General features: G+C 67.8%; 53 protein-coding genes and 1 tRNA gene (2 of these 54 running past the window's edge). 17 read left to right on the top strand and 37 right to left on the bottom strand.

Annotation, left to right across the window (positions count from 1 at the left end):
• Window positions 1–124 carry the end of a YceH family protein gene (locus tag ABIC90_RS19470; protein WP_354356902.1) on the top strand. 563 nt of this gene lie to the left of the window's left edge, so 124 of the gene's 687 nt are visible here — the last part of the coding sequence; the start codon falls outside the window, past its left edge; the stop codon is at window positions 122–124.
• A 61-nt stretch (window positions 125–185) separates the two neighbouring features.
• Window positions 186–431 carry a hypothetical protein gene (locus tag ABIC90_RS19475; RefSeq protein WP_354356904.1) on the top strand — a complete coding sequence of 82 codons (246 nt, stop codon included), beginning with the start codon at window positions 186–188 and terminating at the stop codon, window positions 429–431.
• A 60-nt stretch (window positions 432–491) separates the two neighbouring features.
• Here ABIC90_RS19475 and ABIC90_RS19480 read toward each other — a convergent pair whose 3' ends face one another.
• Window positions 492–1,685, bottom strand: a complete 1,194-nt coding sequence (locus ABIC90_RS19480) for a patatin-like phospholipase family protein (RefSeq protein ID WP_354356906.1) — start codon at window positions 1,683–1,685, stop codon at window positions 492–494.
• 82 nt (window positions 1,686–1,767) lie between these two features.
• Between ABIC90_RS19480 and apbC the strand changes: the two genes are divergently transcribed.
• The 8 genes from apbC to fdhD all read left to right on the top strand — a co-directional run bounded on the left by apbC (window position 1,768) and on the right by fdhD (window position 10,056).
• Window positions 1,768–2,859 (top strand): iron-sulfur cluster carrier protein ApbC, encoded by a 1,092-nt coding sequence (gene apbC, locus ABIC90_RS19485; protein ID WP_354356908.1) that lies wholly within the window; start codon window positions 1,768–1,770, stop codon window positions 2,857–2,859.
• A 2-nt stretch (window positions 2,860–2,861) separates the two neighbouring features.
• Window positions 2,862–3,806 (top strand): LysR family transcriptional regulator, encoded by a 945-nt coding sequence (locus tag ABIC90_RS19490; protein ID WP_354356910.1) that lies wholly within the window; start codon window positions 2,862–2,864, stop codon window positions 3,804–3,806.
• Between the two features lie 130 nt (window positions 3,807–3,936).
• Entirely contained in the window at window positions 3,937–4,284 is a 348-nt protein-coding gene (locus ABIC90_RS19495; RefSeq protein ID WP_354356912.1) for a winged helix-turn-helix domain-containing protein, read from the top strand.
• A 79-nt stretch (window positions 4,285–4,363) separates the two neighbouring features.
• A complete protein-coding gene (gene modB, locus ABIC90_RS19500) occupies window positions 4,364–5,047 on the top strand; it encodes a molybdate ABC transporter permease subunit (protein WP_354356914.1) in 684 nt (227 codons plus the stop codon).
• A 25-nt stretch (window positions 5,048–5,072) separates the two neighbouring features.
• Window positions 5,073–5,828, top strand: a complete 756-nt coding sequence (modA, locus tag ABIC90_RS19505) for a molybdate ABC transporter substrate-binding protein (RefSeq protein ID WP_354356916.1) — start codon at window positions 5,073–5,075, stop codon at window positions 5,826–5,828.
• Complete coding sequence (locus tag ABIC90_RS19510; protein ID WP_354356918.1) at window positions 5,825–6,616, top strand: ABC transporter ATP-binding protein; 792 nt, start codon at window positions 5,825–5,827, stop codon at window positions 6,614–6,616. Before modA ends, ABIC90_RS19510 begins: the two co-directional genes overlap by 4 nt.
• An 82-nt stretch (window positions 6,617–6,698) precedes the next feature.
• Window positions 6,699–9,059: an FdhF/YdeP family oxidoreductase gene (locus ABIC90_RS19515; RefSeq protein ID WP_354356920.1), complete on the top strand. Its 2,361-nt coding sequence runs from the start codon at window positions 6,699–6,701 to the stop codon at window positions 9,057–9,059.
• Between the two features lie 79 nt (window positions 9,060–9,138).
• Window positions 9,139–10,056 carry a formate dehydrogenase accessory sulfurtransferase FdhD gene (gene fdhD, locus ABIC90_RS19520; RefSeq protein WP_354356922.1) on the top strand — a complete coding sequence of 306 codons (918 nt, stop codon included), beginning with the start codon at window positions 9,139–9,141 and terminating at the stop codon, window positions 10,054–10,056.
• Here fdhD and mnmH read toward each other — a convergent pair.
• Genes mnmH through ABIC90_RS19545 form a run of 5 tightly spaced genes read right to left on the bottom strand, consistent with a single transcriptional unit; the run spans window position 9,990 to window position 14,429 of the window.
• Window positions 9,990–11,060 (bottom strand): tRNA 2-selenouridine(34) synthase MnmH, encoded by a 1,071-nt coding sequence (gene mnmH, locus ABIC90_RS19525; protein ID WP_354356924.1) that lies wholly within the window; start codon window positions 11,058–11,060, stop codon window positions 9,990–9,992. The genes fdhD and mnmH overlap by 67 nt on opposite strands.
• A 41-nt stretch (window positions 11,061–11,101) precedes the next feature.
• Window positions 11,102–11,899, bottom strand: a complete 798-nt coding sequence (phnE, locus tag ABIC90_RS19530; RefSeq protein ID WP_354356926.1) for a phosphonate ABC transporter, permease protein PhnE — start codon at window positions 11,897–11,899, stop codon at window positions 11,102–11,104.
• Window positions 11,896–12,687: a PhnE/PtxC family ABC transporter permease gene (locus ABIC90_RS19535; RefSeq protein WP_354357070.1), complete on the bottom strand. Its 792-nt coding sequence runs from the start codon at window positions 12,685–12,687 to the stop codon at window positions 11,896–11,898. The genes phnE and ABIC90_RS19535 overlap by 4 nt, the downstream gene beginning before the upstream one ends.
• Before the next feature lie 35 nt (window positions 12,688–12,722).
• Window positions 12,723–13,556 (bottom strand): phosphonate ABC transporter ATP-binding protein, encoded by an 834-nt coding sequence (locus tag ABIC90_RS19540; RefSeq protein ID WP_354356928.1) that lies wholly within the window; start codon window positions 13,554–13,556, stop codon window positions 12,723–12,725.
• Between the two features lie 18 nt (window positions 13,557–13,574).
• Window positions 13,575–14,429 (bottom strand): putative selenate ABC transporter substrate-binding protein, encoded by an 855-nt coding sequence (locus ABIC90_RS19545; RefSeq protein ID WP_354356930.1) that lies wholly within the window; start codon window positions 14,427–14,429, stop codon window positions 13,575–13,577.
• 109 nt (window positions 14,430–14,538) lie between these two features.
• Here ABIC90_RS19545 and selD point away from each other — a divergent pair, with 109 nt between their 5' ends.
• A complete protein-coding gene (gene selD / locus ABIC90_RS19550) occupies window positions 14,539–15,618 on the top strand; it encodes a selenide, water dikinase SelD (RefSeq protein WP_354356932.1) in 1,080 nt (359 codons plus the stop codon).
• A 111-nt stretch (window positions 15,619–15,729) separates the two neighbouring features.
• On the opposite strand, the gene ABIC90_RS19555 is transcribed toward selD, so the two are convergent.
• The 11 genes from ABIC90_RS19555 to ABIC90_RS19605 form a co-directional block, all read right to left on the bottom strand.
• Window positions 15,730–15,822: transfer RNA gene (locus tag ABIC90_RS19555), tRNA-Sec, on the bottom strand.
• Between the two features lie 11 nt (window positions 15,823–15,833).
• Window positions 15,834–17,741 (bottom strand): selenocysteine-specific translation elongation factor, encoded by a 1,908-nt coding sequence (selB, locus tag ABIC90_RS19560; RefSeq protein ID WP_354356934.1) that lies wholly within the window; start codon window positions 17,739–17,741, stop codon window positions 15,834–15,836.
• A 13-nt stretch (window positions 17,742–17,754) separates the two neighbouring features.
• Window positions 17,755–18,969: a ferritin-like domain-containing protein gene (locus tag ABIC90_RS19565; RefSeq protein WP_354356936.1), complete on the bottom strand. Its 1,215-nt coding sequence runs from the start codon at window positions 18,967–18,969 to the stop codon at window positions 17,755–17,757.
• Window positions 18,935–19,795 carry a phosphate/phosphite/phosphonate ABC transporter substrate-binding protein gene (locus ABIC90_RS19570; protein WP_354356938.1) on the bottom strand — a complete coding sequence of 287 codons (861 nt, stop codon included), beginning with the start codon at window positions 19,793–19,795 and terminating at the stop codon, window positions 18,935–18,937. Before ABIC90_RS19570 ends, ABIC90_RS19565 begins: the two co-directional genes overlap by 35 nt.
• 13 nt (window positions 19,796–19,808) lie before the next feature.
• Window positions 19,809–20,924 carry an acyl-CoA dehydrogenase family protein gene (locus ABIC90_RS19575; RefSeq protein WP_354356940.1) on the bottom strand — a complete coding sequence of 372 codons (1,116 nt, stop codon included), beginning with the start codon at window positions 20,922–20,924 and terminating at the stop codon, window positions 19,809–19,811.
• 29 nt (window positions 20,925–20,953) lie between these two features.
• Window positions 20,954–22,402, bottom strand: a complete 1,449-nt coding sequence (gene selA / locus ABIC90_RS19580) for an L-seryl-tRNA(Sec) selenium transferase (RefSeq protein ID WP_354356942.1) — start codon at window positions 22,400–22,402, stop codon at window positions 20,954–20,956.
• Window positions 22,402–23,433, bottom strand: coding sequence for a formate dehydrogenase accessory protein FdhE (fdhE, locus tag ABIC90_RS19585; protein WP_354356944.1), 1,032 nt, complete (start codon window positions 23,431–23,433; stop codon window positions 22,402–22,404). Before fdhE ends, selA begins: the two co-directional genes overlap by 1 nt.
• Before the next feature lie 10 nt (window positions 23,434–23,443).
• Entirely contained in the window at window positions 23,444–24,067 is a 624-nt protein-coding gene (locus ABIC90_RS19590; RefSeq protein WP_354356946.1) for a formate dehydrogenase subunit gamma, read from the bottom strand.
• A 10-nt stretch (window positions 24,068–24,077) separates the two neighbouring features.
• The gene (gene fdxH, locus ABIC90_RS19595) at window positions 24,078–25,049 is read right to left on the bottom strand and encodes a formate dehydrogenase subunit beta (protein WP_354356948.1); all 972 of its coding nucleotides are present in this window, start codon (window positions 25,047–25,049) and stop codon (window positions 24,078–24,080) included.
• A 3-nt stretch (window positions 25,050–25,052) separates the two neighbouring features.
• On the bottom strand, window positions 25,053–28,130 hold the full coding sequence (gene fdnG / locus ABIC90_RS19600) for a formate dehydrogenase-N subunit alpha (RefSeq protein WP_354356950.1): 3,078 nt from the start codon (window positions 28,128–28,130) through the stop codon (window positions 25,053–25,055).
• A gap of 104 nt (window positions 28,131–28,234) precedes the next feature.
• Window positions 28,235–28,540, bottom strand: a complete 306-nt coding sequence (locus ABIC90_RS19605) for a hypothetical protein (RefSeq protein WP_354356952.1) — start codon at window positions 28,538–28,540, stop codon at window positions 28,235–28,237.
• A gap of 199 nt (window positions 28,541–28,739) precedes the next feature.
• Between ABIC90_RS19605 and ABIC90_RS19610 the strand changes: the two genes are divergently transcribed.
• Together ABIC90_RS19610 and ABIC90_RS19615 are read left to right on the top strand one after the other, a co-directional pair.
• Window positions 28,740–31,256 carry an ABC transporter permease gene (locus ABIC90_RS19610; RefSeq protein ID WP_354356954.1) on the top strand — a complete coding sequence of 839 codons (2,517 nt, stop codon included), beginning with the start codon at window positions 28,740–28,742 and terminating at the stop codon, window positions 31,254–31,256.
• Window positions 31,257–31,345: 89 nt separating this feature from the next.
• Complete coding sequence (locus ABIC90_RS19615) at window positions 31,346–32,824, top strand: AAA family ATPase (RefSeq protein ID WP_354356956.1); 1,479 nt, start codon at window positions 31,346–31,348, stop codon at window positions 32,822–32,824.
• A 70-nt stretch (window positions 32,825–32,894) separates the two neighbouring features.
• On the opposite strand, the gene ABIC90_RS19620 is transcribed toward ABIC90_RS19615, so the two are convergent.
• Both ABIC90_RS19620 and ABIC90_RS19625 read right to left on the bottom strand, forming a co-directional pair.
• Window positions 32,895–33,218 (bottom strand): type II toxin-antitoxin system RelE/ParE family toxin, encoded by a 324-nt coding sequence (locus tag ABIC90_RS19620; RefSeq protein ID WP_354356958.1) that lies wholly within the window; start codon window positions 33,216–33,218, stop codon window positions 32,895–32,897.
• Window positions 33,215–33,487, bottom strand: coding sequence for a type II toxin-antitoxin system Phd/YefM family antitoxin (locus tag ABIC90_RS19625; protein WP_354356960.1), 273 nt, complete (start codon window positions 33,485–33,487; stop codon window positions 33,215–33,217). The genes ABIC90_RS19620 and ABIC90_RS19625 overlap by 4 nt, the downstream gene beginning before the upstream one ends.
• Window positions 33,488–33,602: 115 nt before the next feature.
• On the opposite strand from ABIC90_RS19625, the gene ABIC90_RS19630 reads away from it, so the two are divergent.
• Entirely contained in the window at window positions 33,603–33,827 is a 225-nt protein-coding gene (locus tag ABIC90_RS19630) for a SlyX family protein (protein WP_354356962.1), read from the top strand.
• 17 nt (window positions 33,828–33,844) lie between these two features.
• Here ABIC90_RS19630 and trhA read toward each other — a convergent pair whose 3' ends face one another.
• The 8 genes from trhA to cyoA all read right to left on the bottom strand — a co-directional run bounded on the left by trhA (window position 33,845) and on the right by cyoA (window position 41,579).
• Window positions 33,845–34,531 carry a PAQR family membrane homeostasis protein TrhA gene (gene trhA, locus ABIC90_RS19635; RefSeq protein ID WP_354357072.1) on the bottom strand — a complete coding sequence of 229 codons (687 nt, stop codon included), beginning with the start codon at window positions 34,529–34,531 and terminating at the stop codon, window positions 33,845–33,847.
• Window positions 34,532–34,620: 89 nt separating this feature from the next.
• Window positions 34,621–35,181, bottom strand: coding sequence for a response regulator transcription factor (locus ABIC90_RS19640; RefSeq protein WP_354356964.1), 561 nt, complete (start codon window positions 35,179–35,181; stop codon window positions 34,621–34,623).
• The gene (locus ABIC90_RS19645) at window positions 35,178–36,587 is read right to left on the bottom strand and encodes an ATP-binding protein (RefSeq protein WP_354356966.1); all 1,410 of its coding nucleotides are present in this window, start codon (window positions 36,585–36,587) and stop codon (window positions 35,178–35,180) included. Before ABIC90_RS19645 ends, ABIC90_RS19640 begins: the two co-directional genes overlap by 4 nt.
• Complete coding sequence (locus ABIC90_RS19650) at window positions 36,571–37,362, bottom strand: SURF1 family protein (RefSeq protein WP_354356968.1); 792 nt, start codon at window positions 37,360–37,362, stop codon at window positions 36,571–36,573. The genes ABIC90_RS19645 and ABIC90_RS19650 overlap by 17 nt, the downstream gene beginning before the upstream one ends.
• Window positions 37,363–37,470: 108 nt before the next feature.
• The gene (cyoD, locus tag ABIC90_RS19655) at window positions 37,471–37,881 is read right to left on the bottom strand and encodes a cytochrome o ubiquinol oxidase subunit IV (protein WP_354356970.1); all 411 of its coding nucleotides are present in this window, start codon (window positions 37,879–37,881) and stop codon (window positions 37,471–37,473) included.
• Window positions 37,878–38,543, bottom strand: coding sequence for a cytochrome o ubiquinol oxidase subunit III (gene cyoC / locus ABIC90_RS19660; RefSeq protein WP_354356972.1), 666 nt, complete (start codon window positions 38,541–38,543; stop codon window positions 37,878–37,880). Before cyoC ends, cyoD begins: the two co-directional genes overlap by 4 nt.
• The gene (gene cyoB, locus ABIC90_RS19665; RefSeq protein ID WP_436318226.1) at window positions 38,536–40,548 is read right to left on the bottom strand and encodes a cytochrome o ubiquinol oxidase subunit I; all 2,013 of its coding nucleotides are present in this window, start codon (window positions 40,546–40,548) and stop codon (window positions 38,536–38,538) included. The genes cyoC and cyoB overlap by 8 nt, the downstream gene beginning before the upstream one ends.
• Window positions 40,545–41,579 carry a ubiquinol oxidase subunit II gene (cyoA, locus tag ABIC90_RS19670; RefSeq protein WP_354356976.1) on the bottom strand — a complete coding sequence of 345 codons (1,035 nt, stop codon included), beginning with the start codon at window positions 41,577–41,579 and terminating at the stop codon, window positions 40,545–40,547. Before cyoA ends, cyoB begins: the two co-directional genes overlap by 4 nt.
• Window positions 41,580–41,761: 182 nt before the next feature.
• On the opposite strand from cyoA, the gene ABIC90_RS19675 reads away from it, so the two are divergent.
• Window positions 41,762–43,105: an MFS transporter gene (locus tag ABIC90_RS19675; RefSeq protein WP_354356978.1), complete on the top strand. Its 1,344-nt coding sequence runs from the start codon at window positions 41,762–41,764 to the stop codon at window positions 43,103–43,105.
• Window positions 43,106–43,169: 64 nt separating this feature from the next.
• On the opposite strand, the gene ABIC90_RS19680 is transcribed toward ABIC90_RS19675, so the two are convergent.
• The gene (locus tag ABIC90_RS19680; RefSeq protein WP_354356980.1) at window positions 43,170–43,907 is read right to left on the bottom strand and encodes a hypothetical protein; all 738 of its coding nucleotides are present in this window, start codon (window positions 43,905–43,907) and stop codon (window positions 43,170–43,172) included.
• On the opposite strand from ABIC90_RS19680, the gene ABIC90_RS19685 reads away from it, so the two are divergent.
• Window positions 43,882–44,562, top strand: coding sequence for an HAD family hydrolase (locus tag ABIC90_RS19685; RefSeq protein ID WP_354356982.1), 681 nt, complete (start codon window positions 43,882–43,884; stop codon window positions 44,560–44,562). The two genes, ABIC90_RS19680 and ABIC90_RS19685, sit on opposite strands and share 26 nt — an antisense overlap.
• Window positions 44,563–44,583: 21 nt before the next feature.
• On the opposite strand, the gene paoC is transcribed toward ABIC90_RS19685, so the two are convergent.
• From paoC to ABIC90_RS19730, 9 genes are all read right to left on the bottom strand, one after another.
• Entirely contained in the window at window positions 44,584–46,803 is a 2,220-nt protein-coding gene (paoC, locus tag ABIC90_RS19690; protein ID WP_354356984.1) for an aldehyde oxidoreductase molybdenum-binding subunit PaoC, read from the bottom strand.
• Window positions 46,804–46,805: 2 nt separating this feature from the next.
• Window positions 46,806–47,756: an FAD binding domain-containing protein gene (locus ABIC90_RS19695; RefSeq protein ID WP_354356986.1), complete on the bottom strand. Its 951-nt coding sequence runs from the start codon at window positions 47,754–47,756 to the stop codon at window positions 46,806–46,808.
• Complete coding sequence (gene paoA, locus ABIC90_RS19700) at window positions 47,753–48,424, bottom strand: aldehyde dehydrogenase iron-sulfur subunit PaoA (protein WP_354356988.1); 672 nt, start codon at window positions 48,422–48,424, stop codon at window positions 47,753–47,755. The genes ABIC90_RS19695 and paoA overlap by 4 nt, the downstream gene beginning before the upstream one ends.
• Before the next feature lie 265 nt (window positions 48,425–48,689).
• Window positions 48,690–49,691 carry an isopenicillin N synthase family dioxygenase gene (locus ABIC90_RS19705; RefSeq protein WP_354356990.1) on the bottom strand — a complete coding sequence of 334 codons (1,002 nt, stop codon included), beginning with the start codon at window positions 49,689–49,691 and terminating at the stop codon, window positions 48,690–48,692.
• Entirely contained in the window at window positions 49,688–50,431 is a 744-nt protein-coding gene (locus ABIC90_RS19710; protein ID WP_354356992.1) for an amino acid ABC transporter ATP-binding protein, read from the bottom strand. Before ABIC90_RS19710 ends, ABIC90_RS19705 begins: the two co-directional genes overlap by 4 nt.
• Window positions 50,428–51,138: an amino acid ABC transporter permease gene (locus ABIC90_RS19715; RefSeq protein ID WP_354356994.1), complete on the bottom strand. Its 711-nt coding sequence runs from the start codon at window positions 51,136–51,138 to the stop codon at window positions 50,428–50,430. Before ABIC90_RS19715 ends, ABIC90_RS19710 begins: the two co-directional genes overlap by 4 nt.
• Before the next feature lie 13 nt (window positions 51,139–51,151).
• Window positions 51,152–51,847, bottom strand: coding sequence for an amino acid ABC transporter permease (locus ABIC90_RS19720; RefSeq protein WP_354356996.1), 696 nt, complete (start codon window positions 51,845–51,847; stop codon window positions 51,152–51,154).
• 164 nt (window positions 51,848–52,011) lie between these two features.
• Complete coding sequence (locus ABIC90_RS19725) at window positions 52,012–52,839, bottom strand: ABC transporter substrate-binding protein (RefSeq protein ID WP_354356998.1); 828 nt, start codon at window positions 52,837–52,839, stop codon at window positions 52,012–52,014.
• A 112-nt stretch (window positions 52,840–52,951) separates the two neighbouring features.
• On the bottom strand, window positions 52,952–53,500 hold the full coding sequence (locus ABIC90_RS19730) for a hypothetical protein (RefSeq protein WP_354357000.1): 549 nt from the start codon (window positions 53,498–53,500) through the stop codon (window positions 52,952–52,954).
• 183 nt (window positions 53,501–53,683) lie between these two features.
• Here ABIC90_RS19730 and fabV point away from each other — a divergent pair, with 183 nt between their 5' ends.
• Window positions 53,684–54,371, top strand: the 5' portion of a protein-coding gene (fabV, locus tag ABIC90_RS19735) for an enoyl-ACP reductase FabV (RefSeq protein WP_354357002.1). The gene runs 509 nt beyond the window's last position; 688 of the gene's 1,197 nt are visible here — the first part of the coding sequence; its start codon is at window positions 53,684–53,686; the stop codon falls past the right edge of the window.

The following is a 54,371-nucleotide window of genomic DNA, read 5'->3' on the forward strand; positions in this document are numbered from 1 at the left end:
CGCGTCGCTCGGCGAAGTGGCGGCGCTCAAGGCCAACGTGGCGCGGCTCGAAGCCGAGCTGGCATCGCTGAAGGCGCTGGTGGGGCGGGTGTGTTCGGAGCTGGGAATTTCAGACGCCGGTTGAGCACGCCGGTTGGCCACGCCCGTTTCATGCGACGCCTGAACTGCGTTGTCTTGCCCAGCGAATGACACCGAAACTCTCGCTGATGCTGACCGGCGTTGCCGTCCTGGTCGGCGTGGCCGTCGCGCTGATCGTGCTCTCCCTGCTTGTCGCCGCGCTCTTTCCGCGAGGCCATCGCGCCGCCGATGCACTCAGGCGATTCGCCGCGTTGGTGCCTTACCTCGCGGTCGGTGCGGGCATGGCCGTATATGCCCTCTGCTTCCTCGCGTTTCTCGTCCTGTTTCCCATCCTGACGATCTACTTTTCATGAAATACGGCGGTCTGCATTGCGCAAGATGTGCCGCGCAGGCCACCCCGAGCCGCAGCGCTCCTACGCCGCATTCCACCCGAAGAACCGCAGCACTTCGCCCTGCTGCTTCATCGCATCGGCCCGCCCCAGTGCCATGAGTTCGCGCGTGTAGCCCGATTCGAACAGCAGGTAGCTCGCGAGCGCGCCGCCCTTCACATCGGCCGCCACCTTCGAGCCGCCCAGCAGATGCCGCACCGTGCCCGGCAGCGCGTCCACATGCCGCGCTGCGATCACGTCCAGGCGCTCCGAGGGCGCGATGACCAGCAGGTCGAGCGGGCGCAGCGAACTCGATGCGCGCGCCGCTTCGGGAATCAGCCCCAGCGTGTGGTTGATGCGGCGCAGGCGCTCGATGTCCACCGCCAGCGCATCGAGAAAGATGCTCGACAGCGCATGGCCCGCGATCTGCGCCATCGTCGGGTAGCCGCTGTGGGTGTTGGGCGCAACGGTTTCGCGCGGCTCGTGCATGCGGCCCGCGCCGATCACCAGGATGCGCTCGGCGCCCAGGTGGATGGCGGCCGCGATGGGCGCCGACTGGCGCATCGAGCCGTCGCCGAAGTACTCGGTGTGGCCCTGCATCGGCAGGGCCGTGGCGGGGAACACGAAAGGGATGGCCGAGGAGGCCAGCAGATGCGAATGCGTGATGCGGTCGCGCACCGACAGCCGCTGCGAGCGCACCCAGGGTTCCATCGGCCTGGCCGCCTCGAAGAAGGTGACGTGTTCGCCCGAGCTGTAGCTGGACGCGGTCACGGCCAGCGCCTGGATGTGGCCCTGCTGCATGAGCTGCGGCAGGCGGTCCAGCGGCACCATGCGGCGTAGCAGGTCGGCCAGCGGCGCGTTGTCCAGCAGCGACTTCGGCTTGATGCGCATCCAGTTGGCCGCAAAGCGACCCAGGCCGAGCAGCATGCGCCAGCGCGCGCCGCTGCCGATGACCGAGAGTGAATCGGCGCGGTACACCTGTTCGGCGCGGAACTCGCTCCAGACCTTGGCGATGTGCGCCACCACATGGTCGAAGTCGTCGGCCCCGCAAGCCAGCGCCGCGGCGTTGATCGCGCCGGCGGAGGTGCCGGTGATCACGGGAAAGGGGTTGCCCGTGCCCGCGGCCGGGCCGGCGGCGCGGCGCATGTCGGCAATGGCTTCGAGCACGCCGACCTGGTAGGCCGCCCGTGCGCCGCCTCCGGTGAGCAGGAGGCCGGTGACGGGGCTTGTCTCTGTCATTTGGGTTTTCGGTCTTTTGGGAAGCGGGCCTGCGAGGGCTTAGAGAGCGCCTTAGACTACCTGCCAATCAGGAGCTTGATCAATGGCAATCACCCCAGAAGGTCTGATGGACGCGCTCAAGGCCGTCGCAGACCCCAACACCGGCAAGGAATTCGCAGCGACCCGATCGCTCAAGAACCTGCAAATCTCCGAAGGCGACGTGTCCTTCGACCTCGAGCTCGGCTACCCCGCCAGGAGCCAGCACGCGGCGATCCGCAAGGCGCTGGTGGCGGCGGCCAAGACCGTGCCGGGCGTGGACAACGTGTCGGTCAACATCGTCACCAAGGTCATCAGCCATGCGGTGCAGCGCGGCGTGCAGCTGATGCCCAACGTCAAGAACATCATCGCGGTGGCCTCGGGCAAGGGCGGCGTGGGCAAGAGCACCACGGCCGCCAACCTGGCGTTGGCCCTCGCGGCCGAAGGCGCGACGGTCGGCCTGCTCGATGCCGACATCTACGGCCCGAGCCAGCCCATGATGATGGGCATCGAGGGCCGCCCCGAGAGCGACGACGGCAAGACCATGGAGCCCCTGGAGCGCCACGGCGTGCAGGTGATGTCCATCGGCTTCCTGATCGACCAGGACCAGGCCATGGTCTGGCGCGGCCCCATGGCCACGCAGGCGCTGGAGCAGCTCCTGCGCCAGACCAACTGGAAAGACCTGGACTACCTCATCGTCGACATGCCCCCGGGCACCGGCGACATCCAGCTCACGCTGAGCCAGCGCGTGCCGATGACGGGCGCGGTGATCGTCACCACGCCGCAGGACATCGCGCTGCTCGACGCCAAGAAGGGCATCAAGATGTTCGAGAAGGTCGGCGTGCCGATCCTGGGCATCGTGGAGAACATGGCGGTGCACATCTGCTCCAAGTGCGGCCATGCCGAGCACATCTTCGGCGCCGACGGCGGCAAGAAGATGGCGGCCGAGTACCAGATGGAGTACCTGGGCGCGCTGCCGCTGGACATCCAGATCCGCCTGCAGGCCGACAGCGGCATGCCCACCGTGGTGGCCGATCCCGAGAGCGAAGTCGCCGGCATCTACAAGGCCGTTGCGCGCCGCGTGGCCGTGGGCATCTCGGAAAAGGCCAAGGATTTCTCCTCGAAATTCCCGACGATCTCGATCAGCAAGAACACCTGACGATGAACCTGCTTGCTTCGATGCGATATCTGGTCGCGCTGAGCGAGCACAAGCATTTCGGCCGGGCCGCGCAGGCCTGCCACATCACGCAGCCGGCGCTGTCGAACGCGTTGCGCGCCCTCGAAAGCGAGTTCGGCGTCGTCATCGTCAAGCGGGCGCGGGTGTACGTCGGCCTCACGCACGAGGGCGAGCGGGTGCTGGCCACGGCGCAGCGCATGCTGCGCGACAACGAGGTGCTGCTGCAGGAACTGCGCAGCGACGTCGACAACCCGCATGGCAGGCTGCGCATGGCCGCGGTGCCCACCGCCATTCCCATGCTGTCCCGCTTTGCGGCGATGCTGCACCGGCGGCATCCGGGCATCCTGCCGGCCGTGCTGTCGATGAGTTCGCAGGATCTGGAGACCGGACTGGAAAGCCTCGGGGTCGACCTCGCGCTCGGCTACACCAGGCGCATGCACCTGCCGGGTATCAAGCTCAGGGCGTGGCCGCAGAGCATCGAACACTACTTTCTGCTGCGCCGCGCCGCGACACCTTCGAAGGACCAGCTGCGCATCGGCGAGCCCATCACCTGGACCGAGGCCGGCAAGCTGCCCCTGTGCCTGCTCACCGCCGACATGCACAACCGCGCCATCATGGACCAGGCCCTGCGCGAAGCCGGCGTACCGGTGTCGGCGGCCATCGAGACCAACTCGGTGCTCACGCTCACGCTGGCCGTGAGCGCGGGCACCGTGAGCAGCGTGCTGCCGGGCGCCATGGTCGCGGCCGTGCGCAGCCATCGCGAGCTGGAGGCGCTGCCGCTGGTGGCGCCCGAGGTGCGCACGCCCATCGGCTTCATGACGCAGGACGGCGTGCGCTCTTCGCGCGCCCTCGATGCAGCACTGGCCTTTCTGCAGACGCCCGAGTGGGCCGAGCAGGTGCGCCTGCACAGCGGCACCTTGAGCGCCTGAAGGCGGCAGGCTCGGCCGCTGGCGTCGTTTCCGTGCCGACACAGCGCCGCTGGATGCAAGTGCAGGCATCGCGAGCGGATGGTTTACCCTTCGCGCTTCGCGTTTCGCCCGCTTTCGACCACCACCCGGCATGAAATCCAAAGTCCAGTTCCGCCTGCGCGTCTACAGGGATGACGCCATCGCCATCGGCCCCGGAAAGATCGCCGTGCTCGAGGCCGTGGCCGAGACGGGGTCGATCTCCGCGGCGGCCCGCCTGCTGGGCATGTCGTACCGCCGCGCGTGGATGCTGGTCGACGAGATGAACAAGGCCCTGGTTTCGCCCGCGGTGAACACGGCTGCCGGCGGCTCGCACGGCGGCGGCACGGCGCTCACGCCGGTGGGCGAGGAAATCGTCAAGCACTACCGCGCCATCGAGAACGCCGCCAAGCTGGCCACCGCGGCGAATATCCGGGCGCTGACACGGCTCCTGGCGCCCTGAGCCGCACGATCCGAAATTCAGCGCGCATGTGTCTTTGCGGGCGGCGGCGCGCGTCGTGCAACAATTCCGCTGTATTCCCATGAACACGACGAGCACACTCATCGCCTCGACCGACTGGTCTCCCCTGGTCCTGTCGCTCAAGGTCGCTTCGGTAGCGACCGTGCTGGCGCTGGTCGCGGGTGTGGCGTTGGGCTGGGTGTTCGCGCGCAAGCGCTTTTTCGGGCGCACCGTGCTGGAGGCGGTGTTCATGCTGCCGCTGGTGCTGCCGCCCACGGTGATCGGCTACGCCATCCTTGTCGCGGCCGGCCGTCGCAGTCCGCTGGGCGCTTGGCTGCGCGAGCACCTCGACTACACCATCATCTTCAGCTGGCACGGCGCCGTGGTGGCCTCGGCCGTGGTGGCGCTGCCGCTGGTGCTCAAGTCGGCGAGCGCCGCATTCGCCAACGTCGACCGCTCGCTCGAAGCCGCGGCCAGCACGCTGCGGCAGTCGCCGTTCTCGGTGTTCCTGCGTGTGACTTTGCCGCTGGCCTGGCCCGGCATCCTGGCCGGCACGCTGCTCGCGTTCGCACGGGCCATGGGCGAGTTCGGCGCCTCGCTGATGGTGGCGGGTTCCATTCCCAAGCAGACCCAGACGCTGTCGATGGCGATCTACGACGCGGTGCAGGCCGGGCATGACGACCTGGCGCTGCTGCTGGTGATCGTGACCTCGGTGCTGTCGATCGTCGTGCTGGTGCTGTCGAACCGGTTCTTTTCTCTTCGTTGAGTTGCCAATTTCCAGGAAACTGCCCATGCGCCCGTTCCGCCGCCTGTCCGCCGTCCTTGCCTTGGCACTGGCCCTTCCGCTGGCCGCCGCCGCGCAGCAGATCACCGTGTCCGCGGCCGCGAGCCTGACCGATGCGTTCAAGGAAATCGGCCCCAGGTTCGAGGCCGCCAGGCCCGGCGCCACGGTGCGCTTCAACTTTGCGGCTTCGGGCGTGCTGCTGCAGCAGATCGGGCAGGGCGCGCCGGTCGACGTGTTCGCGAGCGCCGACCAGGAGACGATGAACCGCGCCGCCGAGCAGAAGCTCATCGACACTGCCACCCGCAGGAACTTCGTGAGCAACAGCCTCGTGCTGATCGAGCCCGCTAAAGACGGCGTGGGCGTGAAGTCGCTGCAAGACCTGACGGGTGCGAGCGTCAGGAAGATCGCCATCGGCAAGACCGCCACCGTGCCGGTCGGCCGCTACACCAAGCAGGTGCTCGATGGCGCCAATCTCTGGACCGCGCTCGAACCCAGGTTCGTGCAGGCCGACAGCGTGCGCCAGGTGCTCGATTACGTGAGCCGTGGCGAGGTCGAGGCCGGCTTCGTCTACCGCACCGATGCGGCGGTGGTGGGCGACAAGGTCAGGATCGTGCTCTCGCCCTCGGGCAGCAGCCCCGTGACCTACCCGATCGCGGTGGTGGCTGACAGCAGGCAGAAGGCGCTGGCCAGCGACTTCCTTAATTTCCTCGTGACCGATGCCGCGCAGCAAGTGCTGGCCCGCTACGGATTCGGCAAGCCATGATCGACGTCGATCTGAAGCTCACGGTGCGGGACGGGGCCCGACGCTTCGACCTGGCCGCGCGCTTCCAGACCGACGTTCCCTTCGCCGCGCTCTACGGCCCGTCGGGTGCGGGCAAGTCGCTGACGATGCAGGCCATTGCCGGGCTGCTGCATCCGTCGTCGGGCCATGTGCGGCTGGACGGCCGCACGCTGTACGACGCGGCGCAGCGCATCGATGTGCCAGCGCCGGAGCGGCGCGTCGGCTATCTGTTCCAGAATTACGCGCTGTTTCCGCACCTCACGGTGCGCGAGAACGTGTGCTTCGGCCTCACCTCATGGCGCCGCCGCCGGCTGCCTGCGAAGGAAGCGGAAACCGTGCAGGCCCTGCTCGAAGGCTTCGGCCTCGCTGGTCTGGCCGACAGTCGGCCGCAAAAGCTCTCCGGCGGCCAGCAGCAGCGCGTGGCGCTCGCGCGCGCGCTGGCCTGCCAGCCGCAGGTGCTGCTGCTCGACGAGCCCTTTGCCGCCCTCAACCCGATGCTGCGCGCCGAACTGCGCAACGAACTCGCGCAGGTGCGCCGCCAGTGGGGCATTCCGGCGCTGATGATCACGCACGACATCGAGGACGTGCTCGCCCTCGCCGACGTCGCCTTCGTCTACAAGGACGGCCAGGTGGTGCGCGAGATCGACCTGCACACCGCCGAGAGCCGCGACATCGCGCTGCGCGAAGTGGCGGGCGTGCCGGCTGTCGAAGAGACGCCGCTGCGCAGCAAGTTGCGTGGGCTGCTGACGCAGGACGCAGCGGGGCGCTGAAGTCTCTTCATTTCCTTTTTGAATCGCCGCATGTCCCGATTCAATTTGACGCTCCCGGCACCCGCGGCGAACACTCGCTCGCATGAACAGTGAGCAGAAGATCGAGTTTTACAAGGGCCCGGCGGGCGGCTGGGGCGCACTCCGCAGCGTGACCCAGGCATTGCTGCGGCAGGACATTCCCCTCAAGGGCGCGAAGACGCTGCTCTCGGCCAACCAGCCCGACGGTTTCGACTGCCCCGGCTGTGCCTGGCCCGACCGCAACCACGCCTCCACCTTCGAGTTCTGCGAGAACGGCGTGAAGGCCGTGGCCGCCGAAGCCACCGCGCGCCGCGCCGGCCCCGAGCTGTTCGAGAAGCACACCGTGGCGCAACTGGCCGAGCAGAGCGATTTCTGGCTCGAAGACCAAGGCCGGCTCACGCACCCGATGGTCTACGACGCGGCCAGCGACAAGTACCTGCCCATCGAATGGGACGATGCCTTCGCATTGATCGCGCGCCACCTGAACGCGCTGCCCGATCCGAACCAGGCGATGTTCTACACCTCGGGCCGCGCGAGCAACGAAGCCGCCTTCCTGTACCAGCTCTTCGTGCGCGAGTACGGCACCAACAATTTTCCCGACTGCTCGAACATGTGCCACGAGCCCAGCGGCAACGGCATGCGCCCGCAGATCGGCGTGGGCAAGGGAACGGTCACGCTCGAGGATTTCGAGAAGGCCGACGCCATCTTCGTCTTCGGCCAGAACCCCGGCACCAACCATCCGCGCATGCTCGGCGAACTGCGCGCGGCATCCAGGCGGGGCGCGCGCATCGTGAGCTTCAACCCGTTGCGCGAGCGCGGCCTGGAGCGCTTTGCCGATCCGCAGGACAAGCTGGAGATGGCGACCCTGGGCTCCACGCCCATCAGCACGCACTACTTCCAGCTGCGCGTGGGCGGCGACTTCGCGGCCGTCAAGGGGATGATGAAGCACGTCATCGAGCGCGAAGACGCGGCCGCGGCGCGCGGCGAAGCCTCGGTGCTCGACCACGCCTTCATCGCCACGCACACCACCGGTTTCGAGTCGCTCGCGGACGACCTGCGCGCCGAATCGTGGGATGTGCTGGTGCAGGAGTCGGGCCTCACGCAGGCGCAGATCCGCGCCGCGGCCGAGGTGTACCTGGACGCAAAGAAGGTCATCGCCTGCTGGGGCATGGGCATCACGCAGCACCAGCACTCGGTGGCGACCATCCAGATGATTCTCAACTGGCTCATGCTGTGCGGCCACATGGGGCGCGAAGGCGCGGGCGCCTGCCCGGTGCGCGGCCACAGCAACGTGCAGGGCGACCGCACCATGGGCATCTGGGAGAAGCCGCCGGCGGCGCTGCTCGATCGGCTGCAAGAAGTGTTCGATTTCGAGCCGCCGCGCGCGAACGGCGTGGACACCGTCGAGGCGATCCAGCTGATGCTCGACGGCAAGGGGAAGGTCTTTTTCGCGCTTGGCGGCAACTTTGCCGCTGCCACACCCGACACCTGCCAGACCTGGAAGGGCCTGCGCCAGTGCGAGCTCACGGTGCACGTGGCCACCAAGCTCAACCGCAGCCACATCGTGCACGGGCGCGAGGCGCTGGTCCTGCCGTGCCTGGGCCGCACCGAGATCGACATGCAGGCCAGCGGCCCGCAGGGCGTGACGGTGGAAGACTCGATGAGCATGGTGCACATCTCGATGGGCATCAACCCGCCCGCGTCCGACCAGCTGCTGTCGGAGCCGGCCATCGTGGCGCGGCTCGCGGCGGCCACCATCGGCGCGCGCAGCAGGACGCCGTGGCTTTGGCTCATCGACGACTACGCACGCATCCGCGACAAGATCGAAGCGGTGTTCGACGAATTCAAGGACTTCAACGCCCGCGTGGCCAGGCCGGGCGGCTTTCGCCTGCGCAACGCCGCGAGCGAGCGCGTGTGGGACACCGCATCGAAGAAGGCCGTGTTCTTCACGCATGCGGTGCCGCGCGACACGCCCTCGCACCGGGCACGTCTGCGCATCCGCGACACGCTGGTGTTCACGCTCTTCACCACGCGCTCGCACGACCAGTACAACACCACCATCTACGGCATGGACGACCGCTACCGCGGTGTCTTCGGCCAGCGCCGCGTGGTCTTCATCCATGCCGAGGACATCCGCGCGCTCGGCATGAAGGACGGCGACTGGGTCGATCTGCAGACGGTGTGGAACGACGGCCAGGAACGTCGGGCCGATCGCTTCAGGCTCGTGGCCTACGACATTCCGCGCGGCAACATCGCCGCCTACTACCCCGAGACCAATCCGCTGGTGCCGCTGTCGGCCGTGGCCGAGAACGCGGGCACGCCGACGTCCAAGTCGATTCCCGTGGTGCTGGTGCCGCACGAACTGCCGATTGAAAAACTGACGGAGGAAGAGGGCCGCCGGGTCGCGCACCTCGAAGCCCCATGACGCGCGCAGATTCACACAAGGCCTCCTGCTGACGCAGACGTCGTCTGAGCGGACAATGGCCGGCCGACCCGGAGCCACCATGTCCCTGCCAGACCACGCCGATTCCGAAGACACCCTGCCATCGCTCTCACGACATGCCGTGCATGTGTTCGGCGAACGCGGCATGGGCCCCGAAGGCGCATTGCGCGACGACACGCTGGCCGCCGAGGTGCCGGTCGCGCTGGTCTTCAACGGCGTCTCGCACGCGGTGATGATGGCCACGCCGCTCGACCTCGAAGACTTTGCGCTGGGCTTTGCGCTCAGCGAAGGCATCCTCGACAGCGCCGCAGACTGCCGCGGCATCGAGGTGCGGACCATCGATGCCCTCTCGGCGGGCCTGCCCGAGGGCATGCCCGGCATCGAAGTGCAGCTCGACATCTCCACCCGCAGCTTCGAGCGCCTGAAGGGCCGCCGCCGCAGCCTCGCGGGCCGCACGGGATGCGGCGTGTGCGGCGTCGAAAGCTTCGCGGGGCTGGACATCACGCCCCAGCCCGTGCCGTCGCGCGACTGGATCGAACGGATCGATCTTGCGACCGTGCTGCGGGCCTTCGCCGCACTGCCCGCGCGCCAGGTGCTGAATGCCGAAGCCGGTGCGATCCATGCCGCGGGCTGGGCCACGGTGGACGGCGAACTCACGGACGTGATGGAAGACGTGGGCCGCCACAACGCGCTCGACAAGCTGCTGGGCAAGCTGGCGCGGGCAGGGCGGCTGGAGGAGCCCGGCTTCGTGCTGATGTCCAGCCGCGGCAGCCATGAGCTGGTGCGCAAGTGCGGGCGCCTGGGCATCGCGGCGATGGCGACGATCTCGGCGCCTACCGCGATGGGCGTGCGCATGGCCGAACTCAGCGGCCTGCGCTTCTGGGGGCTGTGCCGCGCGCCGCGCGGGGTGCTCTATGCCGACGGCTTGCCGCGCCCGTCCATGGCGCGCACCGCCTCGGCCACCGCCGCTATCCCCTGATCGCTGAGGTCCTGCGCCGCCACGCTGCGCCGCCGCTCCCACGCCTCGAAATGCCGCTCCTGCGACTTGCCGTAGTGCGGGTCGTAGTGCAGCGCCATCAGCTCCGCGAACAGCTTCGGCAGTTGCGCCTCATGCGCCCACTGCTGCCATCGCGCCACCGTTTCCTTGCCCTGCAGTTCCTTGAGCATCCCGAGCTTGTCCGCCAGCCCGGCGCGGTCGTCCCCCAGGTAGGCGTAGTCGCGCAGCAGGTAGTCGAGCCGAGCCTCGGGCGTGGCCGCCACCTCGATGCAGGGCGCGGCACGCATGCGCGCCACCAGCGACAGCGGCAGCGAGAGCCTTCCGATGCGGGCACTCTCGCCCTCGACGTACAGCGGGCGCTGGAGGTCTACCGCTTCGAGCACCGTCGCGATGCGTGTCTCGAAATGCTTTTGCGAAGGCTGCGCCACGCCGGGCAGCGAACCGAGCAGCGAACCCTTGTGGCTCGCGAAGTCTTCCAGATCCAGCACCTGTTCGCCGCGCGCGGCCAGCGCATGCAGCACGCGCGTCTTGGCGCTGCCGGTGGCGCCGCAGATCACGCGCAGGTCGAGCTGCGGGGTCAGCGCATCGATCTGCGTGATGACGTGCCGCCTGAAGCTCTTGTAGCCCCCGGCGAGCTGCTGCGCGTCCCAGCCCATCAGGCGCAGCCAGGTCACCATCGATCCGCTGCGCATGCCGCCGCGCCAGCAATAGACCAGCGGCTTCCACTTCTCGGGGCGGTCGGCGAGCGTGTCGCGCAGATGCCTGGCGATGTTGGCCGCCACCATCGCGCCGCCGATGCGCCGCGCCTCGAAGGCGCCGGTCTGCACGTAGACGGTGCCGACGATGCGGCGCTCCTCGTCGTCGAGCACCGGACAGTTGATGGCGCCGGGGATGCGGTCGAGCGCGAACTCGGCGGGCGAGCGGGCGTCGATGATCGTGTCGAAGGCGTGGTGGTCGCCGAAGCGCACGGGCTGGCGATGACTCATGGCAGTAACCTCATGGCCCCATTGTCCGGCGTGTCGGCCTGTCAGGCGTATGCAGGGCCAAGGCCCCGGCGCAAGCGGGCGCTCGCCAAGTCGACGAAGGTCACCAGCACGAACATCGCGATCAGCACCGTCATCGCCTGCTGCTGCTGGAAGATCGACAGGTGGAAGTACAGCAGTTGCCCCAGCCCGCCGCCGCCCACGAAGCCGAGCACCGCAGCCATGCGGATGTTCATCTCCCAGCGGTAGAGCGTGTAGGCCACCCACTGCGGCAGCACGATCGGCAGGCTCGCGTAGCTGAAGGCGGCGACGGGGCCGGCGCCCGAGAGCGTGAGCGCGTGTTCGGGCTCGCGCGGGGCGTTTTCCAGCGCCTCGGCGAAGAGGCGGCCCAGCACGCCGGTGGTGTGCAGCGACAGGGCCAGCGCCCCGGCAAAGGGGCCGATGCCGGCGGCCAGCACCATCAGCGCGGCCCAGACCAGCTCGGGCACGCTGCGCAACAGGTTGAGTGCAAAGCGCGCGGCCTGGCGCGGCAGCCAGCCCGCGCGACCGGAGGCGGGCAGCGCAAGCACCGCGCCCGCCACGGCCGCCAGCACGGTGCCGAGCGCCGACACGGCCAGCGTCTGCAGCGCGCCGTTGCCGACCTTGGCAAGGAAGTCCGGCGACACATCGGGCGGGAAGAACTCGGCGATGAACTTGCCCATGAGCCGCAGCGATTCGGACGAACCCAGCGCGCGGTAGTCGATGCCCAGGTACACAAAGCTCGCGATCACCGCCGCCGCGATCAGCAGCAGCGCGAACCGGCAGCGCAGGCAAGGGGGCGGACGCGGTGGCAACGGGGTCATGCGAGCAGCTTTCGCAACGCATTGCTCATCACATCGGCCAGCAGCACCAGCGCCAGGAACACCAGCAGGATGCTGCTGGCCTCGCCGCCGTTGAGCATCTTCATCGACTGGTCCATCAGCTGGCCCAGGCCGCCCGCGCCGACGAAGCCCATCACCACCGAAGCGCGCACCGCGCATTCCCAGCGGTACACGGTGTACGAGGCCAGCTCCTGCGCCGTGTTCGGCAAGAGGCCGTAGCACAGCGCCGCGAGCCGGCCGCTGCCGCCTTCGAGCAGCGCGCGCGCGGGGCGCGTGTCGGTCGATTCGAGGATCTCGGCGTAGACCTTGCCGAGCATGCCGCCGTAGGTGATGGCCAGCGCCAGCACGCCAGCCGCGGGGCCGAGGCCGAGCGCGCGCACGAAGAGCAGCGCCCACACGATCTCGGGAATCGCGCGCAGCACCATCAGCAGCCAGCGCGCCGCCTGCCGCACGATGCCGGCCTGCACGCGCCCCGGCCCCGGACCGATGCGCGAGATGGAAAGGGCGCGCGTGGTCACGAAGGCGAGCGGCGCGCCGATCAAAAGCGCGAGCGCGGTGCCGGCCGTGGCCATGGCCAGCGTCTCCAGCGTGGCCTTGGCGAGCAGCGCGAGAAAGTCGGGCGAGCCCTCGGGCGGAAAGAAGCCTGCGAGAAAGCCACCGATGACCGCCAGGTTGCCGCTGCCGAACAATGCCCACGGCTTGAACTCGGACAGCACCAGCATCGGCCACGCGATGACCAGCGCGCTGAGCCAGAAGGCCAGCCGCCGCATGGCCTGCGGGTCGCGCCGGGCAATGGCGGGCGTGCTCACGGGCAGTCGGGCCGCTGGAAAGCCGGTTCGGCCACGCCGGTGACTTCGGATGCGGCGACCGGCTGCGGCGCCCGTTGCACCGCCACGCCGCCTTCGCTCGCATAGAGCGCATCGAGCATGGCGGGCGTGACCTCGGCGGTCGGCAGGTCGAACATCACCTGTCCGCGGCGCATGCCCACGATGCGCGGAAACCAGCGCAGCGCCAGGTCCACCGCGTGCAGCGAGGCGACCAGCGTGGCGCCGGTGGCTTCGCTTTGCGCGACGAGCTGGCCGACCGCCCCATCAGCCAGCGTCGGGTCGAGCGCGGAGACGGGTTCGTCGGCCAGCAACAGGGCCGGGCGCTGGTACAGCACGCGCGCGATGCCGATGCGCTGCAGCTGGCCGCCGGAGAGGCGGTCGCAGCGGTCGAACAGGCGGTCTTCGAGCGCGAGGCGCGACAACACTTCGTGCGCGCCCGCGATGTCCGAGGGATAGAAGAGCGAACCCAGCGCGCGCAGCACCGACCACTCGCCCAGGCGTCCCGCCAGCACCGCGGTGACCACGCGCAGGCGCGGCGCGATCGGCGGCGCCTGGTGCACCGTGCCGATGCGGGCACGCAGCTTTTTCAGCGCGCCGGCCGGCAATTGCCACGGCTTCGCGCCCAGTGCCTGCACTTCGCCTTCACCGGGACGCAATGCGGCGCCAAGCACGCGCAGCAGCGTCGTCTTGCCCGCGCCCGAGGGGCCGATGACGGCGATGCGCTCGCCGTCGCGCGCGGACAGCGTCACGCCGGCCAGCGCGCGCTGGCCGTTGGGGTGCACCACGCCCACGCCGTCGAGCGAAAAACCCATCCGCGCGTTCTCGCTTGCTTACTTGATGAGGCCGGCCGACTTCCCCGCCGTCTCGATGCCGTCGTAGTTCGACGACTTGGTCGCGATGAACTTGCTCGCGCGCTGCAGCGCCATGATTTCCTTGTGCGCCGGGTTGGCCGGGTCGAGCTTGAGGAACGCATCCGTCAGCTTCTTCCGCAGCGCCGGGTCCATGCCTGGGCGCACCGTCCAGTTGTAGTCGTAATAGGTCGGTGTGGTCGCGAGCACGCGCACCTTGGCGGCGTTGGGGTTCTTGGATTCGACCAGCTTGTCCCACACCGACGCATTGAGCACGCCCGCCTCGGCGCGCGATGCCGCCACGAAGGCCACGGTCGCGTCGTGCGCGCCCGAGAACGCAACCGTCTTGAAGTCTTTCTCGGGGTTGATGCCGGCCTGCAGCAGGAAGTAGCGCGGCATCAGGCTGCCCGAGGTAGACGAGGGCGCGCCGAACGCAAAGGTCTTGCCCTTCAGGTCGGCCAGCGTCTTGGCGGTGCTGTCGATGGGCACGATGAACTTGCTGGTGAACACCTCGTCTTCGGCGCGCTGCGCGATGGGCACCGCGCCGCCGTTGGTGCGGATGCGCGCCTGCACGAAGGTGAAGCCGCCCAGCCAGGCCAGGTCGATCTTGTTTGTCGCCAGGCCCTCGACCACGGCGGCGTAGTCGGTCACGGGCGTGAACTGCACGTCCATGCCGGTTTCCTTCTTCAGGTAGTCGCCCAGCGGCGTGAACTTGCGCTGCAGTTCGGTGGGCGCCTCGTCGGGAATGGCCGACACGCGCAGCACGCCCTGGGCGAGCGCGCCTAAGCTGGCGAGGGAAACGGTGAACGCGAGCGCGATCCGGGAGAGCTTGTTCATGGGGGAGGCCTGTGAGGGTGATGAAAAAAGGGGTGTATCGACGGTGATGGGCGCAGCGCGGGCGAGGCTTCGATAATCGCGGCTTGTCTCATCCGATCCGATAGCCGCCATGACCGATGCCGCAACTTCCAAGCTCCTGAACCCGCTGGCGCCGCTTCGGCTCACCAGCTTCTCGCATGGCGGCGGCTGCGGCTGCAAGATCGCGCCCGGGGTGCTGTCGCAGATATTGAAGAACCACGCGGGGGGGATGATCCCGCCCGAGCTCATGGTGGGCATCGAGACCGCCGACGACGCGGCAGTCTACAGGCTCAACGACCAGCAGGCGCTGATCGCCACCACCGACTTCTTCATGCCCATCGTGGACGACCCCTACGAGTTCGGGCGCATCGCGGCCACCAATGCCATCAGCGACGTGTACGCGATGGGCGGCCGGCCGATCATGGCGCTCGCGCTCGTGGCCATGCCGATCAATCAGCTGCCCGTGGAAGTGATCGCCGAGATCGTGCGCGGCGGGCAGGACGTGTGCCGCGCGGCGGGCATTCCGATTGCGGGCGGCCACACCATCGATTCGGTCGAACCCATCTACGGCCTCGTCGCAATGGGCCTGGTGCATCCCGACCGCGTGCGCCGCAATGCCGATGCGAAGGCCGGCGATGTGCTGGTGCTGGGCAAGCCGCTGGGCGTGGGCGTGCTGTCCGCGGCGCTCAAGAAGGAGCAGTTGTCCGAGGCTGGCTACCGCCAGCTGATCGAGAACACCACCAAGCTCAACACGCCCGGCATCGCACTCTCGGCGCTCGACGGCGTGCATGCGCTGACCGACGTGACGGGTTTCGGCCTCGCAGGCCACACGCTCGAACTGGCGCGGGGCGCGAAGCTCACCGCCGTCGTCGAATGGTCGAAGGTGCCGTTGCTCGACAACGTGGTCGCGATGGCCGCTGAAGGTTTCGTCACCGGCGCATCGGGCCGCAACTGGGCGGGCTACGGCGTCGACGTGGAACTGGCCGCGGGCCTGCCGCTCACCGCGCAGAACCTGCTGAGCGATCCGCAGACGTCGGGCGGCCTGCTCGTGAGCTGCGCGCCTGAAGCGGCCGATGCGGTGCTGGAGATCTTCCGGAAGGAAGGGTTTGCGCAAGCGGCCGTGATCGGCCGCGTCGAAGCCGGGAAGCCCGCGCTGCGCGTCGTGTCCTGAATCAACGGCTGTCCTACGCCAGCGCGTTGGGTGGGCAGTCGCCGTCGCGAGCGGTTCGAGCATCGCAGGCGCGAGATCGAATCGCGCAGCAGGCGAATGCCCGCCCGACGGCGGAAGGGGGAAGGAGTCGAACCTTCCCGGCGACGCATGGCGCCACCCACTGGGTTTGAAGCCCAGCCGCCCCACCAGGGACGATCCCCTCCCATGAGCGCTGTTCACGGGCTCGCCCCGAACAGCGACGTATCGGGCCGCAGCAGGTGCGTGTCTTTCACGCGCCGCGTATAGCCCACACGATCGAAAAATTCCAGCAACTGGATCGCGCGCTTGCGCCCCAACCCCGTCGCATCGCGAAAACTCGCCGCCTGCAACCCCTCGGGTTGCGCAAGGCAATCGCGCGCCAGCCCGGCCAGCCGTTCGACGGTCGCCAGCGGATAGTACAAGTCCTTCACCACCTGGAAGGTCTCGCCGCGCCGCGCGAGGCTCGCAAGGGTTTGCCGCACCATCGCTTCGCTGGCCCCGCTGTCCTTGGCCAGGTCGCGCACCCAGGGCGGATCGAAGCCGCCGTCGGCCAGCTTGGGCAGCAGTTTCTGCGCGAGCTTCTGCTCCACCTCGTTGAGCCGCGCCGCGTGGTCGGGCAGGTGCAGCCAGGTGCCGCTGCGCACCAGCGCGCCGCGTGCGACCAGCGCATCGAGCGCATGGCGCCACAGCGCATCGTCGGTGCGTGGGCCGGCGAGGCGCTTGAGGCGGCGCGCGTCGGGGCCGACCTCGTCGGGCGCCGTGCGATGGAATTCCGCGAGGCGTTCGGTGATCTGTTCCTCGAGTGTGTCCAGATGCTCTTGCGCGATGGCTGTGTGCACGATGCGCACCGCATCGTCGGGCAGTGGCAACGCAGTTTCGTCTGCCAGCGAGAGCGCACGCGCCAGCTGTGCGGCGTCGATGCCGAGCGGCGCGTTGTGCAACAGCGCCGCGACGCGCGGCGCCCGTTCGTCGATGGCCCATGCCGCGAGCGTGCGCAGCCGCTCGGGCGTACGCCGGTAGCGCACCGGTGCGAAGGGATCGAGCACGCGCACGCCCGCCACGGTGCGCGTGGCCGAGGCATCGCGCAGCACGCCGCGGTCGCCGTGCCATGCGCCGACCTTCTCGCGCAGCACCAGTTGGGCCACGGCCGTCTCGCCGGGCGCGAGCGTGTCGCGGTCGAGCAGCGCGATCGACGCCATCACGTCGCTCGCGCCGAGATGTGCATGCACCGTTGCGCCCGAACGCAGCGACTTGGCCTCGTCGGGCCACAGCGTGAGCAGCACGTCGATGCGGTCGGTCGCCAGCGCGATGGCCGGCGTGCAGACCCAGTCGCCCCGGTGCGCCTCGTCCTTGGCCACACCCGCCAATGCGAGCGCGCAGCGCTGACCCGCATGCGCCGACTCGGCCTGCTGGTTCTGTGCGTGGATGCCACGCACCCGCACCGAACGCTCGCCGGGCCCGAGCCGCAGTTCGTCGCCGATGCGCACCGTGCCGCTGAAGACCGTGCCGGTCACCACGGTGCCGACGCCCGACAGCGTGAAGGCGCGATCGACGGCGAGGCGGAAGGCGAGGCCGTCTTCGCGCGTGCGCTCCTCGCGCGCGACGTCGAGCAGCCGCGCGCGCAGCGCGTCGATGCCTTCGCCGGTGGTGGCCGACACCGCGAGCATCGGCGCGTTCGCTAGCGGCGTGGGCGCGAGCAGCGCTGCGACCTCCGCTTGCACCTCGGCCACCCTGGCCGCGCGGGTCGCCGCATCGACGCGGTCGATCTTGGTGATCGCCACCGTGGCATCGCGCACGCCGAGCAGCGCCACCACGGCCAGATGCTCACGCGTCTGCGGCATCACGCCGTCGTCCGCCGCCACCACGAGCAGCGCGTGGTCGATGCCGGTCGCGCCGGCCAGCATGGTGTGCAGCAGCCGCTCGTGGCCCGGCACATCGACGAAGCCGAGCGAGACGCCCTCGGGCGCATGCAGGTACGCGTAGCCCAGCTCGATCGAGATGCCGCGCCGTTTTTCTTCGGGCAGCCGGTCGGTGTCCACGCCGGTGAGCGCACGCACCAGCGTGGTCTTGCCGTGGTCGATGTGGCCTGCGGTGCCGATGATCATCGTGGCCGCCTCATCACATGAAGTTGCGCGTGTGCAGCGCGGAGAGCCGCTCGGCCTCGTCGCGCTCGAAGCCCAGCCGCGCCAGGCGTGCGCGCCGGCCGGCGGCCATGTCGCGCTGCATTTGCTGCACGGCCGCATGGCCGCGCGCGATGGCAGCGGGTGAGAGCTCGCCGGCCGCGAGCAGCACCAGCGCATCGAACACTTCCTCGTTGAGGCCCGCGGTGCTGGCCAGCGCGTCATAGCGCACCTCGATGGCATTGCGCAGCTTCGCCTGGTAGTCGGGCTGTACCGAGAGCCGGTATTCCAGATGCGCCATGCCGAAAGCCACATGGCGCGCCTCGTCGCGCGCTGTGAGCCGTGCGATCTGCCGCGTCACCGGGTCGGGCGCATTCGCCTGCAGGAAGTTGAGCAGGTTCACGAAGCTGCCTTCGCCGAGCACGGCCAGCAGGAAGGTGGCGACCGAAAAATCCGGCGCATCGAACAGCGTGCGCAGCGACGCCTGGCCTCCGGCCGTCGAGAGGGCGGGCTCGTGGCCGCGCAGCGTGGCGCGCCGTGTGAATACCTCGACGTGCCGCGCCTCGTCGGCGCATTGCAGCGCCAGCAACTGCAGCACCTCGCGGTAATGCGGATGGATCTGCCCCAGGTGCCGCGCCGGCACCAGCAGCGCGGCGTTTTCGTTCTCGATCAGGTAGGTCATCACCTGCACCACCGCGGCTTCGATGGGCGGCGGCAGGTCGAAATCGGCGTCCCAGTCGATGGCGGTCGACGGGTCCCATTGCGAGGCCGCCGCCTGCCGGTAGAGATCGCCCGCCGTCGCGGCCCACAGCTCGTGGCGGCGGTGCAGCGCGAAGAAGAAGCCGGGGCTGCCGGCCTCGACGGTGGCGCCGCGCGCGGCCAGCCCCCAGCCGGGTTCGGCATCGTCTGCAGGTGCGCCGTTGATATCGCCGAGTGCGGTACCGGTCGGCTTGGCATCATGCCAACGGCCCTCGGCGTGCGGGCCGCGCGTGATGCGTGCCAGCGGCAGGCCGGCCACCGTGTCGAAGTTCAGCGGATGCCCCTGGCTGCGGCACCAGGCCTCCAGGTGCATCTCCCAATCCGGCGAGCGCCCGCGCACCTGCAGCTCGCCCCCCACCGGCCGTTCGGCCAGCGCGCGGCGAATGAGCAGCAGGGCGCCCTGGTCCAGGCCCAGCGACTCAATATCGATAGTCGGGATTGAGGATGGCGCCATCGCGGCTGTAGAAGTTCTCGTCGTCCACCGCGCGCTCGAGCAGCGCATAGCCGCTGGTGCGGCCCGCGCGCCATTCGCGCAGGCCCTCGAGCTCGAGCAGCGGCCGCACTTGCGGGTCGTCCCAGCGCATCGCCATCAGCAGCGAGACGAAACGTTCGATCAGTTCGGCGGGTGCACCCGGACTGGTGGTGAAGTTGCAGTGGTCGTATGCCCCGGTGCGCGCAATCACGCGTGTGCTCCCCGAAGGCAGTGTGCCGTCCAGGCCGAAGGCCAGGTGATTGCCGTCGATGAGGCAGCAGGCATCGACCTCGCCCGCCATCAGCGCGACGGCCGCGTCGCGTTCGCCGCCGATGTGGTCGCCGTGCTTGCCACCCAGCACGTCGAAGTAGCGCAGCGAAAAGTCGCGCGGTTTCACGAGGCCTTCGCTGCGCAGGTGATCGAGCGGGATCAGCGTGGCCTGCGGCGAGTCGAGCGCTCCCATGCCCACCGTCTTGCCGCGCAGTTCGGCCAGCGTCTGCACCGGGCTGTCGGCGCGCACGACGATGGCCGAGCGCAGGTCGCAGTCGGTGTCGCGCATCGCCACGGCCTGCACCTTCTGGCCGCGGCTGCGCGCGATGCGGTCGGCGCGCACCCAGGCCAGCGGCGAGTTCCACGCCAGGTGCAGCGTGCCGTCGAACTGCGCCTCGACCTGCTTTTCGTAGTTCGAATACAGCACGTAGTCGAAGGGCAGGCCGTTCTTCACGAAGAAGGCCTTGAAGCCCTCCCAGATGGTGACGACCTTGGGCGCGTAGGCGACGGCGCCCATGATCAATACCGGTTCGGACATGGCAAGAGGCCTTTCAGAACAACGGGAGGCCGGTGATGGCCTTGCCGATGAAGTCGTAGAGCACGTCGGAGGTCGGTGCCATCACGCTCGATGCGCGCGCATCGCGGAACAGGCGCTCGATGCCGGCCTCCTTGCGGAAGGCCGCGCCGCCGCACACGCGCATGGCGATGTCGGTCACCTCGAGCGCGCTTTCCGCCGCGGCCGCCTTCACTTCGAGCACGCGCAGCATGGTGTCGGCGCGACCCGTGCCGATGGCGGCCACGGTGTCGTCGAGCAGCGCCTGCACCATGTCGGTCTTGATGCGGGCCCGCGCGAGATAGGCGCGGACGGTGGGCAGGTCGGCCAGGGACGAGTCCAGGTGCACATGCTTCGTCTGGCTCACATGGCCGATGGCGCGGCTCAATGCGCCTTCCATCAGGCCGACCGAGCATGCGGCGCTGAGCACCGAGAACCAGGGCAGCACCACGCCCATCATCGTGTCGAAGCCCTTGCCGTCTTCGCCCAGGCGCGCGTCGGCGCCGATGCGCACATCCTTCGCGGTGATCGGCGTGGAGGTATTGCCGCGCAGGCCCAACCCGTCGAAGCGGCCGGGTTGGGTGAGGCCGTCGGACTTCGCATCGACCAGCCACAGCGTGCTCGCGCCTTCGGCCGCGAGCGGCTTGCTCGACCAGACATAGCTGTCGGCCTCGAAGGCGGAGGTGACCCAGCTCTTGCGCGCATCGAGCACCACGTTCGCGCCGTCCGCGCGGGCGGTGCCGGTGGGCGCCCAGAAGTGGCTGCGCGAGTCGGCCTCGGAGAAGGCGAGGGTGCCCAGGTGCTTGCCTTTGGCGATCGCCTTGCGCACGGCCTCGGGGCCTTGTTGCTCCAGCACGGCCGTGGCGCAGTAGTGCATGCACACCACCATCGCCGTGGAGGGGCAGGTCTGCGCGATGCGCGAGACCACCTGCGCGGCTTCCTTCAGCCCCAGGCCCTGGCCGCCGACCGACGTGGCCGAGACCAGCCCGAGCAGGCCTGCCTTGCCCAGCGCCTGGATCGTCTCTCGTGGAAAGCGTGCCTCGCTGTCGGTGCGCGAAGCCAATGGCTGCAGCGTTTCCGTTTCGATACCGGCGAGCACGTCGAGGGGATTCATCGCTTTCTCCTGTGGGTTGAGGTAGGGAGCTACAGCAGCCGCTCGCGCAATTCGCCGAGCTGGGCCGTGAAGGGGGCGCTGTCTTCGAGGCAGCGCAGGTCGAGTAGGAGGCGGTCTTCCGCGATGCGGCCAATCACCGGCAGCGGCAGGCCGCGCAAGGCGGTGGCGAGCTTGTCGAGCGCCGTGCCCAGGCCCTTTTTCGCGGTGCCGGCCGGCGCGAGCGCGAGTCCGGCGGAGGGCAGTCGCTCCACCGGCAGCGAGCCCGAGCCGATCTGCCCCAGCAGCGGCACCACCTCGACGGTGAAGCGCGGCGATACGGCCGCCTGCACGGCAGGCAGTAGCGACTCGGCCATCTCTCGGATCGAGTCGGTCGGGCGCGTGAGCAGGCGCAGCGTCGGAAGGTCTTTCGCCAGGCGCTCGGGCCGCAGGTACAGCGAGAGCGTTGCTTCGAGCGCAGCCAGCGGCAGCTTGCTCATGCGCAGCGCGCGCTTCATCGGGAACTTGCGGATGCGGCCCACGGCCTCCTTGCTGCCGACGATGAGCCCGGCCTGCGGACCGCCCAGCAGCTTGTCGCCCGAGAAGGTGACCACGTCGCAGCCGGCCGCGAGCATCTCCTGCGGCAGCGGCTCGCGCGGCAGGCCGTAGTGCGCCAGGTCGATGAGCGAGCCGCTGCCCAGGTCGGTCGCCAGCGGCACGCCGCGCGCATGCGCGATGCCGGCGAGCGTGGCCTCGCCGACCGCGGCGGTGAAGCCCTGCACCGCGTAGTTGCTGGTGTGCACCTTCATCACGAGCGCGGTCTGCGCGTTGATGGCACGTTCGTAGTCCTGCGGGTGCGTGCGGTTGGTAGTGCCCACTTCGACCATGCGCGCGCCGGCGCTGGCCATCACGTCGGGCATGCGGAAGGCGCCGCCGATCTCGACCAGCTCCCCGCGCGAGACGATGATTTCACGGTCGCGCGCGAGCGCCGCGATGGTGAGCAGCACCGCGGCCGCGTTGTTGTTGACCACCGTCGCGGCCTCGGCGCCGGTGATGGTGCACAGCAGCTCTTCGATCAACGAATCGCGGTCGCCGCGGCTGCCGGTGGCGAGGTCGTACTCGAGGTTGTTGGGCGAGGTCATCACAGCGAGCAGGCGCTGCAGTGCGGCATCGGACAGCAGCGCGCGTCCGAGGTTGGTGTGGATGACGGTGCCGGTGAGGTTCAGCACGGCGCGCATGCGCGGTGCGAGGCGGTCCTGCACGCGTGCGGCGAGTGCCTCGCTCAGCGCTTGTGCCTGCACCTCGGCGGTGGAGAGCTTGCCGGCCACGGCCCGTGCACGGAGCCCTTCGAGGAGCGCGCGCGCTTCACCGACGATGAGGGTGCGCCCATGCTCGGCCAGCAGGGCGCGCGGCGCATCGGCGCGCAGCAGTTGATCGACAGAAGGCAGATCCTGGGGCCTTGCCGTCGAGCCGTGGACCACGGACTCTTCGGGCGCTGCCATCAGCCGCCTCCGCCGTCGTCGAGGATTTCTTCAGGGTCGCCGAACAGCAGCATCAGGTTGTGGCCGCTGCGTTGATGGCCGGCGTCAGAGACCAGCAGGTCGAGCGTGACGCTCGCCAGGTCATCGGCGACAGGTTCGACCTCGGGGTCTTTTTCCATCGCGATCTGCTTGAGGTAGTGGCCGCAACTGTCGCAGCACTCGGCCTTCACCGCGCCTTCGCGCGCGCCGGTGGCGGGCAGCTCGATGCCGGGCTCGGGCGCGAGCGATTCGAAATGGATGCCCTTGGTACTGTCGCAGTGCGTGCACTTGATGCGCACGTAGTGCCACTCGGTGCTGCACAGCGAGCAATGAAGGTAGCGAAAGCCCGCTTCGTCGGCACCGATGCGCGTGATGCTCGCGGTGGGCGCGCTGCCGCAGCACGGACATTCGTTGCCGGGATCGGTGCGGCCATAGATGTTCTCGCCGTTGCGCTCGGCCACCTGCAGCACGAGCTGTGTCCAGTAGGCCTGCAGGCCGGAAGCGATCAGCGGGGCCGCGGCCAGGTCGAGCCCGAACATGATGCGGCGCGAGAGCAGGTCGGCCTGCTGGTCGAGCCAGCCGTCATCGGCGGCCACCACGCGGTCGAGCGTGTCGCGCGCCGCGCCTTCGGGCAGGCGTGCGCGGAAGAGGCCGAGCAAGCGCCGCAGTTCCGAGCGCCACACCGCATCGCGTGTCCAGCCGAAGGCGGGCATCGGCGGCTTGAGCACCTTCGCAGCGGCTTCCAGCGCTTCGGATTCGGGGAGAGAGACGGCCGGGTAGTCCCGCAGCACCTGGTGCTGCGCCTGCGCGAGGTCGGCGATGAAGATCAGGTACTCGCGCATCGGGTGCGAGGCCGCGAGCTGGCGCAGCCGCACCTGCCGGTCGGAGAACACCGCGGCGCGCACCGGCAGGCGCAGGAACGGCATCTGCCGCCCGGCCTGCATGGCGATCTGTTCAGGGTCTAGAACGCGCGTGGTGCGGATCGGTGGCGGATTGCCGGTGGGGCTCGTCATCGGCGCAGTATCACTCACCGCGCGTCATTTTGCGATGCCAGAGTGGATGGTTCAGTTTGGCCCAGCCCTCGGTGACTGTGCCGCGCGTCATTGCGCGGATGCTGCCCTTGACCCACAGCGCGGCATAGATGTGCGTGATCACCGAAAGGATCAGCACCACGGCCGAGACCGAATGCACCACCACCGCGATGCGCCGCAAGAGGATCGGGAAGAAGCCCACGAACCACGGGCTCCAGAACATGAAGCCCGTCACGAACAGCAGCAACAGGCTGATGCCGAAGGCCCAGAACACCAGCTTCTGCCCTGCGTTGTATTTGCCGACCGGCGGCATGCCCGACTTGTCGCCCTTGAGGAGCTTGGGCGCGCTCTTGATCCATTCCCGGTCGCCGCGGTCGAGAAGGTTCTCGCGCCACATCGTGAAGAACAGGAACACGAAGCCCAGCACCATCAGCACGCCGAGAAAGGGATGCAGGATGCGCGTCCACGGCCCGCCGCCGAACAGCGCGCTCAAGAAGAACAGGCTGGGGTGGAAGAAGGCCAGGCCTGAGAGCGCCGCCGCAAAGAACATCAGCGCCACGAACCAGTGGTTCATGCGGGTGGCGTCGCGGTAGCGGCGAAGGTAGCGTGTGGTCATCGCGTTCTCCTCAGGCACGGGGTGCGTCGCGCACCACCGGGTCGCCAGGGTTCGGGGCGGCCGGCGGCTCTTCGATGACGACGACGTCGTTGCCATCGCCGTCGCGCGCGTCCGAATCTTCCTTGGCCTCGATGGGCCCGACCTTCATGTAGTGGAAGAAGCTGCCGACCACCGCACCGATCATCGCGACCATCGCGAGCGGCTTGGCCACGCCCTTCCACAGCGACACCAGCGGGCTGATGTGCGGGTCCTTCGCAAGGCCGGAGTAGAGCCCCGGGCGGTCGGCATGCTGCAGCACGTACATCACGTGCGTGCCGCCCACGCCAGCCGGGTCGTACACGCCGGCGTTGGCGAATCCGCGCTCCTTCAGGTCGACGATGCGCTCGGAGGCGTACTCGTGCATGTCTTCCTTCGTCCCGAAATGCAGCGCGCCTGTGGGGCAGGCCTTGACGCAGGCCGGCTCCAGGCCCACACCCACTCGGTCGGAGCACAGCGAGCACTTGTAGGCCTTGCTGTCGGCCTTGCTGATGCGCGGCACGTCGAAGGGGCAGCCGGTGACGCAGTTGCCGCAGCCCACGCAATGCTCGCTGATGAAGTCGACGATGCCGTTGGTGTACTTGACGATGGCGCCCGGTGCGGGACAGGCCTTGAGGCACCCGGGGTCTTCGCAGTGCATGCAGCCGTCCTTGCGGATCAGCCATTCGAGCTTGCCGGCCTCGGGTTCGACCTCCGAGAAACGCATCACGGTCCACGAGGCGGGCGTGAGATCGGTCGGGTTGTCGTAGGTGCCGTGGGTGGTGCCGACCTCGTCGCGCAGGTCGTTCCACTGCATGCATGCCACCTGGCAGGCCTTGCAGCCGATGCAGGTGGAGACGTCGATGAGCTTGGCGACCTGCTGCACCTGCGGGCGGTTGCGGATGTCGGGCGACGGGGTGGTCGTGGCCGAGCGGGCTGCGATGTCGAGGGTCTGGAGGGATGACATCGCTTATGCCTTCTCGATATTCACGGTGAACGACTTGTACTCGGGCGTCTGCGTGTTCGCATCGCCCACGAACGGCGTCAGCGTGTTCACCAGGTACCCCGGCTTGGCGACGCCCACGAAGCCCCAGTGGTTCGGCAACCCCACCGTGTGCACCGTGCGTCCGTCCACCTGCAGTCCGACGATGCGCTTGGTGACCAGCGCCACAGCCTTGATGTGGCCGCGCTTGCTCCACACCTTCACCGTGTCGCCGTTGGCGATGCCCTTCTCCTTGGCGAGCTCTTCGCCGATTTCCACGAACTGCTGCGGCTGGATGATGGCCGAGCTGCGCACGTTCTTGGTCCAGTAGTGGAAGTGCTCGGTGAGCCGGTAGCTGGTCGCCACGTACGGGAAGTCCTTCGGCACGCCCAGTCGCTCCAGGTCGCCCTTGAAGATGCGCGCCGCGGGGTTGGCGCGCGCCTTCTCGTTGTTCGGGTGCATCAGGTTGTTGACCAGCGGCGACTCGAAAGGCTCGTAGTGCTCGGGCAGCGGCCCTTCGGCCATGCCGGTGGGCGCGAAGAGCCGCGCCACACCTTCAGCCGTCATGATGAACGGCCGCACCGCGTCAGCCTCCATCGGGTTGGCGTCGGGCCGGATGTCGGGCACGTCGGAGCCGGCCCACTTGGTGCCGTCCCAGCCGATCAGCCGGCGCCTGGCGATCCAGGGCTTGCCGGTGGTTGGGTCGGTCGAGGCGCCGTTGTACAGGATGCGCCGGTTCGCAGGCCACGCCCACGCCCAGTTCTGCACCATGCCGATGCCGTAGGGGTCGGCGTTGTCGCGCCGCGCCATCTGGTTGCCGGCTTGCGTCCACGCGCCGGTGTAGATCCAGCAACCCGCGGCCGTGGAGCCGTCGTCTCGCAGGAGGCCGAAGCCGGCGAGTTGTTCGCCGGCCTTGGCCAGCGGCGGCTTGGTCGGGTCCTTCGGATCGAGCAGATCGGTGATTGCGCGCCCGTTGTATTCCATCGCCAGCTCTTGCGCCGAGGGCGAGTGCGGAATCTTGTAGGGCCAGGTCAGCTTGACGATCGGATCGGGGAAGGTGCCGCCGTCCTTGATGTAGGCCTGGCGGATGCGGTTGAAGATACCCGCCACGATCTCGATGTCGCCCTTGGCTTCGCCCGGCGGCTCCGCGCCTTTCCAGTGCCACTGCAGCCAGCGGCTGGAGTTGGTGAGCGAGCCGTCCTCTTCTGCAAAGCAGGTCGAGGGCAGACGGAACACCGTGGTCTGGATGTCGGTGGTCTTGACGTCGTTGAACTCGCCGAAGTTGCGCCAGAACTCGCTGGTCTCGGTGATCAACGGGTCGATGGTGACCAGGAACTTGAGCTTGGAGAGCCCGTCGACGATCTTCTTCTTGTCCGGGAACGAGCCCACGGGGTTGAAGCCCTGGCAGATGTAGCCGTTGAGCTTGCCCTGGTTCATGAGCTCGAAGGCCTGCAGGATGTCGTAGAGCTTGTCGATCTTGGGCAGGTAGTGAAAGGCCCACTCGTTCTCGGCCGTGGCCGCATCGCCCCACCACGACTTTTGCAGGCTGACGAAGAACTTGGGATAGTTCTGCCAGTAGCTCATCTGGTTGGGACGCAGCGCCTTCAGCGCGCGGGTCTTGTAGTAGTCGGGCAGGTTCTGCTCGCTGTCCCGCGCGAGCGACATGTACCCGGGCAGCGAGTTCGACAGCAATCCCAGGTCGGTCAGGCCCTGGATGTTGCTGTGCCCGCGCAGCGCGTTCATTCCGCCGCCGGGCACGCCGATGTTGCCCAGCAGGAGCTGCATGATCGCGGCGGTGCGGATCATCTGCGAGCCCTGGCTGTGCTGCGTCCAGCCCAGCGCATACATCACCGTCATCGTGCGGCCGCTGGTGCTGGTGCTTGCGATGTATTCGCACACCTTCAAAAACTTGTCCTGCGGCGTGCCCGTGATGCGGCTCACAAGCTCGGGCGTGTAGCGCGCGTAGTGCCGCTTCATGACCTGCAGCACGCATTGCGGGTCCTGCATGGTCATGTCGACCTTGGCCATGCCCGCTTCGTCCAGCGCATAGGCCCACGACTTGGGGTCGTAGTTGCGTTTTTCGGCGTTGTAGCCGCTGAAGATGCCGTCTTCGAACTTGTAGTCAGGCCCGACGATGAACGGCGCGTTGGTGTAGTTGCGCACGTACTCCGTCTGGATCTTGTCGTTGCTCAGGAGGTAGTTGAGCACCCCCGCGAGGAACGCGATGTCCGAGCCCGCGCGTATCGGTGCGTAGTAGTCGGCCACCGCGGCCGAGCGCGTGAAGCGGGGATCCACCACGACAAGGCGCGCCTTGTTCTGCTTCTTGGCTTCGATGACCCATTTGAAGCCGCACGGATGCGCCTCCGCGGCATTGCCGCCCATGATCAGCACGACATCCGCGTTCTGGATGTCCTGCCAGTGGTTGGTCATCGCGCCTCTGCCGAACGTCGGGGCCAGACTGGCCACCGTAGGTCCGTGTCAAACGCGTGCCTGGTTGTCGAATACCAGCATCCCGGTCGAGCGGAATGCCTTGTGCGTGATGTATCCGGTTTCGTTGGACGAGGCCGAGGCGCAGAGCATTCCGGTGCTGGTCCAGCGGTTGACGGTCTTGCCGTCGGCGTTGGCAGTCTGGAAGTTGGCGTCGCGGTCGGCCTTGAGCAGCTTGGCGATGCGGTCGAGCGCCTCGTCCCAGCCGATGCGCTTCCACTCGGTGCTCCCGGCCTCGCGCACCTCGGGGTACTTCAAGCGGTTGGGGCTGTGCACGAAGTCCAGGAGGCCCGCGCCCTTGGGGCACAGCGTGCCGCGGTTCACCGGGTGGTCGGCATCGCCCTCGATGTGGAGGATGTCGGACACCACGTTCTTGGCCTTGTCGCCCAGGCTGTACATGATGAGCCCGCAGCCCACCGAGCAGTACGGGCAGGTGTTGCGGGTTTCAGTGGTGCGCGCGAGCTTGAAGTTGCGGGCCTCGGCCAGCGCGGCGGTCGGCGAGAAGCCGAGCGCCACGATGCTGGAGCCGATGAGCCCGGCGCTGCTGACGCGGAAGAATTGCCGGCGGCTTATGTCCATGACATCGCCTCCTGCGCCGCTGAAGTGGGTTGTTTCATCGTGGTCTTCTTCTGTTTTCTGTGGGAACGTGGAGAAGGAAGCTGAGCCTGCTGCTCTTTCTTTTTTTATTTGGGTGCGGTGCCGTCGCCGCCGCTCGGCGCGGGCGTGCCGCCGGATGCGCTGCCGCCCTGGCCGCTCATGCCGCCCACGGCCGTGCCGCCTTCGGACGGGCCTTTGTGGCTGGAGGTGGGGTCTACCTTGTCACCGGACTCGGCTGGCTTGATGCCATTGGGGCTGGCGCCCGAGGAGGGCGCAGCGCCGGCCGCGGGCGCAGCGGTGGTGGATGCCGTCGGCTTGGGGTCGCAGGCGCTCAAGAGCAAACCCAGGCCCAGGCAAAAGCTGGCGGCTAGCAAGCGCTGACATCGTGGCATCGACACTCCTTGGTTGCAAAGGCGATCGCAGGTTCTTGTTTGGTGATCCGCCGAGGATGGCACTGAAACTTCGGCCATCAAGCACGTCTGACGAATTTTTCGCATCATGCGACAGCATGCCGTTGCGATCAAGGGCTCGAAGGGGCGCAATAACCCTTGAATCCGGCTGTGGCCTTAGGCGTCGGCTATCGTCGCGGCCATGAACGCATCCCTTCGCCTTGGCTGGCGCACGCTCTGGCGCGACCTTCGCGCCGGCGAGCTGCGCCTCTTGATCGTCGCCGTGCTGCTGGCCGTGGCCGCACTCACCGCGGTCGGCTTCTTCGCCGACCGGTTGCAGGGCGGCCTGCAGCGCGATGCGCGGCAACTGCTGGGCGGCGATGCGGTGGTGGTCAGCGACAACCCCACGCCCGAGGCCTTCGTGGCGCAGGCGAAGTCGCTGGGCCTCGAAGGCACAGCCACCTACGGCTTTCCCACCATGGCGCGGGCGGACGACGCGCAGGGCGGGGCCAGCAAGCTGGTGGCGCTGAAGGCGGTGACGGCGGGTTACCCGTTGCGCGGCAGCCTGCAGACCTCGACCGAGGTGGCGGGTCCGGGCGCGGCCACGCGCGACATCCCGCCGGCCGGCGAAGTGTGGGTCGACGCTTCGCTGCTCAATTCGCTGGGGCTCAAGGTCGGCGACCCGCTGCTGCTGGGCGACACCAGCCTGCGCGTGGGCCGGGTCATCACGCTGGAGCCCGACCGCGGCGCCGGCTTCATGAGCTTCTCGCCGCGCGTGATGCTCAACCGGGCCGACGTGGCGCGCACCGGCCTTGTGCAGCCGGCCAGCCGCGTGGGCTACCGCTATGCGGTGGCGGGCAGCGATGCGGCGGTCAAGCGCTTCACCGACTGGGCCGAGGCCACCATCAAGAAGGGCGACCTGCGCGGCGTGCGGCTGGACTCCTTCGAAGGCGGCCGGCCCGAGATGCGCCAGACGCTGGACCGCGCCGAGAAATTCCTGAGCCTGGTCGCGCTGCTCGCGGCGCTGCTCTCGGCCGTGGCCGTGGCATTGGCCGCGCGCGGTTTCGCGGCCAGCCACCTGGACGACTGCGCCATGCTGCGCGTGCTCGGCCAGAGCCAGCGCACCATCGCCATGGCCTATGCCTTCGAGTTCGCGGTGATCGGCCTGGTGGCCAGCGGGCTTGGTGTGGCCATCGGCTTCGGGGTGCACTACGTGTTCGTGCTGCTGCTGGCGGGACTGGTCGAAACCGCGCTGCCCGCCGCCACCTTGTGGCCGGTGGCGTTCGGCCTGGGCATGGGCCTCACTTTGCTCTTCGCCTTTGGCCTGCCGCCGGTGCTGCAGCTGGCGCGCGTGCCGCCGCTGCGCGTGATCCGGCGCGACGTGGGCGGGCTCAAGCCCGCATCGCTCGCGGTGCTGGGCATCGGCGTGGCGGGCTTTGCGGCCTTGCTGATGGCGGCCAGCAGCGACATCAAGCTGGGCCTGATCGCCGTCGGCGGTTTCGCGGGGGCGGTGGCGGTGTTCGCCTTGCTCAGCTGGCTCGCGGTGAAGGTGCTGCGCCGCAGCGTCAACGAAACCACCGCGCCGCGCTGGCTGGTGCTCGCCACGCGGCAGATCTCGGCGCGGCCGGCCTATGCGGTGGTGCAGGTCAGCGCGCTCGCGGTGGGACTCCTGGCACTGGTGCTGCTGGTGCTGCTGCGCACCGACCTCGTGGCGAGCTGGCGCAAGGCCACGCCGCCCGACGCACCGAACCGCTTCGTCATCAACGTCATGCCCGACCAGAGCGATGCCTTCCAGAAATCGCTGCGCGATGCGGGCGTGGGCAAGTTCGACTGGTACCCGATGATCCGCGGCCGCCTGGTCGCGATCAACGACAAGCCCGTGAGCCCCGACGACTACACCGAAGACCGCGCCAAGCGATTGGTGGACCGCGAGTTCAACCTCAGCAACGCGATGGAAGCGCCCGCGCACAACAGCATCACCGCGGGCGCCTGGAAGCCCGGCGCCGCGGGCGAGGTGAGCGTGGAAGACGGCCTGGCCGACACGCTGGGCCTGAAGCTGGGCGACAGCCTGCGCTTCGACATCGGCGGCATCCAGAACGATGCACGCATCACCTCGCTGCGCAAGGTCGACTGGGGCTCGCTGCATGCCAACTTCTTCGTGATGTACACGGTGGCCTCGCTGCCCGGCGTGCCCGTGACCTACATGGGCGCCTTCCGCGCGCCCGAGACGAAGGGCTTCGACAACGCGCTGGTGCGCAGCTACCCCAACGTGACCAACGTGGACATGAGCGCGACCATCAACCAGGTGCAGCGCGTGCTCGACCAGGTGATTCGCGCGGTGGAGTTCCTGTTCGGCTTCACGCTCGCGGCCGGGCTGGTGGTGCTGTTTGCCGCCGTCACGGCCACGCGGGAAGAGCGGGCGCGCGAATTCGCGGTGATGCGTGCGGTCGGCGCGCGTGCAAGCTTGCTGCGGCAAGTGCAGCGCGCCGAACTGATCGGCGTGGGGCTGCTCGCAGGCTTCCTCGCGAGCATCGTGGCCTCGGTGATCGGCTGGGCGCTCGCGCGCTATGTGTTCGAGTTCACCTGGACCGCCTCGCCGATCGTGCCCGTCGCCGGCGCGCTGGCCGGCGCGGTGCTGGCGCTGGGGGCCGGATGGTGGGGCTTGCGCGACGTGCTGCGCCGGCCGGTGGTCGAGACCTTGCGGCGGGCCGCCGAGTAGAAGTTTTTTTCTTCGGATGCGAGGCGTGAAAGGGCCGGGGAATGCAATACATTCCCCGGCCCTGCATTCATTCGAGAGAACACTTTTACATGCGCTTGGCGTCATTCCAGATCACCAACTTTCGCTCGATCAACGACAGCGGTTCCATCGACTCCCCACAGATCACGGCGATCCTTGGCCGAAATGACAGCGGCAAGTCGAACCTGCTGCGCGCACTGCACAGCCTGAACCCGGCCGAAGGCCTCGCGGAACTCAGCGCCATCAAGGACTTTCCCCGGCACCGCCGCCTCCAGGAGTGCCAGCCCGACACGCCCGTCGTGTCGACGCGCTGGGCCCTGGACGACAGCGAGCGCGCCGAGCTGGCCGCATTCTTTCCGCGTGCGGCCAATGTGCGCCACGTCACCGCGGGCCGGGGCTACGGCACCGCGCGCTGGACCGGCCTCGAAGGCCTTGCGGAGCTGTCGCTCGACGTGTCCGACATCAAGGGCAAGGTCCGCAAGATCGTGCCCGCCGTCAAGGCCGCGGCCGAGAAGGTCGCCGAAGAGGCCCGTGCCGCGCTGGAGCAGGAGGCCGATGCCTTCGACGCCGCGATGATCCCCAGCCCCGACTACATCCAGTGGTCCGCGGGCGCGGTGAAGGCGCTGCAGGCCTTGCGCCGCGCGATGGCCTCGGCGGACGCCGAACTCAGCGACAAGCAGGCGCAGATGCTGGCCGAGCTCGAAGACATGGCCCTCGCGATCGCCAACGACACGCCGGCGCTGGCGAAGGCCAGGCAATGGGTTCTGGAGAAGCTGCCCCGCTTCATCTACGTGGACGAATACCCCGCGCTGCCCGGCCGCCAGAACATCGCCGACTACCTCGCGCGCAAGGGCTGGGGGCAGGCCACGCCCGAGCTGCAGAACTTCGCGAAACTGTGCAAGGTCGCGGGGCTGGACCCGCAGCAGCTGCAGGACCTGCTGGAAAAGAACGACCACGCCACGCGCAACCAGTTGGCCAACCGCGCCGGTTCCGTCGTCACTGCGGAAATCCGCCGGCTCTGGAAAGACCGCGAACTCAAGGTGCGCTTCAACCTCGACGGGCCGTCCATGGAGACCCTGGTGTCCGACCCGAACGGCGCCTACGAAGTCGAGGTGAACCTGGACGAACGCAGCCGCGGCTTCCAGTGGTTCTTTTCGTTCTACATCAGCTTCTTCGCGGACACGAAGGGTGCGGGCGATGCCGTGCTGCTGCTGGACGAACCCGGCCTGCATCTGCATGCGCGCTCGCAGGCCGACCTGCTCGCCCACCTGGAGCAGGACTTCGGCAATCAGATCCTCTACACCACGCACTCGCCGTTCATGGTGCCCGTGCACCGGCTGGACGCGGTGCGCACTGCCAGCATGAGCGAGGCCGCGGGCACGACGGTGAGCAACAAGGCGCAAGGGGATGCGCGCACGCTGTATCCGTTGCAGGCGGCGATTGCGCTGAGCCGGATGGGGAGTGAGGCTGTGAAGGCGACGCCCACAGAGAGGACTTCGCGCATCGAGGTGCCTTTCGTCGACGCCTCCGTCGCTGAAGCTGCGGTCTGACTTGGGCCTGGCACCGGCCTCAGTGCGGTGCCTTGCAGGATTCGTCGATGTCGTGTGCCTTGGGCTCGATCTAAATGGGGCCCACGAGCCGCCGCGTGAGCAGGCCCTGCAAATCTCGCCGTGTGTCGCAGACGACGTGGATGTACGCAACGTCCACTCGCAGCTCGTAAATGATGCGGTTCATGCCAGAGATGACTTGACGGTATTGGGCGGTATTCAGGTTTTCCAGTTCCTCCGGAACCCGGCCTGCCTGGGGATGAGCTTCGATCATCGCAACGGATTGCTTGATCTTTTTGTAGCTGGCCGCCCAAGTGTCTGCGCCGAAATTTTTCAAGAGGTAGCGTTTGAGGTCTTTCAAGTCGGCCTCAGCGGACCGCAGAAACACGACCTTCATTCGGCATCTTCTTTGTCCAGATCGGCGAACACGTCGTCCGCGGACCGGAACTGGCCCTCCTCGATCTCGCGCTGGCCGAGTGCCAGGATTTTCAGAAGCGCGAGGGTCGCTTCGTGTTCTTCGTAGGAGTGGACATCCATCACCACGAGCTTGGCCTCGCCGTTCTGCGTAATGACCAGTGGCTCGCGGGTGACCGAGAGGGTCTTCACGATGTCTGCGGCGTGACTCTTGAGATAGCTGATCGGTTTGACCTGCGTGGAGAAATTCATTGCGCTCACCCTTGCTGTCGAGATTGATCGGACTGATTATGGTCTGAATTTGGTTTTCGACCGCGTCGAGGCGGGCGTCACGAGATGCCGATGCATCTTCCTGTCCAATAGCCGCATGGACCATTCACCGAACGCGCTCGCAGAGAGGCTGACCGAACTCGAGATCAAGGCCAGCTATGCCGACGACCTGCTCGAGCAGCTGAACATGACGATCTACCGGCAGCAGCAACAGATCGACAGCCTGATCCAGGAGGTCGTGCATCTGCGCCAGCAGAGCCAGAGCGCCGGGCAGGAGGGCGCGGAGCGCAACCTGCGCGACGAGCTGCCGCCGCACTACTGACGACGAAGAAATGCCCGTCAGCCGTGCGAATGCCAGAGCACGGCGAAGAAGTGGCAGGTGCTGCCGGCCAGCACGAACAGGTGCCACACCGAATGGGCGAAGCGGATCTTGTTGTCGAACAGGAAGACGACGGCACCCGCGGTATAGAAGAGCCCACCGGCCACCAGCCAGCCCAGCCCCGCCGGCGACATGCGCTCGTACAGCGGCACGGCCGCCATCAGCGCCATCCACCCCATCGCCACATAGAGCCCGGTCGACCACAGCGGATGCCGCAGCCGGTTGAACAGCTTGGCGCTCACGCCGAGCACCGCGGCGGCGCAGATGGCGCCGAACAGCGTCCAGCCCCAGGGTCCGCGCAGCACGCCGAACAAAAAGGGCATGTAGCTGCCTGCGATGAACAGGTAGATGGCCGCGTGGTCCAGCCGGTTGAACAAGGCCTTGGCCCGGCCCGTCGGCAGCGCGTGGTACAGCGTGGAAACCAGATACAGCACGATGGCGGTGCCCGCGAAAAGCGAGGCGCCGAGCACGCTCGCCGCCTGGCCCTTCTGCGCGGCGCTGTAGACCAGGATCGGCAGCGAGGCAGTGGCCAGCATCAGGCCGAGGCCGTGGCTCAGGGCATTGAAGAGCTCTTCCATCGCGGTCTGGTCGCGAGCCGCCAATGGCGGCTTTCGGGTGTCGGCAGCGAGGGCTGGCCGCGGCTGCATCGGTGAAGCATTCGTCATCATCATCATCAGGAACTGAACCTCAGGCGTCGGTGTTGGTTCCGCAAGCCATGCGAAACCGGCAGATCATGTTACTTGACCTGCTGTTTGCCGAGTTTGCGTGCCAATGTGCGCCGATGCATGCCGAGCCGCCTTGCCGTCTCGGAGATGTTGAAGCCGGTTTCCGCCAGCGTTTCGTGGATGCGCTCCCATTCCAGCGTCTTGATCGACGTGGAGCGGTTGGTCAGTTCCACCTCGGTGCTGCCGGCCGCGCGGCCGAAGGCGGCCTCGATGTCGTCGGTGTTCGAGGGCTTGGCCAGGTAGTGGCAGGCGCCCAGCTTGATGGCCTCCACCGCGGTGGCGATGCTCGCAAAGCCCGTGAGCACCACGATCAGCATCTTCGGGTTGTGCCGGTGCAGCGTCTGCACGCAGGCCAGGCCCGAGGCCTCGCCGTTGAGCTTGAGGTCGACCACCGCATAGCCGGGCGATTGCTCCGGCGAGCGGTTCTGCAGCAGCCGCTCGACCTCCGGCGCATTGCTGGCATGCGCCACCGCATAGCCGCGGCGCTCGAAGGAGCGGCCCAGCGTGCGCGCGAAGGCCTCGTCGTCCTCGACGATCAGCAATTGGCGCTGGGCTTCGGCGGTTTCGGTCATGGCCTTGGGGTGTCGGTAGGGGTGAGCGGCGCGGCGGTGGCGATGGGCGCCGCTTCTGCGCCGTCGTCTTCCAGTTCTTCTTCCAGCACGATGGCCGCGAGCGGCAGCGTGACCGTGACGACCGCGCCGCCCTCGGGCCGGTTGCGCGCTGCGACGCGGCCGCCCAGGGTGCGCGCCACGTTGGCGACCAGGAACAGCCCCAGCCCGCCGCCGGGCCGGCCCTTGCTCGACTGGTAGGGCTTGCCGAACTCCTTGAGGATGCCGGGCAGGAAACCCGGGCCCGCATCGGTCACCGTGATCGTCAGTGCATCGGCGTCGTGCGCCGCCTCCAGGCGCAGCCAGTGCGGCGACGCCTCCAGCGCGTTGTCGAGCACGTTGCAGATCATCTGCTTGAGGGCCGAGTCGGAGACCATCGGCAGGTCTTGCCCGAAGCGGTTGTCGTAGTCGAACTCATCCACCGGGCGGGTGGTGCGCCACTCCTCCACCAGGTCGTCGAGAAACGTGCGCACCGTGGTTTCTTCGGACGATTCGCCGCGCGCCTCGCCCGCCGACAGCAGGATGCCGCTCACGATGCTCTTGCAGCGCTGGATCTGCAGCTCCATCTCGGCCACTTCGGTCAGTAGTTCGGGGTCGGAGCTGAAGTGCGGCAGCCGGCGCCAGTCGCCCAAGATCACCGCCAGCGTGGCGAGCGGCGTGCCCAGCTCGTGGGCGGCGCCCGAGGCGAGCAGGCCCATGCGCACGATGTGCTCTTCTTCCGAGGCGCGCTGGCGCAGGTCGGCCAGCCGGGCATCGCGCGCGCGCAGGTTGCCGTTGATGCGGGTGATGAAGATCACCAGCAGCGCCGCATTGAGCGCAAAGCACACCAGCATGCCCTGGATGTAGGGGCTCCAGAGGCCGCGGTCGTGGTCCAGCGGCAGCGCGAGCGGGCGCGAGAACAGCGCCAGCCCCGCAAAGCACAGGCTGGTGATGACCACGATGGTCCAGGTCGACCAGGCCTTCAGCAGCACCGCGCCCAGAATCACCTGCAGCAGGTACAGAAAGACGAAGGGGTTGGTCGCGCCGCCGCTCAGGTAGAGCAGGGCGGTGAGGGTGGCCACGTCGACCAGCAGCGCCAGGAACAGTTCGCCGTTGGTCACCCGGCGGTGGGTGCGCGAGCGCAGCAGGCTCACCATGTTGAACAGCGCCAGGCAGGTCAGCACCTGCAGCATGTTGTCCAGCGGCAGCCGGATGCCAAAGCCGTAGTGCACCACCAGGATGGTGGCCACCTGCCCGACCACCGCCAACCAGCGCAGCTGGATCAGCTGCTGCATGTTCTTCTGGCCGGTGGCGTTGTCCAGGCTGGCCACCCCGGCGCGGGGAGCGTGCAGCTCGCCCGCGACCGCGGAGGGTTCAGTCGCGGCGAACATCGGGGGAAGGCGTGGCGTCGGCATCGGCCGCATTTTCGCCGTTGCCGCCCGAGGGCTTCCCGGTGCGCCGGCGGTCGTCGCGCCAGACGAACCAGGCGCCGCCCAGCACCATCAGCGCCAGGCCGTACCAGGTGAGGGCGTAGACGAGGTGGCTGTTGGGGAAAGCAATGACCGTGAGGCCGCGGACCGGGTAGTCGGCCGTTTCGGCGGACAGCGACGGATCGGCCGCGGCATCGACGAAGTAGGGCGCCACGTCGGCGAGCCCGCGCGCCGCGGCGATGGCCTGCACGTCGCGCGAGAACCACCGGTCTGCCGCCGGATCGTTCTTGCGCAGGAACCCGCCCTTGGGCTCGGTGAGGCGCAGCAGGCCGGTGACGGTGGTTTCGCCCTTGATCTCGGTGGCCGCGCGGCTTGCGCGTTCGCGGGCCTCGGGCGGCACGAAGCCGCGGTTGACCAGCACCACGGTGCCGTCGTCGGCCCGCAGCGGCGTCAGCACCCAGAAGCCGGCGCCCAGACGGGTGCTGGCCTGGGTCAGGGTTTCCTTGTCGTTCAGGAAGGTGCCGGTGAGGCGAACGTGACGGTATTCGTCGTCGGCCGCGTTCACCTGCGGCCAGCTGCCGCGCCCTGGCGCCGCGGCGGCCGGGGCATGCACGCGCTGGTCGACGCGGGCGATGAGATCGAGCTTCCAGGCGCGGCGCTCGACTTGCCAGGTGCCCAGGGCGAAGAAGCCGGCAAAGGCCAGCAAGGCCAAGGCGGCCAGCGCGATTCGCTTCACGGTGCGAGTCCTTCGGTTTCCACCAGCCGTTCAGGCGGCGCCTGTCGAAGCCTCGCGCCCGCCGGAACCAGCCCTTCGACAGGCTCGGGGCGAGCGGTTGTCATCACGTCAGGGCATGTTCTTCATGTCATGCACCGACATCGGCATCATGTTGGTGTTCATGTGATACATGACCCAGAGCGATCCGGCCAGCGTGATGACGACCAGCACGATCGTGAAGATCAGCGCCAGCATGTTCCAGCCGCTCTCGGACTTGGCGTCCATGTGCAGGAAATAGATCATGTGGACCACGATCTGCACCGCGGCAAAGCCCAGGATGACCAGCGAGGTGGTGTTCGCGCTGGGAATCACCTTGCCCATGACCAGCCAGAACGGAATCGCGGTGAGGATCACGGCCAGCACGAAGCCGGTCATGTAGCCCTTGAAGGTGCTGTGGCTCACGGGGCCGTCGTCGTGATGGTCGTCATGCCCATCGTGTGCGCCATGGCCGTGCGCGGCGGTGTCGGTGTGGGCGGTCATGCCATCGATCCCATCAAATACACGAAAGTGAAGACGCCGATCCACACCACGTCCAGGAAGTGCCAGAACATCGACAGGCACATCAGGCGGCGGCGGTTCGCGGCGGTGAAGCCGTGCTTGGGCAGCTGGAACATCAGCACGACGAGCCAGATGATGCCGAAGGTCACGTGCAGGCCGTGGGTGCCTACCAATGCGAAGAACGACGACAGGAAAGCGCTGCGCTGCGGGCCCGCGCCTTCATGCAGCAGGTGCGCGAATTCGTAGATTTCCAGGCCGATGAAGCCCGCGCCCAGGAGGCCCGTGATGCCAAGCCACACCAGCACGCCGCGCATGCGCTTCTTCTGCATCTCCAGCATCGCGAAGCCGTAGGTGATCGACGACAGCAGCAGCAGCGAGGTGTTGATCGCCACCAGCGGCAGGTCGAACAGGTCGGCGCCCGAGGGGCCGGCCGCGTAGTTGCGCCCCAGCACGCCGTACACCGCGAACAGGCAGGCGAAGATGAGGCAGTCGCTCATCAGGTAGAGCCAGAAGCCCAGCAGCGTGCCGTTTTCCGGATGGTGGTCGTTGCCGACATGGAACAGCTCGAACACGGGCGGCTTGCCCGTCCGGTCGCTGTGGGGGTGCGCGGACCCCGGGGGGTGGAGGGCGGTGGTATCAGACATGGGCGGCTGTCATCAGGCGGGTGCGGTCGGCCTCGGTGCGAACCACATCCTCAGCGGGGATGTAGTAGTCGCGCTTGTAGTTGAAGGTATGGATGATCACAGCGGCCAGCATGGCGACGAAGCCGATGCCCGCCACGAGCCACATCTGCCAGATCAGCGCGAAGCCGCACACCGCAGCCAGGGCCGCGATGATGAAGCCGGCGCTGGTGTTCTTGGGCATGTGGATCGGCGTGAAGCCCTCGAGCGGGCGCTCGTAGCCGCGGCGCTTCATGTCGGTCCAGGCATCGTTGTCATGGATGCGCGGCGTGAACGCGAAGTTGTAGGCCGGCGGCGGCGAGGAGGTCGACCATTCGAGCGTGCGGCCGTTCCACGGATCGCCCGTGGTGTCGCGCAGCGACTCGCGGCGGATGTAGCTCACCACCAGCTGGATGATGAAGGAGGCGATGCCCAGCGCGATCAGCACCGCGCCGAAGGCGGCGACCTGGAACCAGATCTGCAGCGACATGTCCTGGAAGTGGCTCATGCGGCGCGTGACGCCCATCAGGCCCAGCACGTACAGCGGCATGAACGCGAACCAGAAGCCGACGATCCAGAACCAGAACGAGCACTTGCCCCAGAACGGATCCAGCTTGTAGCCGAAGGCCTTCGGGAACCAGTAGGTGATGCCCGCCAGCATGCCGAACAGCACGCCGCCGATGATCACGTTGTGGAAGTGGGCAATGAGGAACAGGCTGTTGTGCAGCACGAAGTCGGCCGGGGGCACCGCCAGCAGCACGCCGGTCATGCCGCCGATCACGAAGGTGATCATGAAGCCGATGGTCCACATCATGGGCAGCTCGTAGCGGATGCGGCCGCGGTACATGGTGAAGAGCCAGTTGAAGATCTTCGCGCCCGTGGGGATCGAGATGATCATCGTCGTGATGCCGAAGAACGAGTTCACGCTGGCACCCGAGCCCATGGTGAAGAAGTGATGCAGCCACACCAGGTACGACAGGATGGTGATCACCACCGTGGCGTACACCATCGAGGCGTAGCCGAAGAGGCGCTTGCCCGAGAAGGTCGAGACCACTTCAGAGAAGATGCCGAAGGCCGGCAGGATCAGGATGTACACCTCGGGGTGGCCCCAGATCCAGATCAGGTTCACGTACATCATGGCGTTGCCGCCCAGGTCGTTCGTGAAGAAGTTGGTGCCGACGTAGCGGTCGAGCGACAGCAGGGCCAGCACGGCGGTGAGCACCGGGAAGGCAGCCACGATCAGCACGTTGGTGCACAGGGCCGTCCAGGTGAAGACGGGCATCTTCATCATCGTCATGCCGGGCGCGCGCATCTTCACGATGGTGGCCAGCAGGTTGACGCCGGAGAGCAAGGTGCCTACCCCCGCTATCTGCAACGACCAGATGTAGTAGTCCACCCCCACGTCGGGGCTGAACAGGATGCCCGACAGCGGGGGATACGCCAGCCAGCCGGTCTTGGCGAACTCGCCGACGAACAGCGACGCCATCACCAGGCCCGCGCCGAAGGTGGTCATCCAGAAGCTGAAGTTGTTCAGGAACGGAAAGGCCACGTCGCGCGCGCCGATCTGCAGCGGCACCACGAAGTTCATGAGGCCCGTAACCAGCGGCATCGCCACGAAGAAGATCATGATCACGCCGTGGGCGGTGAAGATCTGGTCGTAGTGGTGCGGCGGCAAAAAGCCCGCGTTGTCGCCGAAGGCGAAGGCCTGCTGGGCCCGCATCATGAGCGCATCGGCAAAGCCGCGCAGCAGCATCACCAGCCCCAGGATGATGTACATGATGCCGATCTTCTTGTGGTCGATGCTGGTGATCCAGTCGCGCCACAGAACGCCCCACGCCTTGAAGTAGGTCAGGGCGCCCAGAACGGCCAGGCCGCCCAGCACCACGGCCGCGAAGGTCACGAGCAGGATGGGGTCGTGGTAGGGAATCGCCTCCCACGTGAGGCGGCCGAAGATGAGCTTCGTCAGGTCAAGGTTCGCGAACATCGTCATTCTTCGGTGGTGCACATCGCCGTGACGTACTTGCCGTACGGACGCTTGGGCGAGTTGAGGGTGTCGGGTTGCCAGCTCTGCATGGTGGCGACGTTGAAGGCGCCGGGCTTGCCCATGCCGCCGTCGGCGTCGATGGCCATCATTTCCTTCATGCACATCTTGTTGCGGTCAACACAGCGGTTGAGGATGGCGTCGTACAGGTCGGAGGCCACGCTGGCGTAGTGGCGCACGGGTTCGCGCTCGCTGGGCACTTCGAGCTTGGTGTAGCCCTCGCGGGTGAGCTCGCCTTCCTTGGAGGCCTTGGCCTTCTCGACCCACTGGTCGAAGTCGCCCTTGCTCAGGCCGTGGAACTTGAAGCGCATGCCCGAGAAGCCCGCGCCGCTGTAGTTGGCGGAGAAGCCTTCGAACTCGCCCGGCTTGTTGATCACCGCGTGCAGCTTGGTTTCCATGCCCGGCATGGCGTAGATCTGGCCGGCCAGCGCGGGGATGAAGAAGGAGTTCATCACCGAGGAGGCCGTGATCTTGAAGCTGATCGGCACGTCCACCGGGGCGGCCAGTTCATTCACCGTGGCGATGCCCTGCTCGGGGTAGATGAAGAGCCACTTCCAGTCGAGCGCCACCACCTCGACCACCAGCGGCTTGGTCTCGGGCGCGATCGGGCGCTTGGCGTCCAGGCGGCTGAGCGGGCGGTACGGGTCCAGCGTGTGGGTGCTGATCCAGGTGATCGCGCCCAGCGCGATGATGATCAGGAGCGGCGCGGCCCAGATGGCCAGTTCGAGCTGGGTGGAGTGGTCCCAGTCGGGGCTGTAGGTGGCCTCCTTGTTCGACTGGCGATAGCGCCAGGCGAAGAAGATGGTCAGCCCGATCACCGGAATGATGATGATCAGCATCAGCACCGTGGAGACGACGATCAGTCGGCCCTGCTGGTTGGCGATGTCGCCGGAGGGATTCAGCAGCACCGTGTTGCACCCCGCCAGCAAGGCCAGGGGGAGCAAGACGAGCCATCGGCGAAGGGTGTGGAGGGTGGGCATGCCGAAGTGAAAGAAAGAGGTGCGGGGGCTGCGCTAAGACTCCACAATCTACGACCAAAGGGCGGGTTCGGCTATTGGACGTTTTGTCCTATGGCGGTAATCTGGTTTCGGTGAGACGCTTGGGACCTCTGCTCAATGGCCCACTTTTGTCACTGCCGGTGACATCCGAATTACAAAACGCAATGACGACGACGTCCAGCATCAGTCCGCAAGGCGCACAGCCTGTGCCGAACACGTCCGGAAACGGCGCCAGCCAGGGCAACGCCGATCACTCGCACATCGCCCCCGGGGAGATCGCGGTCGGCGTGATCATCGGGCGCGCTTCCGAGTATTTCGACTTCTTTGTCTACGGCATCGCCTCGGTGCTGGTGTTCCCGTACATCTTCTTCCCGTTCGAGCAGCGGCTCGAAGGAATCCTTTACGCGTTCGTGGTTTTTTCGTTCGCGTTCATCGCGCGTCCGTTCGGCACGGTCATTTCGATGTCGATCCAGCGGCGTTTCGGGCGCGAAACCAAGCTGACCATTGCGCTCTTCCTGCTGGGCACTTCCACGGCCGGCATCGCCTTCTTGCCGGGCTACGAAAGCATCGGGTTCACGGCCATCGTGCTGCTGTCGGTGTTCCGCTTCTGCCAGGGCCTGGCGCTCGGCGGGTCGTGGGACGGCCTGCCGTCGCTGCTGGCGCTGAACGCACCGCCCAACAAGCGCGGCTGGTACGCCATGCTGGGGCAGCTGGGCGCACCGCTGGGCTTCTTCGTGGCCAGCGCGCTGTTCGCCTACCTCTACGCCAGCCTGTCCATCAAGGACTTCCTCGACTGGGGCTGGCGCTACACCTTCTACGTGGCCTTCGCGATCAACGTGGTGGCACTGTTCGCGCGCCTGCGGCTGGTGGCCACCGAAGAATATTCCCGCCTGCTCGAAGAGCGCGAGCTGCAGCCCACGAGCGTGGTCGAGCTCACCCGCTCGCAGGGCACCAACCTCCTGATCGGCGCGTTCGCGGCGCTGGCGAGCTATGCGCTGTTCCACCTGATCACGGTGTTCCCGCTGTCGTGGATCACGCTGTACTCGGACCAGTCGATCACCGAATTCCTGGTGGTGCAGATGATCGGCGCCGTGTTCTGCGCGGGCGGCATCGTGGCTTCGGGCCTCATCGCCGACCGTGTGGGGCGCCGCTTCACCCTGGGCGGCCTGGCGGCGTTGATCGCGGTGTTCAGCGGTTTCGCGCCGACGCTGCTGGACGGCGGACGCATCGGGCAGGACGTCTTCATCCTGGTCGGCTTCGTGCTGCTGGGCCTGTCCTACGGCCAGGCGGCGGGTGCCGTGACCTCCAACTTCGCTCCCAAGTACCGCTACACCGGCGCGGCCCTCACGGCCGACCTGGCCTGGCTGATCGGCGCCGCCTTCGCGCCGCTGGTGGCGCTGGGCCTGTCGGCGAACTTCGGCCTGGCCTACGTCAGCGTCTACCTGCTCTCTGGCGCGGCCGGCACGCTGGGGGCGCTGGCGCTGAACCGGGCGCTGGTTCGCGACTGAGCTTCGGCGCGTCGCACGCACATTGCAAAAAGGGGCCGATCGGCCCCTTTTGCTTTTTGCCGCCTCAGCCTGCTTCGCGCAGGCGTTCCGCCTTGTGCGCCAGCCCCACCGCTTCGATGGCCTGCCCGACCGACAGCGGGCCGGGCAGTTCGACCTCGCCCGAGACGACGCTGTCCAGCGCCTCTTGCCCCGCGCCGCCGGCCAGCCAGGCAAAGGCCGAGGTGATCGAGCCGCCGCCGAACTTGGCGCCCAGCGCCTTCGACGCTGCACGGCTCACTTCGGCGAAGGAGGCATGGTCGGCCGCGCTCGAGGCCGCACGCACGACGACGCAAAACGCCGCGAGCTTCTCGGCCTCGGTGCGCAGGCGGCGGGCCTTGCCGGCGCTTTGCGCGTCCGGGCCATTCAGTGCCGATTCGAAGTCGGGGGTGAACAGCCGGATCTCGCGTCCTTCCGCCCACGCGGCATCCGCCCGCGATACAACCTCGATCGCCTGGCCGCGCGCCGCGGACGACCGCTCGGCGGCAAGCCGGGCCGCATCCGCCTGCGTGGACGACCACACCAAGAGCGGCGATCGAACAGTGCCGCGAATCGCCCATCGCCCCGCCGAATTCAGGCAGCGCACCTCGCCGTCCTGCGACGTCGGCGAATCCGCCAGGGAAAGGAGCAGGTAGTGTTCGAGGGGCATCGGTGCATCGTTTTTCAAGAGTCGGCGATTGTCGCCTGAGGCCCTCGACCGGCGTGGCGGCATCCCGCGGCGCTCGCGTAGCATCGCCCCGATGTTTGCCGCCGCCATCTTCGACATGGACGGGCTCCTCATCGACTCGGAACGCCCCATCATGGCCGCCTGGATCGAAGCGGCCCGCACGCTCGACATCGAGCTTTCACACACCCAATACCTGCAGGTCGTCGGCCTCGCCATGGTGGAGTCCGAGGTGATCCTGGGCGCACTGCTCGGCGGGCCCGATGCCTACCGCCACGCGCGGGACCATGTGCGCCGGCGGCTGCAACTGGAGCGCGCCGACGGCACGCCGCTGTTTCCCATCAAGCCCGGCGCGGCCGAATTCCTGGCCGCGTTGCGCCAGCGCGGAACGCGCTGCGCCGTGGCCTCTTCATCGACCCGCGGCCAGATCGAGGCTTGCCTCGGCAGCCTCGGCGTGCTCGATCACTTCGAAGCCTTTGCAGGCGGCGACGAGGTGGTGCGCGCCAAGCCCGATCCGGCGCTCTACCTGCTCGCAGCCTCGCGCCTGAACGTGGACCCGGCGCAGTGCATTGCCTTCGAGGACAGCGAAAACGGCGCCAAGGCCGCGCTGGCGGCGGGCATGCGGGTCGTGATCGTGCCGGACCTCAAACACCCGCCCGTCGCCCTCGTGGAGCGCGCCTTCCATGTGCTCGGCTCGCTGCACGATGCAACCCCGCACCTGCCGGGCTGGTTCCCCGGCGAGCTGGCGCGGCCCTGATCGGGGCTGCCCTGGAGCGCCTCACGCCACCGGCGGCAGGCGGTCCAGCAGCTTGTCGAGCGTGATCGGGTAGTTGCGCACCCGGATGCCCGTCGCGTTGTAGACGGCGTTGGCCACCGCGGCCGCCACGCCGCACATGCCCAGTTCACCCACGCCCTTGGCTTTCATCGGCGACGAGATCGGGTCGGTTTCGTCCAGGAAGATCACGTCCTGGTGCGGAATGTCGGCATGCACCGGCACCTCGTAGCCCGCCAGGTCGTGGTTGACGAAAAAGCCGTGCCGCTTGTCGACGGCCAGCTCCTCCATCAGCGCGCCGCCCACGCCCATCGTCATCGCGCCGATCACCTGGCTTCGCGCCGCCTTCGGGTTCAGGATGCGCCCGGCCGCGCACACCGCGAGCATGCGCCGCACGCGGATCTCGCCGGTTGCGGCATCGACGCCGACCTCGACGAAGTGCGCGCCGAAGGTGGACTGCTGGTATTTCTTGTCGAGGTCGCCGTATTCGATGCCGTCCTCGGCCACCAGGCCCTCCGCGCCCGCCGCTTCGGCCAGCGGCACCGCGCGCCCGCCGACACGCACCATGCCGTCGGAGAACTCGGCCCGGGCCGCGTCCGCCGCGCTGGCGCCCAGCTTGCGTGCCACGGCTTCGCGCAGCTTCATGCACGCCGCGTAGACGCCCGAGGTCGAGTTGTTGGCGCCCCATTGCCCGCCCGAGCCCGCCGATGCCGGGTAGGCCGAGTCGCCCAGGCGCACCATCACCCGCTCCAGGGGCAGCCCCATCGTTTCCGCGGCGGTCTGCGCAATGATGGTGTACGACCCCGTGCCGATGTCGGTCATGTCGGTTTCCACCGTCACGAAGCCGCGGCTGTCCAGGCGCACGCGCGCGGCCGACTTGGTCAGCAGGTTGTTGCGGAACGCGGCGGCAACGCCCATGCCCACCAGCCAGCGGCCGTCACGCTTTTGAGCCGGCGCCGCGCTTCGCTGGCTCCAGCCGAAGCGCTCCGCGCCGGTGCGCAGGCACTCGTTCAGCTTGCGCTGCGAATAGGGGCGTTCGGGTTTTTCGGGGTCCACCTGCGTGTCGTTGAGCACGCGAAAGTCGACCGGGTCGAGCTTGAGCTTCTCGGCCATCTCGTCCATGGCGACCTCCAGCGCCATCATGCCGGGCGCTTCGCCGGGCGCGCGCATGGCGTTGCCTTCGGGCAGGTCGAGCACGGCGAGGCGCGTGGTGGTGAGGCGGTTCGCTCCCGCGTACAGGAGCCGGGTCTGGTTGACCGCCGTTTCCGCCTGTCCGCCCGGCAGGTCGCCGGACCAGCCCTCGTGCGCGATGGCGGTGATCTTGCCGTCCGCGCCAGCGCCGATGCGAATGCGCTGGATGGTCGCCGGCCGGTGCGTGGTGTTGTTCGCAATCAAGGGCCGCTGCAACGCCACCTTCACCGGCCGGCGCGCCGCCCGCGCACCCAGCGCCGCGAGCAACGCATCCGCCCGCACGAAAAGCTTGCCGCCGAAGCCGCCGCCGACAAAGGGCGAGACCAGGCGCACATTGGCCTTCGAAATGCCCAGCGTCTTGGCGACATCGCCGACGCCCCAGGCGATCATCTGGTTCGAGGTCCAGAGGGTGAGCTTCTCGCCCTTCCATTCGGCGATGGAGGCGTGCGGCTCCATCATGGCGTGCGACTCGTCGGGCGTGGTGTAGGTGGCGTCCAGCTGCACTGGCGCGCCGGCGTACGCGCCCGCGAAATCGCCCGTCTTTGTTTGCGGCTCGCCGGAGAACGCATTCGCCTTGGGCATCTGCGCTGCGTCTTTTTCGGCGGCCAGGTCGTAGCGGCCCGGCGCACGCTCGTAGTCGATGCGCACCAGCTGCGCCGCGGCGCGCGCCTGCTCGAAGGTGTTAGCCACCACCAGCGCCACGGCCTGGTGGTAGTGGTCGACCTCGGGGCCGGCCAGCAGCTTGGCGGTGTTGAAGTCGCCCTTGCCCAGCTTGCCGGCATTGCGGGCGGTCACGATGGCCAGCACGCCCGGCGCGGCGCGCGCGGCACCCAGGTCCATGGAAGCGATGCGGCCCTTGGCAACGCCTGCACCCACGATGCAGCCGTAGGCCGCCTCGGGCACGTCGGCATGGCGCTCGTAGGCGTAGCGGGCGGCGCCGGTGGTCTTGACCGGCCCGTCGATGCGGTCGGTCGGCTTGCCGATGACCTTCAGCTGGTCGATGGGGTTGGTGGTGGCGGGGGTGTCGAATTTCATGGTCAGCTCCTCGCTTGCACGATGGCCGCGGCCAGGGCGCGCTCGGCCAGCGGCAGTTTGAAGGCGTTCTCGTGGGTGGGCCGCGCATCGGCAAGAAGCTGCGCGGTCACGGCCTTGGCGCCCTGCGGCATGGCGGCCTCCGCGGTCTCCAGGCGCCACGGCTTGTGGGCGACGCCGCCGAGCGCCACGCGGCCCGACCCGTCCCGCTGCACGATCGCCGCCACCGACACCAGTGCAAAGGCGTAGGAGGCGCGGTCGCGGACCTTGCGGTAGATGTGCGCGCCGCCCAGGGGCCTGGGCAGGGTGACGCCGGTGATCAGCTCGTCCCGCTCCAGCGCGGTTTCGATGTGCGGTGTATCGCCCGGCAGGCGGTGAAAGTCGGCGATGGGAATCACGCGGGTGCGCCCGTCGGGGCGAACGGTTTCCACGGCGGCGTCCAGCACGCGCATGGCAACCGCCATGTCGCTGGGATTCGTCGCGATGCACGCGGTGCTGGCGCCGATCACCGCGAGCTGCCGCGTCACGCCGCCGATGGCGCTGCAGCCGCTGCCGGGACGGCGCTTGTTGCAGGGCTGGTCGGTGTCGTAGAAGTACGGGCAGCGCGTGCGTTGCAGCAGGTTGCCGGCCGTGGTCGCCTTGTTGCGCAACTGGCCCGATGCGCCGGCCAGCAAGGCCCGCGACAGCACGCCGTAGTCGCGCCGGATGCGCGTGTCGGCGGCCAGGTCGGTGTTGCGCACCAGGGCGCCGATGCGCACGCCGCCTTCGGCGGTCGCCTCGATCTTGTCCAGCGCGAGCGTGTTCACGTCGACCAGGTGCACCGGGGCTTCGATCTGCAGCTTCATCAGGTCCAGCAGGTTGGTGCCGCCGGCGATGAACTTGGCGCCCGGGTTGCCCGCCACGGCCGCCGCAGCCTGCGCGGGCGTTTGCGCGCGCTCGTAGGTAAAGGGCTTCATGCGCGGCTCCCGGCCACTTCGGTGATGGCGTCGACGATGTTGGAATAGGCGCCGCAGCGGCAGATGTTGCCGCTCATGCGCTCGCGCAGCTCTTCGGCCGAGAGCATCGGCTGCGCGTTGAGGTCGGCGCTCACGTGGCTCGGAACGCCGCGCTTGACTTCGTCGATCACGGCCACCGCCGAGCAGATCTGGCCCGGCGTGCAGTAGCCGCACTGGTAGCCGTCGTGCTTGACGAATGCGGTCTGCATCGGATGCATGCTTTGCGGCGTGCCCAGACCCTCGATGGTGGTGACCTGGCCGCCGTCGTGCATCACGGCGAGCGTGAGGCAGGAATTGATGCGCCTGCCGTCGGCAATGACCGTGCAGGCGCCGCACTGGCCGTGGTCGCAGCCCTTCTTGGTGCCGGTGAGGTGCAGGTGCTCGCGCAGGGCATCGAGCAAGGTGGTTCGCGTGTCGAGTTCGAGCGCGTGAACTTTTCCATTCACATTCAGCGAAAGCTTGGCGCGGGGCGTGTCGCCGGCCCCGGCCTGCGCCGCCGCGCCGGGCATCGCGGGTGTCGCAGCTCCGGCGGGTGCCGCAGAGACGGAAGAAGAAACCGCGGCCGCCGCCGCCGCGCTCGCAATGAGGGCATCGCGCCTGGAAATCATGTGGGTCGTGGGACTGTCCATGTCAGCTCCTTGTTGTTCGGGATTCGTGGGGTCGTGTGGGTCGGGTCTGGGCCTTGCTGATGGATATCGCGAGGCGCCCGCAATTGCAGTAGGAGAACGGCTGTTGTTGCCGGGCGATTTGCCAACTCCTGGGGTCGCGCCGGGCAGCGGGGGGCCTGCCGCCATTCTTGGGGCTGTGCGCCTGTTGCCGCTAGCGCATTCCGGGCGTTTTCTTGCCCGATTCTCCTGACCGGCCCGGGTGTGCCGGCCGCCGATCCCGCACCGCTCAGAGCACTTCGTTGCGCAATTGCGGGAACACCTTCGACACCTTCGCCAGCAGGTAGTCGCCGTAGCGGCCGCTGAAGGCGTGCACGTTGGCGCGGTCCCAGCGCTGGGCGCTGTCGTCCAGCGCCTGGGCGCCCGCGAGGCCTTCGATGCGCTGCACGCGCGCCTCGAAGTTCGGATCGAAGAACAACGGGAACGACAGCCGGTCGCGCCCCGAGGTGTTGCGCTTGACGCGGTGCGGCGTCGACTTGTAGAGCCCGCCGGTCATGCGGTCGAGCATGTCGCCGATGTTGCAGACGAAGGAGCCGGGAATCGGCGGCGCGTCGATCCAGCCGTCCGGCGTGTGCACCGCGAGGCCGCCCACGGCGTCCTGGTGCAGGACGGTGAGCAGGCCGTAGTCGGTGTGCTCGCCTACGCCCCATTGCACGTCGAGTCCCTCGGGCACGGGCTGCGAGGGGTAGTTGAACAGGCGGAACAGGATCAGCGGATCGGCGGTGTAGCGCTCGGCGAAGTAAGCAGCCGGCAGGCCGAGGCTCAGCGCGATGCCTTCCATCAAACGATGGCCGAGCTGCGTCACCGCGGCCATGTAGTCGAGGATGGTTTCGCGAAAGCCCGGCACGTCGGGGAAGAGGTTGGCCCCATGCACCGGCGTCTTCGCCAGCACCAGCGGATGCGTGGCGGGCAGCTCGGTGCCGAGGTACAGGCCTTCCTTCCAGTCGGGCCGGCCCGAGGTCAGCTCGCCGCCGAGCGGGAAGAAGCCGCGCCACGCGCGTCCGCCGAGGGCCATGCGCCACTGCATCTTGGTTTCTTCGGGCAGTTCGAAGAAGCGGTGGCTCAGGTCTTCGAGCCGCTGCACCAGCGCCGCATCCACGCCGTGGCCGGTGACATAGAAGAAGCCGTGCGCGCGGCATGCGGCGCCGATCTGCGCGGCCACGTCGTCGCGTCCGGGCGTGCCGGCCACGAGCGGCGCCACGTCGATCAGGGGAAGGGATTCGTCGGTCATGCGTCCCTCGAGAAAGGCGAGCGGATGTCGGACAGGAACTGCTGCGCGCGGGGATGCTGCGGCCGGTTGAAGAAGTCGTCGGGCGTGGCGCGTTCGAGCACCTTGCCTTCGTCCATGAAGATCACGCGGTCGGCCACCTCGCGCGCAAAGCCCATCTCGTGCGTCACGCAGACCATGGTCATGCCGTCGCGGGTCAGGTCGCGCATCACCAGGAGCACCTCGCCGACCATCTCGGGGTCCAGCGCGCTGGTGGGCTCGTCGAACAGCATCAGCGGCGGTTGCATCGCGAGCGCGCGCGCAATCGCCACGCGCTGCTGCTGTCCGCCCGACAGCTCGCTGGGCCACGCATTGGCCTTGTTCGCCAGGCCCACGCGCTGCAGCAGCGCCATCGCGCGTTCGTCGGCATCCTTGCGCGTGAGGCCGCGAAGCTGCATCGGCGCCATCGTGCAGTTCTGCAGCACCGTGAGGTGCGGGAACAGGTTGAACTGCTGGAACACGAAACCGATGCGCGAGCGGAAGGCGTTCACATCGGTGCCGGGCGCATGGATGTCCTGGCCTTCGAAGAGGATGCGGCCCGACTGGATCGGCTCCAGCCGGTTGAGGGTGCGGATCAGCGTCGACTTGCCCGAGCCCGAAGGCCCGCACACCACGACGACCTCGCCCTTGTGGATGGTCTCGTCGATGTCGACCAGGGCCTGGTAGCTGCCGTACCACTTGTTGACGTTCTGCAGTTCGATCATGCGGACACCTTGGGGGCCGTTGTGGACATGCCCCGGCGCGCGAGCCGGCGCTCCAGCCAGTAGGCGAAGCGCGAGAGGCCGAAGCAAAGAATGAAGTACGTGCCGCCCAATATCAGGTAGATCTGGGCCGGCTTGGTGAACACCTGCGTGTTGATCTGCGTCGCGATGAACGACACCTCCGCCAAGCCGATGATGTAGCCCAGCGAGGTCTCCTTGATCGTCGAGACGAACTGGTTCACCAGCGAAGGCAGCATGCTGCGCAGCGCCTGCGGCAGCACCACCAGGCGCATCGCGCGGAAGTAGCTCAGGCCCAGCGCGCGCGCCGTTTCCATCTGCCCGCGCGGCAAGCCCTGGATGCCGGCGCGCACGATCTCGGCGAGGTAGGCGGCGTCGAAGATCACGAGCGCGATCAGCATGGTGGTGAACTGGTCGGTCTTCACGCCCGTCACGCTGGGCAGGAAGAAGTAGGCCCAGAAGATCACCATCAGCAGGGGCACGCCGCGCACCACGAAGACGAAGCCCGTCACCGGCCAGCGGAGCCACCGCCACGGGCTCACGCGCGCGAGACCCAGCAAGATGCCCAGCGGCAGCGCGAGCACCAGCCCGCAGGAGGCCAGCAGCAGCGTGAGCGCCAGCCCGCCGAGCGGGCCGTTCGGGTACTGGCCGATGAGGAAGTAGACCCAGTAGTCGTTGATGATCTGAAGCATCGCGTCGCTGTCCTCAGATCGTTCGCACCGGGAACCGGTGGTGGTACCAGGTCGCGAGGCCGGTGATGGCCAAGGACACCGTCAGGTAAGCCGCGCTAGCGAACGCGAACGACTCGAAGCTGCGGAAGGTCGCACTCTCGACCTGGCCCGCCTGGTACATCAGCTCGGCCACGCCGATCACGGTGGCGATGGAGGTGTTCTTCCAGAGGCTCAGCGTCTGCGAGATCAGCGGCGGCACGGTGATGCGCAGTGCCTGCGGCAGCACCACGCGGCGCATGGTGTCCAGGAAGCCGAAGCCCAATGCGCGGCCCGCTTCGAACTGCACGGTCGGTATCGCGCGGATGCCGCTTCGGATGTCCTCCGCCATGAAGGCGGCCGTGTACAGCGCGAGCGCCACGATGGCGCTGTAGGCCTCGATGTGCCCCGCATAGAGCCACTGCTTGATGCCCTCGGGCAAGAGCTCCGGCGCGCCGAAATACCAGAAGAGCATGTGCGCGAGCAGCGGGATGTTGCGGATCGATTCGACGTACGCAAAGCCCAGCCAGCGCAGCGGCGCGAAGGGCGAGAGGCGAAGCATCGCGACCACGAGCGCGATGGGCAGCGCCAGCACGAGCGAGGCCGCGAGCAGCTGCAGCGAGAGCAGCAGGCCCGCGACCAGCATGTCGTGGTACTTGCCGGTCAGCAGCAAGGAATAGTCGAACAGGGGCATGGGGGGCGACAGTATCACCGTCGCGGGAGGATTGACTCCCTCCCTTCCGGGGGAGGGTAGGGGTGGGGGCTCGGCGGCGACCGATGCGCCGCGGCTTGTTCAAAGGCCGCTGGCCCCCATCCCGGCCTTCCCCCGGAAGGGGAAGGAGAAATGCAAAGGCGGGGTCAGTCGATCTTGTCGGATTCGAACTTGAAGTCGCGCGTCTGGAAGCCCGATGCCGTCGTCGGCCCGTACCACTTGATGAAGATCTTCTGCGCCTCGCCCGACTTTTCCAGCTCGCGCAGCGTGTCGTCCACCACGGCCTTCAGGCCGCTCTCGCCCTTCTTGATGCCGATGGCCAGCGCCTCGGTGCTCAGGTTCTGCTTGAGCACCACGTACTGCGCCTTCGCCGGGCCGAGCTTGGCGTAGCTGCGCAGCAGCGCGGCCTCGTCGTCCACATAGCCCACGCCCTTGCCTTGCTGCAGCGCCTGGAAGGCCTGCTGGCTCGTGTCGAAGGTCACCACTTCGGCGGTGGGCACGGCCTTGCGGATGTTGGGTTCCTGCGTGCCGCCGCGGATGGTCAGCACCTTCTTGCCGCCGAGCTGGGGGATGTCGGCGATGCCGCTGTCCTTCTTCACGATGGCTTTCTGGCCGGTCACGAAGGTGGTGAGCGAGAAGTCGATCTGCGCCTCGCGCTCCTTGTTGTGCGTGAGGCCGGCGGCCACCAGGTCCACATGGCCCTGCTGCAGTTCGGGAATGCGCGCGGCCACGGCGATCTGCTTGAGCACCGGCTTCACGCCGATCTTCTTGGCGATGGCGTTCACCAGGTCGACTTCGTAGCCGACGATCTGGCGCGTCTTGGGGTCGATGAAGGTGGCGGGCTCGTCGGTCCCGAGCACGCCGACCACGAGCTCGCCTTTTTTCTTGATGTCGGCGAGCTGGTCCGCGTGGGCGACGGTGCCCAGGAGGAAGGTGGAGGCGGCGAGGGCCGCTGCAATCAGGTTCAAGCGCATGTTCTTCTCCTTCATGGAAAGCAAGGGCGGCACCTTATCAATAAAACTTCAGATCATTAAATGGTCAATTCATATATCGACATGTGCGTGCGGCTATGAGCGGCGCACCCTGTCATTCGGCTGGATCCCATGGCATGGGCGAGCCCGCGCTGCCGCCGCAATAGGTCCAGGGCCTGGTGGCGCTCTCTCCTTCGTAGGGCCCGCTGTAGCCCGAGTTGAACTGGCGCCAACCTGCTTGTGCTCGAGAGGCATCGTCTTCGAACATGCCCAGGAGTGTTTCGAGCGTTTGCCGCCATTCGGGACCCGCGCCGACCATGATTTCGACGGTGTCGAGATGAACGAACTCGGAGGGGGCCTGCTCCAGCACGACTGCGAACTGGTCGAACCAGTCCGGATTCATGGCGGGGAAGCGCAACGTCAGCAGTTCGCGTCTCGCGGCGAGTGTTGCCATGGTCTTTGTGCGGTGCGCGACCAGGTAGGGCCACGGATTGGCCGGCTCGTCCGGGTCGGGCACGTCGACGATGTCCTCGGGGCAGAACAGGGCGAGCCACAGAAGAGGAAGGTGGGATCTGGCCTGCAAGTACGGGGAGTCATCGGAAATTTCTCCCTGCTCCGGCAGGGCTTTGACATCCGAAAAATACAACGCCGAATAGCTCCCCATGGCCTCGTCTCCCTTTTGCAGGCGGATTCAGGAAATGATGCGGTTCGCCATGCCCGGCGGTCGCGCCGGTGGCATTCTGCCGTCTGGGGCCGCTGAAGGTGCTGTTTTCAGGCTGGGTTAAATTCGCGGCGCGAAAACGTGCCCCGTGCCGTCCTTTGGCCTTCCATCTCCAGCGAGCTCTTCATGATCATCAAACCGCGCGTGCGTGGCTTCATCTGCGTCACCACTCACCCCACGGGTTGCGAAGCCAATGTCAGACAGCAGATCGAGCACGTCCTGGCCCAAGGCCGAATCGCGGGAGGACCGAAGAAGGTGCTCGTCATCGGCGCATCGACCGGCTACGGCCTGGCCGCACGCATCACCGCGGCCTTCGGCAGCGGCGCCGACACGCTCGGCGTATTCTTCGAGCGGCCCGGCAGTGAGACCAAGCCCGCCTCGCCCGGCTGGTACAACGCCGCCGCCTTCCATCGCGCGGCAGCCGAAGAAGGCCTCTACGCGAAGAGCATCAACGGCGACGGCTTCTCCGACGACGTGAAGCAGAAGACCATCGACGCGATCCGCGCGGACCTCGGCCAGGTCGACCTCGTCGTCTACAGCCTGGCCGCGCCACGGCGCATGCATCCGAAGACCGGCCAGGTCTTCAACTCGACGCTCAAGCCCATCGGCAAGGCCGTCACGCTGCGCGGCCTCGACACCGACAACGAGGTCGTCAAGGAAACCGTGCTGGAGCCCGCCACCCAGGAAGAAATCGACAACACCGTCGCCGTGATGGGCGGCGAGGACTGGCAGATGTGGATCGATGCGCTCCAGGACGCCGGCGTGCTGGCCGATGGCGCGAAGACCACCGCCTTCACCTACCTGGGCGAACAGA

The sequence above is a fragment of the Variovorax boronicumulans genome (assembly GCF_040544675.1).
Lineage (GTDB): Bacteria > Pseudomonadota > Gammaproteobacteria > Burkholderiales > Burkholderiaceae_C > Variovorax > Variovorax boronicumulans_D.

What these genes read in the sequence shown, in the direction of transcription:
- fdxH (WP_354356948.1), bottom strand. Translation starts at nt 25,049, where the DNA reads ATGTCATCCCTCCAGACCCTCGACATCGCAGCCCGCTCGGCCACGACC.
- ABIC90_RS19715 (WP_354356994.1), bottom strand. Translation starts at nt 51,138, where the DNA reads ATGCTTCAGATCATCAACGACTACTGGGTCTACTTCCTCATCGGCCAG.
- ABIC90_RS19675 (WP_354356978.1), top strand. Translation starts at nt 41,762, where the DNA reads ATGACGACGACGTCCAGCATCAGTCCGCAAGGCGCACAGCCTGTGCCG.
- ABIC90_RS19705 (WP_354356990.1), bottom strand. Translation starts at nt 49,691, where the DNA reads ATGACCGACGAATCCCTTCCCCTGATCGACGTGGCGCCGCTCGTGGCC.
- ABIC90_RS19480 (WP_354356906.1), bottom strand. Translation starts at nt 1,685, where the DNA reads ATGACAGAGACAAGCCCCGTCACCGGCCTCCTGCTCACCGGAGGCGGC.
- ABIC90_RS19475 (WP_354356904.1), top strand. Translation starts at nt 186, where the DNA reads ATGACACCGAAACTCTCGCTGATGCTGACCGGCGTTGCCGTCCTGGTC.
- cyoC (WP_354356972.1), bottom strand. Translation starts at nt 38,543, where the DNA reads ATGTCTGATACCACCGCCCTCCACCCCCCGGGGTCCGCGCACCCCCAC.
- ABIC90_RS19535 (WP_354357070.1), bottom strand. Translation starts at nt 12,687, where the DNA reads ATGCGGCGGCTGGCCTTCTGGCTCAGCGCGCTGGTCATCGCGTGGCCG.
- selB (WP_354356934.1), bottom strand. Translation starts at nt 17,741, where the DNA reads ATGATCATCGGCACCGCAGGCCACATCGACCACGGCAAGACCACGCTG.
- apbC (WP_354356908.1), top strand. Translation starts at nt 1,768, where the DNA reads ATGGCAATCACCCCAGAAGGTCTGATGGACGCGCTCAAGGCCGTCGCA.
- ABIC90_RS19545 (WP_354356930.1), bottom strand. Translation starts at nt 14,429, where the DNA reads ATGAACAAGCTCTCCCGGATCGCGCTCGCGTTCACCGTTTCCCTCGCC.
- modB (WP_354356914.1), top strand. Translation starts at nt 4,364, where the DNA reads ATGAACACGACGAGCACACTCATCGCCTCGACCGACTGGTCTCCCCTG.
- ABIC90_RS19605 (WP_354356952.1), bottom strand. Translation starts at nt 28,540, where the DNA reads ATGCCACGATGTCAGCGCTTGCTAGCCGCCAGCTTTTGCCTGGGCCTG.
- ABIC90_RS19695 (WP_354356986.1), bottom strand. Translation starts at nt 47,756, where the DNA reads ATGAAGCCCTTTACCTACGAGCGCGCGCAAACGCCCGCGCAGGCTGCG.
- paoC (WP_354356984.1), bottom strand. Translation starts at nt 46,803, where the DNA reads ATGAAATTCGACACCCCCGCCACCACCAACCCCATCGACCAGCTGAAG.
- ABIC90_RS19730 (WP_354357000.1), bottom strand. Translation starts at nt 53,500, where the DNA reads ATGGGGAGCTATTCGGCGTTGTATTTTTCGGATGTCAAAGCCCTGCCG.
- ABIC90_RS19645 (WP_354356966.1), bottom strand. Translation starts at nt 36,587, where the DNA reads ATGTTCGCCGCGACTGAACCCTCCGCGGTCGCGGGCGAGCTGCACGCT.
- cyoA (WP_354356976.1), bottom strand. Translation starts at nt 41,579, where the DNA reads ATGCCCACCCTCCACACCCTTCGCCGATGGCTCGTCTTGCTCCCCCTG.
- mnmH (WP_354356924.1), bottom strand. Translation starts at nt 11,060, where the DNA reads ATGAGTCATCGCCAGCCCGTGCGCTTCGGCGACCACCACGCCTTCGAC.
- ABIC90_RS19630 (WP_354356962.1), top strand. Translation starts at nt 33,603, where the DNA reads ATGGACCATTCACCGAACGCGCTCGCAGAGAGGCTGACCGAACTCGAG.
- ABIC90_RS19565 (WP_354356936.1), bottom strand. Translation starts at nt 18,969, where the DNA reads ATGGCGCCATCCTCAATCCCGACTATCGATATTGAGTCGCTGGGCCTG.
- ABIC90_RS19685 (WP_354356982.1), top strand. Translation starts at nt 43,882, where the DNA reads ATGTTTGCCGCCGCCATCTTCGACATGGACGGGCTCCTCATCGACTCG.
- ABIC90_RS19540 (WP_354356928.1), bottom strand. Translation starts at nt 13,556, where the DNA reads ATGGGTTTTTCGCTCGACGGCGTGGGCGTGGTGCACCCCAACGGCCAG.
- ABIC90_RS19640 (WP_354356964.1), bottom strand. Translation starts at nt 35,181, where the DNA reads ATGACCGAAACCGCCGAAGCCCAGCGCCAATTGCTGATCGTCGAGGAC.
- phnE (WP_354356926.1), bottom strand. Translation starts at nt 11,899, where the DNA reads ATGACCCCGTTGCCACCGCGTCCGCCCCCTTGCCTGCGCTGCCGGTTC.
- ABIC90_RS19610 (WP_354356954.1), top strand. Translation starts at nt 28,740, where the DNA reads ATGAACGCATCCCTTCGCCTTGGCTGGCGCACGCTCTGGCGCGACCTT.
- modA (WP_354356916.1), top strand. Translation starts at nt 5,073, where the DNA reads ATGCGCCCGTTCCGCCGCCTGTCCGCCGTCCTTGCCTTGGCACTGGCC.
- cyoD (WP_354356970.1), bottom strand. Translation starts at nt 37,881, where the DNA reads ATGACCGCCCACACCGACACCGCCGCGCACGGCCATGGCGCACACGAT.
- ABIC90_RS19590 (WP_354356946.1), bottom strand. Translation starts at nt 24,067, where the DNA reads ATGACCACACGCTACCTTCGCCGCTACCGCGACGCCACCCGCATGAAC.
- ABIC90_RS19515 (WP_354356920.1), top strand. Translation starts at nt 6,699, where the DNA reads ATGAACAGTGAGCAGAAGATCGAGTTTTACAAGGGCCCGGCGGGCGGC.
- selA (WP_354356942.1), bottom strand. Translation starts at nt 22,402, where the DNA reads ATGGCAGCGCCCGAAGAGTCCGTGGTCCACGGCTCGACGGCAAGGCCC.
- ABIC90_RS19625 (WP_354356960.1), bottom strand. Translation starts at nt 33,487, where the DNA reads ATGAATTTCTCCACGCAGGTCAAACCGATCAGCTATCTCAAGAGTCAC.
- ABIC90_RS19620 (WP_354356958.1), bottom strand. Translation starts at nt 33,218, where the DNA reads ATGAAGGTCGTGTTTCTGCGGTCCGCTGAGGCCGACTTGAAAGACCTC.
- ABIC90_RS19725 (WP_354356998.1), bottom strand. Translation starts at nt 52,839, where the DNA reads ATGCGCTTGAACCTGATTGCAGCGGCCCTCGCCGCCTCCACCTTCCTC.
- ABIC90_RS19680 (WP_354356980.1), bottom strand. Translation starts at nt 43,907, where the DNA reads ATGTCGAAGATGGCGGCGGCAAACATCGGGGCGATGCTACGCGAGCGC.
- ABIC90_RS19570 (WP_354356938.1), bottom strand. Translation starts at nt 19,795, where the DNA reads ATGTCCGAACCGGTATTGATCATGGGCGCCGTCGCCTACGCGCCCAAG.
- ABIC90_RS19510 (WP_354356918.1), top strand. Translation starts at nt 5,825, where the DNA reads ATGATCGACGTCGATCTGAAGCTCACGGTGCGGGACGGGGCCCGACGC.
- ABIC90_RS19490 (WP_354356910.1), top strand. Translation starts at nt 2,862, where the DNA reads ATGAACCTGCTTGCTTCGATGCGATATCTGGTCGCGCTGAGCGAGCAC.
- paoA (WP_354356988.1), bottom strand. Translation starts at nt 48,424, where the DNA reads ATGGACAGTCCCACGACCCACATGATTTCCAGGCGCGATGCCCTCATT.
- fdhD (WP_354356922.1), top strand. Translation starts at nt 9,139, where the DNA reads ATGTCCCTGCCAGACCACGCCGATTCCGAAGACACCCTGCCATCGCTC.
- cyoB (WP_436318226.1), bottom strand. Translation starts at nt 40,548, where the DNA reads ATGACGATGTTCGCGAACCTTGACCTGACGAAGCTCATCTTCGGCCGC.
- ABIC90_RS19615 (WP_354356956.1), top strand. Translation starts at nt 31,346, where the DNA reads ATGCGCTTGGCGTCATTCCAGATCACCAACTTTCGCTCGATCAACGAC.
- trhA (WP_354357072.1), bottom strand. Translation starts at nt 34,531, where the DNA reads ATGCAGCCGCGGCCAGCCCTCGCTGCCGACACCCGAAAGCCGCCATTG.
- ABIC90_RS19575 (WP_354356940.1), bottom strand. Translation starts at nt 20,924, where the DNA reads ATGAATCCCCTCGACGTGCTCGCCGGTATCGAAACGGAAACGCTGCAG.
- ABIC90_RS19720 (WP_354356996.1), bottom strand. Translation starts at nt 51,847, where the DNA reads ATGCCCCTGTTCGACTATTCCTTGCTGCTGACCGGCAAGTACCACGAC.
- fdhE (WP_354356944.1), bottom strand. Translation starts at nt 23,433, where the DNA reads ATGACGAGCCCCACCGGCAATCCGCCACCGATCCGCACCACGCGCGTT.
- ABIC90_RS19710 (WP_354356992.1), bottom strand. Translation starts at nt 50,431, where the DNA reads ATGATCGAACTGCAGAACGTCAACAAGTGGTACGGCAGCTACCAGGCC.
- selD (WP_354356932.1), top strand. Translation starts at nt 14,539, where the DNA reads ATGACCGATGCCGCAACTTCCAAGCTCCTGAACCCGCTGGCGCCGCTT.
- ABIC90_RS19495 (WP_354356912.1), top strand. Translation starts at nt 3,937, where the DNA reads ATGAAATCCAAAGTCCAGTTCCGCCTGCGCGTCTACAGGGATGACGCC.